At 59.2% G+C, this 57,671-nt stretch carries 40 protein-coding genes; 16 read left to right on the top strand and 24 right to left on the bottom strand.

Features of this window, described 5'->3' with window-relative positions:
• Positions 1-528: 528 nt before the first annotated feature.
• The 4 genes from AWB78_RS27725 to AWB78_RS27710 form a co-directional block, all read right to left on the bottom strand.
• Positions 529-1,437 carry a LysR family transcriptional regulator gene (locus tag AWB78_RS27725; protein ID WP_062609266.1) on the bottom strand — a complete coding sequence of 303 codons (909 nt, stop codon included), beginning with the start codon at positions 1,435-1,437 and terminating at the stop codon, positions 529-531.
• A 677-nt stretch (positions 1,438-2,114) separates the two neighbouring features.
• Positions 2,115-2,957, bottom strand: a complete 843-nt coding sequence (locus AWB78_RS27720) for an SDR family NAD(P)-dependent oxidoreductase (RefSeq protein WP_062609263.1) — start codon at positions 2,955-2,957, stop codon at positions 2,115-2,117.
• 175 nt (positions 2,958-3,132) lie between these two features.
• A complete protein-coding gene (locus AWB78_RS27715) occupies positions 3,133-3,999 on the bottom strand; it encodes an isocitrate lyase/PEP mutase family protein (RefSeq protein WP_062609261.1) in 867 nt (288 codons plus the stop codon).
• Between the two features lie 99 nt (positions 4,000-4,098).
• Entirely contained in the window at positions 4,099-5,865 is a 1,767-nt protein-coding gene (locus tag AWB78_RS27710) for a flavin-containing monooxygenase (RefSeq protein WP_062609259.1), read from the bottom strand.
• Between the two features lie 1,205 nt (positions 5,866-7,070).
• On the opposite strand from AWB78_RS27710, the gene AWB78_RS27705 reads away from it, so the two are divergent.
• The gene (locus tag AWB78_RS27705) at positions 7,071-8,408 is read left to right on the top strand and encodes an MFS transporter (protein ID WP_062609258.1); all 1,338 of its coding nucleotides are present in this window, start codon (positions 7,071-7,073) and stop codon (positions 8,406-8,408) included.
• Positions 8,409-8,685: 277 nt separating this feature from the next.
• Here the strand turns inward: AWB78_RS27705 and AWB78_RS27700 are convergent, their stop codons facing one another.
• From AWB78_RS27700 to AWB78_RS27655, 9 genes are all read right to left on the bottom strand, one after another.
• The gene (locus AWB78_RS27700; RefSeq protein ID WP_232477905.1) at positions 8,686-10,086 is read right to left on the bottom strand and encodes an MFS transporter; all 1,401 of its coding nucleotides are present in this window, start codon (positions 10,084-10,086) and stop codon (positions 8,686-8,688) included.
• Positions 10,087-10,151: 65 nt separating this feature from the next.
• Entirely contained in the window at positions 10,152-10,931 is a 780-nt protein-coding gene (locus AWB78_RS27695) for a carboxymuconolactone decarboxylase family protein (protein WP_062609255.1), read from the bottom strand.
• A 212-nt stretch (positions 10,932-11,143) separates the two neighbouring features.
• A complete protein-coding gene (locus tag AWB78_RS27690) occupies positions 11,144-11,566 on the bottom strand; it encodes a cupin domain-containing protein (RefSeq protein WP_062609253.1) in 423 nt (140 codons plus the stop codon).
• Between the two features lie 94 nt (positions 11,567-11,660).
• On the bottom strand, positions 11,661-12,209 hold the full coding sequence (locus tag AWB78_RS27685; RefSeq protein ID WP_062609324.1) for a carboxymuconolactone decarboxylase family protein: 549 nt from the start codon (positions 12,207-12,209) through the stop codon (positions 11,661-11,663).
• Positions 12,210-12,220: 11 nt separating this feature from the next.
• Entirely contained in the window at positions 12,221-13,114 is an 894-nt protein-coding gene (locus AWB78_RS27680; protein WP_062609250.1) for an isocitrate lyase/PEP mutase family protein, read from the bottom strand.
• 16 nt (positions 13,115-13,130) lie between these two features.
• Positions 13,131-14,906, bottom strand: a complete 1,776-nt coding sequence (locus tag AWB78_RS27675) for a flavin-containing monooxygenase (RefSeq protein WP_063959026.1) — start codon at positions 14,904-14,906, stop codon at positions 13,131-13,133.
• Between the two features lie 1,114 nt (positions 14,907-16,020).
• Positions 16,021-17,499, bottom strand: coding sequence for an aldehyde dehydrogenase (locus tag AWB78_RS27670; RefSeq protein WP_062609320.1), 1,479 nt, complete (start codon positions 17,497-17,499; stop codon positions 16,021-16,023).
• 77 nt (positions 17,500-17,576) lie between these two features.
• Positions 17,577-18,608: a zinc-dependent alcohol dehydrogenase family protein gene (locus AWB78_RS27665; RefSeq protein WP_062609318.1), complete on the bottom strand. Its 1,032-nt coding sequence runs from the start codon at positions 18,606-18,608 to the stop codon at positions 17,577-17,579.
• Between the two features lie 1,134 nt (positions 18,609-19,742).
• Positions 19,743-21,923, bottom strand: coding sequence for a malate synthase G (locus tag AWB78_RS27655; RefSeq protein WP_062609246.1), 2,181 nt, complete (start codon positions 21,921-21,923; stop codon positions 19,743-19,745).
• A gap of 299 nt (positions 21,924-22,222) precedes the next feature.
• On the opposite strand from AWB78_RS27655, the gene AWB78_RS27650 reads away from it, so the two are divergent.
• Positions 22,223-23,560 carry an MFS transporter gene (locus tag AWB78_RS27650; protein WP_062609244.1) on the top strand — a complete coding sequence of 446 codons (1,338 nt, stop codon included), beginning with the start codon at positions 22,223-22,225 and terminating at the stop codon, positions 23,558-23,560.
• A 338-nt stretch (positions 23,561-23,898) separates the two neighbouring features.
• Positions 23,899-25,113, top strand: a complete 1,215-nt coding sequence (locus AWB78_RS27645; protein WP_062609242.1) for a multidrug effflux MFS transporter — start codon at positions 23,899-23,901, stop codon at positions 25,111-25,113.
• A gap of 413 nt (positions 25,114-25,526) precedes the next feature.
• On the opposite strand, the gene AWB78_RS48535 is transcribed toward AWB78_RS27645, so the two are convergent.
• From AWB78_RS48535 to AWB78_RS49390, 4 genes are all read right to left on the bottom strand, one after another.
• Positions 25,527-25,922 carry a hypothetical protein gene (locus AWB78_RS48535; RefSeq protein WP_232477903.1) on the bottom strand — a complete coding sequence of 132 codons (396 nt, stop codon included), beginning with the start codon at positions 25,920-25,922 and terminating at the stop codon, positions 25,527-25,529.
• Positions 25,919-26,539: a hypothetical protein gene (locus tag AWB78_RS27635; protein ID WP_062609240.1), complete on the bottom strand. Its 621-nt coding sequence runs from the start codon at positions 26,537-26,539 to the stop codon at positions 25,919-25,921. The genes AWB78_RS48535 and AWB78_RS27635 overlap by 4 nt, the downstream gene beginning before the upstream one ends.
• A gap of 660 nt (positions 26,540-27,199) precedes the next feature.
• The gene (locus tag AWB78_RS49570) at positions 27,200-27,421 is read right to left on the bottom strand and encodes a BPSL0761 family protein (protein ID WP_074173551.1); all 222 of its coding nucleotides are present in this window, start codon (positions 27,419-27,421) and stop codon (positions 27,200-27,202) included.
• 508 nt (positions 27,422-27,929) lie between these two features.
• Positions 27,930-28,469, bottom strand: a complete 540-nt coding sequence (locus tag AWB78_RS49390; protein WP_062609238.1) for a DUF6471 domain-containing protein — start codon at positions 28,467-28,469, stop codon at positions 27,930-27,932.
• A 1,027-nt stretch (positions 28,470-29,496) separates the two neighbouring features.
• On the opposite strand from AWB78_RS49390, the gene AWB78_RS27625 reads away from it, so the two are divergent.
• From AWB78_RS27625 to AWB78_RS27605, 5 genes are all read left to right on the top strand, one after another.
• Positions 29,497-30,534, top strand: coding sequence for a hypothetical protein (locus AWB78_RS27625; RefSeq protein ID WP_157697635.1), 1,038 nt, complete (start codon positions 29,497-29,499; stop codon positions 30,532-30,534).
• A 20-nt stretch (positions 30,535-30,554) separates the two neighbouring features.
• Positions 30,555-31,811, top strand: a complete 1,257-nt coding sequence (locus AWB78_RS46770) for a TnsD family Tn7-like transposition protein (RefSeq protein WP_157697634.1) — start codon at positions 30,555-30,557, stop codon at positions 31,809-31,811.
• A 1,327-nt stretch (positions 31,812-33,138) separates the two neighbouring features.
• The gene (locus AWB78_RS45370; protein ID WP_062609232.1) at positions 33,139-34,035 is read left to right on the top strand and encodes a hypothetical protein; all 897 of its coding nucleotides are present in this window, start codon (positions 33,139-33,141) and stop codon (positions 34,033-34,035) included.
• Positions 34,036-34,269: 234 nt separating this feature from the next.
• Positions 34,270-35,094 (top strand): PDDEXK family nuclease, encoded by an 825-nt coding sequence (locus AWB78_RS27610; protein ID WP_062609230.1) that lies wholly within the window; start codon positions 34,270-34,272, stop codon positions 35,092-35,094.
• Entirely contained in the window at positions 35,069-37,483 is a 2,415-nt protein-coding gene (locus AWB78_RS27605; RefSeq protein WP_063959025.1) for a hypothetical protein, read from the top strand. Before AWB78_RS27610 ends, AWB78_RS27605 begins: the two co-directional genes overlap by 26 nt.
• Before the next feature lie 244 nt (positions 37,484-37,727).
• On the opposite strand, the gene AWB78_RS27600 is transcribed toward AWB78_RS27605, so the two are convergent.
• The 5 genes from AWB78_RS27600 to AWB78_RS49385 all read right to left on the bottom strand — a co-directional run bounded on the left by AWB78_RS27600 (position 37,728) and on the right by AWB78_RS49385 (position 43,591).
• Positions 37,728-39,386 carry a GMC family oxidoreductase gene (locus tag AWB78_RS27600; protein WP_062609314.1) on the bottom strand — a complete coding sequence of 553 codons (1,659 nt, stop codon included), beginning with the start codon at positions 39,384-39,386 and terminating at the stop codon, positions 37,728-37,730.
• A gap of 18 nt (positions 39,387-39,404) precedes the next feature.
• A complete protein-coding gene (locus AWB78_RS27595; RefSeq protein ID WP_062609225.1) occupies positions 39,405-40,622 on the bottom strand; it encodes a mandelate racemase/muconate lactonizing enzyme family protein in 1,218 nt (405 codons plus the stop codon).
• Entirely contained in the window at positions 40,619-41,920 is a 1,302-nt protein-coding gene (locus AWB78_RS27590; protein WP_062609223.1) for an MFS transporter, read from the bottom strand. Before AWB78_RS27590 ends, AWB78_RS27595 begins: the two co-directional genes overlap by 4 nt.
• Positions 41,921-42,035: 115 nt before the next feature.
• A complete protein-coding gene (gene aldA / locus AWB78_RS27585; protein ID WP_062609221.1) occupies positions 42,036-43,460 on the bottom strand; it encodes an aldehyde dehydrogenase in 1,425 nt (474 codons plus the stop codon).
• Positions 43,457-43,591 (bottom strand): hypothetical protein, encoded by a 135-nt coding sequence (locus tag AWB78_RS49385; RefSeq protein ID WP_269768952.1) that lies wholly within the window; start codon positions 43,589-43,591, stop codon positions 43,457-43,459. The genes aldA and AWB78_RS49385 overlap by 4 nt, the downstream gene beginning before the upstream one ends.
• A gap of 136 nt (positions 43,592-43,727) precedes the next feature.
• Between AWB78_RS49385 and AWB78_RS27580 the strand changes: the two genes are divergently transcribed.
• The 5 genes from AWB78_RS27580 (at position 43,728) to AWB78_RS27560 (ending at position 50,171) form a co-directional block, all read left to right on the top strand.
• Complete coding sequence (locus AWB78_RS27580; protein WP_062609219.1) at positions 43,728-44,873, top strand: porin; 1,146 nt, start codon at positions 43,728-43,730, stop codon at positions 44,871-44,873.
• Between the two features lie 195 nt (positions 44,874-45,068).
• A complete protein-coding gene (locus AWB78_RS27575; RefSeq protein WP_062609218.1) occupies positions 45,069-45,731 on the top strand; it encodes a response regulator transcription factor in 663 nt (220 codons plus the stop codon).
• A complete protein-coding gene (locus AWB78_RS27570) occupies positions 45,728-47,011 on the top strand; it encodes an ATP-binding protein (RefSeq protein ID WP_062609216.1) in 1,284 nt (427 codons plus the stop codon). The genes AWB78_RS27575 and AWB78_RS27570 overlap by 4 nt, the downstream gene beginning before the upstream one ends.
• 149 nt (positions 47,012-47,160) lie before the next feature.
• Positions 47,161-47,529 carry a hypothetical protein gene (locus AWB78_RS27565; RefSeq protein WP_062609312.1) on the top strand — a complete coding sequence of 123 codons (369 nt, stop codon included), beginning with the start codon at positions 47,161-47,163 and terminating at the stop codon, positions 47,527-47,529.
• 281 nt (positions 47,530-47,810) lie between these two features.
• A complete protein-coding gene (locus AWB78_RS27560; RefSeq protein ID WP_062609214.1) occupies positions 47,811-50,171 on the top strand; it encodes a beta strand repeat-containing protein in 2,361 nt (786 codons plus the stop codon).
• A 39-nt stretch (positions 50,172-50,210) separates the two neighbouring features.
• Here the strand turns inward: AWB78_RS27560 and AWB78_RS27555 are convergent, their stop codons facing one another.
• Complete coding sequence (locus AWB78_RS27555) at positions 50,211-51,965, bottom strand: ShlB/FhaC/HecB family hemolysin secretion/activation protein (RefSeq protein ID WP_062609310.1); 1,755 nt, start codon at positions 51,963-51,965, stop codon at positions 50,211-50,213.
• A 311-nt stretch (positions 51,966-52,276) separates the two neighbouring features.
• On the opposite strand from AWB78_RS27555, the gene AWB78_RS27550 reads away from it, so the two are divergent.
• Positions 52,277-54,667, top strand: a complete 2,391-nt coding sequence (locus AWB78_RS27550; protein WP_082883440.1) for an ATP-binding protein — start codon at positions 52,277-52,279, stop codon at positions 54,665-54,667.
• An 82-nt stretch (positions 54,668-54,749) separates the two neighbouring features.
• Here AWB78_RS27550 and AWB78_RS27545 read toward each other — a convergent pair whose 3' ends face one another.
• Entirely contained in the window at positions 54,750-55,907 is a 1,158-nt protein-coding gene (locus AWB78_RS27545) for a porin (RefSeq protein ID WP_062609211.1), read from the bottom strand.
• Positions 55,908-56,752: 845 nt separating this feature from the next.
• Between AWB78_RS27545 and AWB78_RS27540 the strand changes: the two genes are divergently transcribed.
• Positions 56,753-57,073, top strand: coding sequence for a hypothetical protein (locus AWB78_RS27540; RefSeq protein WP_074173547.1), 321 nt, complete (start codon positions 56,753-56,755; stop codon positions 57,071-57,073).
• A gap of 59 nt (positions 57,074-57,132) precedes the next feature.
• A partial coding sequence (locus AWB78_RS27535; RefSeq protein ID WP_198399358.1) for a transposase occupies positions 57,133-57,671 on the top strand: 539 nt, incomplete at its 3' end.

Genomic DNA, 57,671 nt, shown 5'->3' with positions numbered 1-57,671 from the left:
GACTGTAGCCAACGGTCCACTGGCCTACGGTGGTCCCCTTGGGGAGATAATGTGATGGCAACAGAACGCCGTTCTCTGAAAGAAGCGGTAGAGACGTGGTTGACGCCGAACGGTGCAGTGCCCGTGGGTATCGAACTGCTGCGCCGACCAGGGAAGCGCAGATACGTCAAGATTGAGGCAAGCAGAGCTACAGAGGCACTGTTCTTTTACTTCTTTCGACACCCCGACGGGGGCTGGTGCGTTTTTCCTCCCAATTGAGGGTCCCGGGAACGCGCGTCGCAGTACTCTCTCAGGCGTCAGTCTCTCTTCGCGGCTGACGAGCGCGTTTTCCGGTCTTTTTATTCGCGATGGACAGTACGATCCGGCTGGAGCGACGCGAAAGCAATAAGCGAGTGGTGTTGCGCGCCTTCAACTACTGTGAGGTTGATTCCATCGGCTGCGCTCCTGCCTGAGTCACTCATCGAACACACAGAGATAAAAACGTTTTGGTGGCGTGGGATCACTCTGCCTTCCTGGAGCGCGCTTCCACTAACTAACATCGCTGAACGTCTCTACTAAAAAGTCCACGAATGCGCGGACCTTGCGGGACATGCCGCGGCTGCTGGCAAATACCGCACACAGTTCCGCAGGCGTCGGATGCGGGCTAACGGTATAGTCCGCCAATACACGGGACATCGTCCCGTCCTCAAGTTCGCGGCGAACCATCCACTCCGGGACAATCACTAAACCAAGCCCATCTTTCGCCGCGGAGACGAGAACCAGCCCGTTATCGGCGACTAAGCTACCTTTGACCTCAATCTCACGGTACTCCTCGTCTTTCAGAAAGCCCCACTTGTTGTCGTAGTTGGGTGCAAGGAAGAGAAGGCATTTGTGGTGGCGCAAGTCCTCTGGCGTCCGCGGGACACCATGCTGTTGCAGATAAGACGCCGAGCCGCAGACGATTCGACGCGTCGGACAAAGGCGTTTGGCAATGAGGTCCGTGTCGGCCATCGGACCCAGCCACATTGCAACATCAATATTATTAGCGATCAGATCCTTTCGCTCATCGGTCAGCGTCACCTCAACGGTCAGTTCAGGATAGCGCGCCAGAAATTTTGGAAGGGCTGGAAGAACCACTGACGCGCCGGCCGCCACTCGAAGCGAGACACGAATATTACCTTTGATCTCCTCCTGAATCGACCTTAGCTCTGCCTGCACACTGTCGAACTCGTTCAAGAGCTTTGACGAGCTTTCGTAAAACCGCTGTCCCGCCTCAGTCAGCGACAAGTGTCGAGTATTTCGGTTCAAAAGGCGTGCGCCCAACTCCTCTTCGAGCGAGCGCATCTGTCGTGCAACCGAGCTGACCGAATGGAGCCCAGAGATTTCGCGCGCTGCGGCAGTAAAACTGCCGGTCTGCACTACCTTGATGAAGGTTCTGATTCGTTTGAATTCTTCCATGGCAGCGTGGCGGTGATTGCATGCTATACCGGTGCTTTTTATACTACGGCTAAATTCAGTTCCTCCGCAATTGGAGAATACCTGCCTTCGCTGTCGTTCGGGCCCTCCAGCGCTCTTTCGGAACCGATAACTCCCCCCCGCCCATACAGTCAACTAAATTGATAGCTTGCGGATCGGCGTTCCCAAGGCAATACCACGTCGCGACGGTAAACAAAACCATCTAGTTATGAGCTAGTCCCGACAAGCCACAATCGTCCTCGGATGGAGGACACAATCACCTCAGCGTCCAAAAGATGTTGTTGTCTGGAAAACCGTGCAAGGACGTTTGGCCGCGGATTAGTTGCACCTACTTCGGTACAAGCATCCACTCCTCGTTCCCCCTACCGAGACCGACCGACAGGCCGACAACTTTATCCGCACCATTGACAATCGCGACGCCGCTGGATTCCGCGACGGGGCATAGAGAGACTTCCTTTGAAATGCAGTAGCCATCCCTGGTCAACGTATGGAGCAAATCTGAAGCCCCCGAGTCGTCACCCGGGTACGTCCGGCTAGCGATGTGCCGCCCGCTCGAGAACGGCCGCGAACGGCATCTCCCAAGGTGTCTGCCTCGTTCTTTTGCGACCCGGAGTTTTCCGACGTGTCAAAACATAAGTCGAGTTCGTCGATGCAAAGACTCACGCGGCGACGTCACCATTGTGGCGCGTCGCAGTCACGCCGCCGTCGACAATGAGCTTGGTCGCGGTGATATATCCGGCCTCATCGCTAGCAAGGAACAATGTCGCATGTGCAACGTCCCACGCCTCGCCCATCCGTCCCATTGGAACCAATGCATTGCGCTTTGCCGCCAGCGCAGTCGGATCGCTGACGCCAAGTTGCTGCGTCAGGCGCGCGGCAACCAGAGGCGTCGCCATCATGCCCACCACGACCGAGTTTACCCGGATAGCCTTCTTAACATAGCAGATTGCCGTCGCGCGACTAAACGCCTCCACGCCTGCCTTGGAGGCTGCATAGGCGACATGCACACGGCCCCCAACTTGAAAGCTAGTGCTGGCAATGCTCGAAATGTTGACGATCGCGCCACCCTTGCCCTCCTTCTCGAACTGCTTTTCCATCACGGGAATCACATGCTTGCAGCCGAGAAACGCGGTCTTGAGATTACGCTCCATCTGCCCGTCCCATTGTTCAACCGTCAATGAAACCGGGTCGCCAGGTTGGCTTCCGCCGATGTTGTTTACGAGAATGTCAATACGGCCATAGCGCTTTAGGCATTCTCTTACGGCGCGTTCAACATCTCCGTTGGATGTCATGTCAGCCTTGTACGGCGTCCAGCTATCGCCAAGGCCCTCTTTATCCATAGCTGTGGTAGTACCGGTAAGAGCGTCCTCGCTGTAGTCGGTCCCAAAAACCTTTGCGCCCTGCCGCGCAAGCAGTACTGCTGTGGCACGTCCATTCCCCCACCCCTCCGCGACGGATCCTGCGCCGGCCACAAATGCCACTTTCCTAGTCAAATCGAGCATAGCTATCTCCCTAAGTGCTTTGAAGACATTGTTAAATTGAGAACGCGTGCGTTTCAAACAAAACCTAACGACTTCAGTAATACGCTTGCTACATCATCGTTTTCGTATAATATGTATTCCCTGGATTTTTTAAGGGAATCCGTCACTCGCAGATTGAGATGCTCGAACAAAGAATTCAAACGCTGAAACGCTCTTCCACTGCTTCGAACGCGTCTAAATCCCCCAAGTCGGTAAACTCTGAGAAGCGAGCGCATAGGTATTGCACATTTCGGATAGAGCCGTCCTTCGCAATGCCCTCATAAACCTGTTTCACCGCTTTGATTGTCGCGAGTGTCGCGAAGTTTGGAAGTATCATGAGCTTGTACCCAAGCCGACCCACCTCATCAGCTGCTACGACCGGCACCTTGCCGCTGGCCGACATATTGAAGACGTGATCTCCCGGAATAATCTTTGGAATCTCCTCGAACTCTTGAATTGATCCGCCGGCTTCGACGAACAGCATGTCCGCTCCAGCTTTGCGATATGCCGCGCATCTTCTAACGACCTGTTCCATTCCTTCAACAGAAAGGGCGTCGCAGCGAGCGATGATCATAAAATCAGGGTGGGTTCTCGCCGCCACAGCAGCACGGATCTTCTGAGCGGCTTCTTCAAGGGGAAGAATGACTTTGCCCGAAAAAAAGCCACATCTCTTGGGAAATGCTTGGTCTTCGACATGGATGGCCGCGACTCCAGCGCTTTCATATTCGCGCACGGTGCGTTGAATATTCAGCAGACTGCCAAAGCCGGAATCAGCATCCGCAATGATCGGCACCGTTATCGATTGTGCGATCACACGGGCGTTGGCCACCATTTCACTCATAGTGATAACCCCGACATCCGCCGTCCCAAGCATATTCATCGCAGCACCACCGCCGGGCATGTAGACCGCTTCGAAGCCTGCGCGTTCGGCCAACTTGGCAGGCATCACGCCATAAGCTCCAGGGGCAATCAGAGCCTTATCGCGCCGAAGAAGCTCGCGAAGTTTTGTCGCTGGATGGATCATTATTTTGTCTCACTCATACTCTGCACATTGGCGCGGCCCGTTCGCTTTTCGAGCCGCCGCCTCGCCATTCGCCACCGTGCACACTGTCGTATGCAAGGACTAGACGTTGTCTTCAGTTACGATACCAGCCTCACGCGCCTTGATTTGGATCGCCAAATGATGGGACCAGATTCGACCCTGAGCAAACCCGCCGCCAATGAACCAGAGACCTTTTTGAGCAGTCGGTTTGTACATATTGTTGAGCTCGCCGTCGGACCCCAGTCCCCAGACCGGCCCAATTTTCTCCATGACTTCGCGCCCCAGCATCTCTCCGATGACCTCTTCTGGTGCGTGATACCCGGTTGCCATAACGATAAGATCCGCCTTCACAATGGAGCCGTCCTTGAGAATCGCGCCCACGTCGCAGTATGTAACGATGTCTTCCGCGGGGATAAGTCCGACCTTCCCATTGACGATCAGATCTGAGCAACCGACGTTTATACTGTAGCCGCCATGCCGCTCGCGCACCTTCATCTGATGACCACCTCCATCGGTGCCGATATCGGTCTTAAATCCGCGAGCCGCCAGACCGTCTAGCAGTTCTTTGTCGATTTCCAGCATTTTCCGGGTATTGATCTTGTAACCCCGAAGCGCCAAATCGAACGGTGTGCTAGTGATGATTAGGTCTGCATCCTCGGTCGGCAAATTCTCGGTGTAGTGCACCGCATGGTTAAGGCTCGCGGCTTTCACACTGAACACTGTGACCGAACCGCGTTGAACCATTTTGACCGTGGCGCCCCAGCCGTGCAAATCCTGCGCGATGTCATGCGCCGTGTTACCAGCGCCGACAACGATAACCTTCTTTCCTTTCCATGACTGCCCAGATTTATAGTAGTGCGAATGAATTATTTGACCTTTATATTCCTCGAGGCCTGGCAGATTAGGAAGCGAGGGTTTGCCGAGAACACCGTTCGCGAAAATCAGATGACGTGGCCGGAAGACGCGCTCGCCCCCTTCCTTGCGTCGTACACGCGCGCGCCAGGTTCGCGTCGCTTCGTCCCAAGTCCCCTCGACGAACTCCGTACTGGTCCAAATGTTGCACTCCATCGCGATCGCGTAGGATTCGATCCATTCTGCCAGCATGTCCTTTGTTGGGAAGGTGGGCCAACTCGCTGGGAACGGAATATAGGGCATATCGTTCAACGGAATCTTATTGTGCAATGCCAATGACTCGTACCGTTGTCGCCACACATCGCCCGCCTTGGGAAGTCGCTCGATCACCAGCGCGTCGACACCAAGCAACCGCAAACGCGCCGCCATGCAAATTCCGTTGTGACCACCGCCAACGATCAGCACCGCAGGATCACGGTCAGAATACTCCTGCTCGCGCGCACGCCTATCTGCCCAGGACGGTCCCCCAAAAACTCGTCCTGCAGCATCTTCCCGCCGTCGCTTGCCAACGGGCTCCTCGAACCCTCTGAGTTCCTTAACGCTGGTCGAGATCACCCAAGCCCTTCCAGGGTCCGTGACGGGGATCCGAACGATACCCAATCCGCTTCCATAGGAGGTGTCAAACTGGAAAATACCTTCGATTACCCGTTCACCGGTGCGGGTAACGCGACGTGGAGGCGTGCGGCCCGCGGCGATTTTGAATCCGCAGGCAAGTACACGAGGCTGCTCGTCTATAAAGGTCTTGGCGATCGACTCGTTACCGCGACTGGGCGTAAGATGCCACGTGATCGCGAAGAGGTCGCGCCAAAACGAATCCTTAAGAAAAAGGGATTGTACGGCAAACTGATCTTGCGCATTCAACGCCCTTTCAAACGAACCGAGCCAGTTTGAGATGTGCTCCGCGTCGCTAAGATGCGCCGCTAACGCCTTTTCCACTGGCAGCCTCGCCACCGCATCAGGGCCATTTTTCAGTTTGCGGTCTTCTTAAAATGTCTGTTGATCCATAATCTCCAACTCGCCTCCAAGGTGACTTAGCAGGGTGTGCTGAGGATATTAAAACTGGAGGAGTATTCGGACTAGTCGCCACACAGGCCAATGATTTTTGCGCGTAACGCAAAACGCGTATATCGCGGAGTGATCGTCCCAGATGGGATGAATGTTTATCCATGCGGGTCTTGTCGTGATAGCTCGCACGCAGAAGGCTCCGGCTTACGTACGGCTTGTTCGACGCCGCAGCGTCACGTAGGCCGCATCAAACTGATTCTCGGCGCGGACTTGATGCCAGCAATTCCGTTCGAAATCTCATCAATCCAGCAGCGTGGCCTGGTTCGTCATGCGTTTTCTGCACCAGTGCAAGCCGTGGCCACCTACGTCGCGAATGCGACCTCAGCCATGTCATGCTCGTTGGAACAGGAGTGCAGCGACGTTCCAGCGCTCTCATAGTTTTCGCACACGGGAGGGCGTCCACGAAATTCGGCGAACCGGGAAGGAAAGCGCACATCTCAACGCGGGGTCTCGGCTAGAATGTTTGCCGGAGGATGACGCGCAAGCAAACACGCTGCCGGATAGTCGCGCCCTCCAGACCGACGGCCTCCAATTCGTACCGTGTTGGGCGAGCCCCTAAGGCGTACGGGGGAGGCCACAACGGCTCGCTCAAATGAGCCGTAATACACTGGCAGTGCCTCGCCAGTTCGGAGATTGCCAGCGCCTGCGACGATGAAATCGAGCATGCCGCGGTTCTTACAACCGAGCAAGTTAGCCCGTGCGCTCCTCCAGAGTGCCTAACTCATGTGGCCGCTCCGGCGCAGGCGGTCACCACATGCGCAAATTTTGGACATATCGTCTTTCATGGGCGCTCCAGCTGCGAGCGCGGCTGCGCTTACAAATTTTCATTCACCCATCCATGGCACCGACCACTGTGCCCTGTGGTGAGCGCCTCCTTTGCGTCAGAAGCAATTCTGTTTGCCGTTGAACTACATGGTGAGCGCGAGCCTGCGTTTCTAGAATGAAAACGTTGTTTCGGCCTCCATTCCTCTTATGTCTCTCGCGAACATCTGCATCTTAAGGGAAGTGGATCCGCCGATTCTGACCGGCCCGGTGACAACCGGACCGGAAACCTAAACTAGAACAGGAGACAAGCCGTGTCCTCAAACGGTGCTAGACGCAAGATTGGCGCGATTTCCATAGGCAACTTAGGTGAGATCTACGACTTCACCGTCTTCGCTTTTTCTATACCATTGATTGCTGCACATTTTTTCCCCTCCCAAGATTCGTCAAGCGCGCTCTTAAGCACATTCGCCGTCTATGCGGTGGCCTTCTTGGCCAGACCGATCGGAGGTATCGCCTTCGGCTACCTGATAGACAAGGTCGGTCGCGTAAGGGTACTTGCCATCACTATCTGGCTCATGGCAGTAGCAACTGCAGCGATCGGAGTATTGCCGACCTATCAGCAGATCGGCATTGCTGCCCCGACTCTCCTTATTCTTTGTCGATTCGCCCAAGGGCTCGCACTAGGTGGCGAGTTCACCGGCGGCATAATTTACATCATGGAGTCGGCGCCCAAAGGGAGACGAGGGCGTTGGGTCGGCATCGCATTCACGTTTGCCACTCTTCCTCTGTTTTTTGTGACGGTCGTTCTTCTTGGATTTCAGACTGTCATCGGTAAGGAGCTTTACGCGGATTGGGGTTGGCGGGTGCCGTTCCTGATTGGTGGTTTGATCGGTATCGTCGGCTTTCAAATGCGGAAGAAACTGGAAGAGCCTGAGGAATACCTGTTCGCAGTCCGCAATGCGGAATTCAATAGCATGCTTCGAAGTATCTCCCGTCCCGCTCGCAAATCGATGCTCTACGTCGCGATGTTGATGCCGGTACAGGCGGTCACCGCTTACTTGCTCCTTGGATTTATGTACACCTTCCTTGTGAAACAAGTTGGGATGGACTCCAAGACCGCGTTGCTCGCAAATGGTGCGGGAATCTTCGTCTACGCCATCCTTGGAGCGGTGAGCGGCACGTTGAGCGATCGGTACGGCCGGAAGACCCTGCTATCAGTCGGCACATTGTGGATTGCAATGGTTGCGTACCCTGCTATTTGGCTTGCAGCGCACGGATCGCAGTTACAGGTCGTCCTCGGACAGGTGGCTCTTGGCATTGGCATCGGCTTATATGGCGCGACATGCACCGTCACCAGCACCGAGCTTTTCCCGACTCAATCTCGCGCGATTTCTCATGCAATTGCATATCAAATTACGGTCGCCGTGCTTGGCGGGACCACCCCCCTTGTATGCGCATGGCTTGTCAGCGTGCTGAAGTCGCCTTTAGCACCGGGTTGGTACGTAACGGCATTTGCCGTTTTGAACTTCTTCATGGTTCAGTTCCTGCCGGAAACCAAGGATGTCGACCTGCACACTTCAGTTGCGGATTCTGAAGCTGTGGAATCTACCCAGATCCTGACCGAGTCTCCCATCAGCGAAAGGGCCTAGCGCATCAGGCTTGGAAGTCCACGGAAGGGCTGCCTGAGTGAACCTACTCGTGCCGCCCCTCCCGTGCTCTATTGGGTTAGGCCATCGATGACTAGGCTAGAAAACAGATTCGGCATGCTCCCATGCTTTGGCGCATTAATGCGACTGATGACACTCGTTGTCTGCTGGGCTGCCTAAAGCCGCGTAGCTAAGAAAAGAGCCGCTGCGCTATTGTTGCGCGAGCGGCTCGATATCGGAGGGCGCGACGTTTTGATAAACGACGATCTATTACATGCGACTACGCCATGTGACCGTGTTGCTCCCTCAAGCTAGACAGGGAAAAGATTATCGCCACAGCAATAACGTCCATTAACGCGAGAAAGAAAAGTCCTCCGGAAAAGCTTCCCGTAGCGTCCTTCACAAGTCCCATCACCCAAGGACCCGCGAATCCACCCAGAGCGCCGATGCAATTGATGATAGCAATGGCACCAGCTACCGCTGCACCGCTGAGGAAAGTTGAAGGAAGTGTCCAAAACGCTGAAACACAGCCATATGCGCCGAACGCCACAAAGCTAAACGCCACCATCTTGACCGCAAGGGTCTGCGTCGTCGCCGCAACAATCAGAGCGGCAGCCGCAACCATGAGCGGCACAGCGGTGTGCATCCGACGTTCCTTCTTCGCGTCAGATCGACGGCCGAGCCAAATGATTCCGGCGCACCCGGCTACATACGGGATGGTGGATACAAGCCCAGCGTGAAAATTGTCGAGGCCAAAACCCTTCACAATCTGTGGAAGGAAGAAGCCAACACCGTACACGCTTAAAACGAGGTTGAAATGAACAAGGGCTAGGAGTAGAACCCGCGGTTCCAGCATCGCCTCGATTACGGTGTATTCTCGAACATCTGTGCGTTGCTTTTCCTCTGCGGCGAGCTTGGAAGTGAGCCAGTTTTTCTCATCCGGCGACAGCCACTTCGCACTTTTCGGGTCGTCTGGAAGCATGAAAAGTACGAGCCCTGCAAGGAGGATCGCCGGGACCGCTTCGAGAATGAACATCCATTGCCAGCCGCGCAACCCTAGGTGCCCATCGAAACCAAGAAGCGCACTTGAGATTGGCGCGCCAATCAGGAACGACATAGGTCCGGCTACCTGCAGGTAGCTAATCGCACGACCGCGATAGGCGGTGGGAAACCACGTGGTGAGGTAGTAAAGCATTGCGGGAAAGAAGCCGGCCTCCGCTAGCCCAAGAAGTGCCCGCATCGTGTAAAAGCTATTCGCCCCCTTGACGAAGGCCATTCCCGCTGCGACGACACCCCATGTAAGCATGATCCGCGCAACCCAGCGACGGACTCCGAAGCGGGTCATCAAAACATTTGAGGGCACTTCCATCGAGCAGTACATCAGGAAGAAGAGACCCGCGCCAAATCCGAATTGAGACGCTGTGATCCCGATGTCCTTATTCATCTGGAGCGCCGCAATGCCTATGTTCGTTCTGTCGAGATACGCGATAAAGTAGCAGAGGAGGATGAACGGAACGAGCCTCTTCGTTGCCCTTCCAATTGCCCGCCGTTCGAGAAACCCGTCAGCACATCCAGTCGCGCTGGCGCAATCCCGAACTTCACCTCTCGCTTTGCTTTGCTCGAGCGCCTGCATATGTTCATCTCCTTCATTTAATTGGGCGGTCTTGACGTTTGGGAACATCTCCCGCCTCTGTCATCATGCTGGCCTCTACAGCCGGGTTGGACTTGACTTCCGGCTGCACGGAATCAACTAGTCTGAGACTCGAACAACGCCTCTGCGCTGAGGATGTAACCCTCCATCCCGATCACCGAGGCAAGCTTAAAAACATCGAGGACTTCGTCCGCGGTCGCGCCTTCCTTGAGAGCGTTTCGGATATGGATGCGTAGACCCGGCTCGAATGTATGCGTCACGGTACAGTCAATTGCGACACAGATCAGTTCCCGTTCTTTTCTCGTAAGCGAGCCATCCTTCCACGACACAGTCGAGATCTGCGACAAGTCAGCAAAGTACTCCGGCATCATTCGAGCAAGAACGTCTCGCTGTTCGTTCCAGAACCCGCGCTCCCGAATAAACGCGTCTTTGATTGCCTGGGCCTCGGGGGTTAGCGGCGGAACTTCTGCGTCCGAATGTCCCAATTCCTTCAGTTCGCCGATCAAGACTGGCATTGCAAAGTAAAGGGCATGATTGGCTGCACTGACGATGGTCGTCAACACATCAATCACGTCCAGCGGGCTTGCTCCTGCCGAAAGCGCTCGACGAACATGCCTGTGCACTGCCTCCGAGTCGAGCGCGGTCACGGTCCCATGAAGCGCGACGAGGACGAGTTCCTTCATGCGCGGAGACAGAGCACTCGGCCTGAACGCCATGTCCCAAAAGTTCGAGGCTGCCGCATGCAGGGTTGGCGCATTGCGTCGAAGCCCTTCTGATACTTGACCAGACTTGAAAACGGCATCGAGATCCGCGAGACGGCGGCTCGTCTCTTCGTCCAAGGAAGCATCGCTGTGCACTTTCTGATCGGTCGTCATAACAGGGATAGTTTTCACAAGCTCAGTGGAATTTTGATTGTCGCTGGAGCAGAAACTGCCGCCAACAAGTATAGCCCCCGCTTAAGCGTGGGCCGACGACGAAGGGGAAAATACCTTTGCGCAGAATGGGAAGCATCTTGGCACCGTGTGAGAAACGAAGCGCTCATCCCTTCAACTCGGCGCAGCACCGAGAAGGTACCGCGCCGGGACTATTAGTCCCTACTCCAACGACTCGGGGCTGGCACTGCACACGGCCCGTCCACGCCTACGCTCGAAAAATCAGCCGGTCCAACTACTTCGAGATATTCCATATCCGGCGAATAGTCGAAGAGAAAGTGACGGATCCCCGGGCGCTGGTGTACGCAATCCCCCGCCGAGACTAGAGTCTCTTGCCCCTCATACATGAACTTTGCCCAGCCCTTGAGCATGTACACGATGTGGAATTCAGCGCCATGTACGTGCCAGCCCGTTCCCGCCTCGGGTTGAGCGTTGGCTCGAACGAGTTGTGCTACCACTTTGCCTTCCGTCGCCTTGGCAATCCCAAGGTCGCGATAAGCGAAAAAGTCGCGCAGGCCGCCGCTCTCGAACGCCGTGTCGCCCGGTTTGACGTGAGAGAAGTGAGTTTTCGCAGTCATCTTTTTTGTACAGATAGAGTAGGAAAAACTTTGCCTAGCCTGCGCTAAATTCGGCTGACTAGGCTGATCAAAATGCCCAGGATTCGTAGACGCGTTATCTGTGCTCGTCTTCGGGTGTTACACCGAGTGCCACGAGGAAGCGTGCAACCATGTTGTACGTTGCAATCGACGCCGTAATCTCCACGAGCTCTGGGGTGTCGAAACGCTCTTTGAGAAGCGCGAAAAGAGCATCGTCAACTTGGACATTGCGCGTCATCTGTTCCGCATAGCGAATGACAAGCGCTTCGTCTCTACCCATCCCTTGGAGCGCATCGCTGTTACTCAACTCGAGATATTCCTTCAGTGCGTCCAGTTCTTCCTGGGCTCCACCGGCTGCTAGAAAATCTGGCGCATGGTGGTGATATTCGTAGTGCGCGCCGGTAATAAGCGCCACGGTGCAGATGCCCAATTCGCGGAGCTTTCGGCTTACCCCAAGCCCAGTGCGCACCCCCTTCAGATACACGTTCCAGGCGCGGGCCAACGGCTCGCTCCAGAGCAGAGCGCGGTCAAGGTCTATCAGTTTGCCGCCGCGGCGCTCGAGAATCGCATCGACGAGCTCCGTCGGTTGCGCTTTTTGTTCGGGGGTCCACTTTGAGATACGCATGAAGTCAATTCTCACTTTTGAAACGCTGTCGCGGGTGAAGAAACGCCAAATCGCTTTTCTATCTCTTGCAATTCCTTTAGGCCGCCGAGTGCTGTGAACTCAGCAAAGGTCGCACATCGATCGACTACGCCGGCGACTGTCCCGGTCGACTTTATTTCTGTTAGCACTTCTCTCATCGCTTTGATGGCAGCGAGCGTGGCGAAGTTCGGAACGAGCATAAGCTTGTAGCCTAACTGGCCCACTTCATCCACGGACAGGATCGGCGTCTTACCGCTTGATGCCATGTTGAATACATGCTTACCGGGCAGGCGTCTCGGGATCTCTGCGATTTCATCGATCGAGCGTGGCGACTCGACGAACAGCATGTCAGCTCCCGCTTCCAGATAGGATTCGCCTCGGCGCACTACTTCTTCCATCCCAGCGACGGTGAGCGCGTCGCACCGTGCGATGATCAAAAAGTCGGGACTGGACCGCGCATCCACTGCCGCGCGAATCTTCTGAACCGCCTCTTCAATCGGTATGAGGCTCTTTCCTTCCATATGACCGCATCGTTTGGGAAAGACTTGGTCTTCGAGGTGGATGGCACTGACGCCTGCGCGCTCGTACTCGCGGACCGTGCGCTGCACGTTCAACTGATTGCCGAAGCCCGTGTCGGCGTCGGCAATCACCGGTACCTCCACCGACTGGGCGATCGCCGCGGCATTGTCGGCCATCTCGGTTAGAGTCATGAGGCCGAGGTCCGCGTATCCCGCCCGCGCCAGCGCAGTACCGCCGCCCGCCATGTAGACGGTTTCGAACCCGGCCTGCTCCGCAATTTTTGCGGGCATCGGACCGAACACACCAGCGCTCAAAAGGGCGCCGTCACGTTCCAGCAACTCGCGGAGGGTTTTGGTGGGTTTTTTCATACATCGGCTCACAGTCTTAGGACACGAGGCCAGCTTCGCGCGCCTTGATTTGGAGGGCGACATAGTGTGACCAGACTCGACCTTGCGCAAAGCCACCGCCCGTGAACCACAGGCCCTTCTGCGGGGTCGGCTTGTACATATTGGCCATCTCGCCAGTGCTGTCCGTGCCCCAGATCGGCCCGATCTTCTGAACAATCTCTTCGCCCAAAAGCTCGCGCACTACGTCCGTCGGCGGGTAGTAGCCCGTCGCCGCTACCACCAGGTCCGCCTTCTCAATGCGCCCGTCCTTCATCAGCGCACCTTCCGGCACAAAACGGTCAATGTCTTCGTAGTGAATCAGGCCCACATCTCCGCTAATGATGAGGTCAGAACATCCCACGTTCAGATAGTAGCCACCGTGGTTCCTGCGAATCTTCATCTGATGACCGCCATTCTCCGGCCCGAAGTCCAGCTTGAACCCTCGCGCCTGCAGCCCTTCGATCAGGTCCTTGTCGATCTCGATCATGCGCTGCGTCGCCAGCTTGTAGCCGCGCAGCAGCACCTCTGCCGTGTTGCTGGTCGCGATAAGGTCGCAGTCCTCCAGCGGCAGCTTCTCCTTGTAGTAAATCGCGTGATTAATGCTTGCCGCCTTCACGCTGAACACCGTCAGCGAGCCACGCTGGATCATCTTCACGTTCGCGCCGTGACCATGAAGGTCCTGCGCGATGTCGTGCGCGCTGTTGCCCACACCCAGCACCAGCACGTTCTTGCCCTTCCACGGCGCGCCGCTCTCAAAGCCCTGCGCGTGGATCAGCTTGCCCGCGAAATCCTTCAGCCCAGGCACGTCAGGCATCCTCGGCTCACCAACCACGCCGTTGGCAAACACAATGTGGCGCGGATGCAGTACGCGCTCCGTTCCATCGCCGCGACGCACGCGCGCCGTCCACTCCCCACGCGCCTCGTCGTAACTTCCCTGTACAAATGTGCTGCTCGTCCAGACGTTGCATTCCATCGCGACGGCATACGCTTCCAGCCAGTCGCCCAACATGTCCTTCGGCAGGTATTTTGGCCAGCTCGACGGATAAGGCATGTACGGCATGTGGTTCAGATGGATCTCATTGTGCAGCGCAAGCGCGCTGTAGCGCTTACGCCAAACATCGCCGACCCTCGGCAGGCGCTCGACCACCAGCGCGTCCACACCGAGCAGCCGCAGGCGTGCCGCAATCGACAGACCATTATGGCCACCGCCGACAATCAGGACAGCCGGTTCGCGATCGGTGTATTCCTGCTCCTGCGCTCGGCGTTCGCCCCACGCCTGCCCCCCGAAGGTGCGCTTGCTCGCGCCATCCGGGCGCTTATCACCTACCGGCTCCTCAAAGCCCTTCAACTCCCGCAACGAGGTGCTGATGACCCAGGCCTTCTGCGGTTCGGACGCGGGGAGACGCAAAAGACCCAGGCAACGGCCGACCGCAGTTTCAAACTGGAAAATGGCTTCAATGATTTCCACACCGGCGCGCGTCACACGGCGCGGTTGCGTGTGCCCCTCAGCGATCTTGAAGGCACAGGCCTGTATGCGCGGTTGCTCGCGCAAGAAGGTCGAAACTACCACCTCGCGTGAGTCCGAAGGCGTCAAGTTCCACGTAATCGCAAACAGATCCCGCCAGTGCGAATCCTCGATGAACAGACGGTCCATCGCCGCACGGTCACCCGTATTCAGCGCCGTTTCAAAAGACTCCAGCCACAACGTCACGCTCTCGGCAGGCGTCAGCACGGCGGTTTGCTCCACTCGGGGTTCGATGATCGTCTCTTCCATTTGCGCGTCCTCATTTATTTGCTCGTCGGATGAAGGCCTCGCTGCGCGAAACCTTTACGGTATGAGAGGATTCTAAAAACGCTTTGAATGGCGAACTAGACATCACGACGCCAAGCATCATTGCCCGTCAAGCAAAGATTCCTGCTACGACTGTCCCTACTCATTAGCGTTGTCACCTGAGCGGAGCGCTAACCAGAGTCCGACGGCGAGCAATCTGTCAGATAAAGGCGGCGGAATTCCTCTGCCAGAAATGAAAGCTTTTTGAAATATTAGGACGTACCTCGCGAGCTGCGACGCGATTTTGTCCCGTCTGTCAGGCAAACGTTCGGCAATCAGTTTGTCTCGGAAGCGCCCGATCGGCCGCCTGAAGACTCGCCTGCGCGCCGGTCAGAATGCGGTTCGACTTTTCGTATCCGTGGCAATGACGTGCAGATAGACCAACCCGCTTCGCCGCCCAATGCTAGGCGTCTGATCGCGTTCAGGGATTGACCAGCTAAAGGATTAGCCTGATCTGAGCCGCACCTCCGTTTAGGAAGCAGCCGTTGTCGCGGCGTCAGCATATGGTGACGCCTGTATGTCACCGTTTTGAGGAAGGAGCGAAAGAAGGCGTGACGACGCCGTCGTTGATCGACGATTTGCGCAATTATCCGGCGGCCGCTCCATTCGGAGTCAAGCCGCGGAGCAATATTTGGCGTGGACCGTCCGGACGTCGTCCATGCGAAGCCAGCTTCCTTGGGGCAGGCCACGCCCCCTGCCCGACTGACGTTCGGTGTAAGTGTTATACAACCGCCTTACAGCGCGTCTTGGTCAGAGCGAGCTTTTTTCCTCGTTTCGAGCCAACAGCTTGACCTTTCGACAATGTGCCGGTAGTCGAGACGACCCGCACCTGCCCGAGTCAAGTATTTCAGGTCGCTCGCATTTGCACGTCGTGATTCTGCGAAAAACGCGGCTCACGTTCATTAAGGGATCGGCCTTAATTTCCCAATAACTCGACTCGGAATTGGGGCGCATGAATTGACCCCTTATCCTCTTCGTGCCCGCAGCCGTGTTTTCCAATTACTACCTCACGGCAAATCCTTTTCTTCAGAGGATATATTACGTCCTGCTAGGTCGTTCATTCGGTTCCACCGGTGGGATGAACGTACCCCTTTGGAACACCGATGGCCTTGTATTCGAAATAGGGCTCGAATCCCTCCGGCCCCGCTTCGCGTCCCATCCCTGACGCTTTGACTCCGCCAATAGGCGAACAGAAACCAACTCCACAACCGTTGATCTCCACCACTCCCGTCTTGATGCGCTGGGCGAAGCCGACTGCCCGCTCGACATCGGCTGAAAAGACAGATCCGTTGAGGCCATACTGGGAATTATTGGCGATTTCAACCGCTTCCTTCTCGTCCTTATAGGTGAGAATCGACAGCACGGGACCAAATATTTCCTCCTGGGCGATCACCGCTCCAGGTTCGACGTCGGCGAACAACGTGGGGCGGACGAACCAACCGTGCGTCAGGCCCGCCGGCAAGCCGAGCCCGCCCTTGACAAGGCGGGCTCCTCCCTTGATGCCCTGCTCGATATAACCGGTAACGCGCTTCATTTGGGCCCTCGATACCATAGGACCGATTTGCGTGTCGGGATTATTCGGGTCGCCGATAGGCATTGTGTCGAGTAAGGCGTCGAGTGCGGAGATGAGGTCGTCTTTTCGCTGCTGAGACACAAGCACTCGGGTCTTCAAACTACAGATTTGTCCCGAGTTGCGGAGGGAGCCTACACGGAGCTTCTCAACCGTCTCTGAAATATCCGCATCGTCCAAGATAAGTGCCGCCGATTTGCCGCCGAGCTCCAGGGTGATCGGCCGCAAGAGCGCACCACAGCGTTCCGCCAGATGGCGGCCCGCGGCGGTCGACCCCGTGAACGACACCTTGTCCACACCCGGGTGCAACGCAAGATACTCGCTAGTAGCCCGGTCTGCAGGTAGCACACTGACCACTCCTTCTGGGAAACCCGCCTCGTCGAGCATCTCGGCCAGGAGTTGACCCGACAAGGCCGTCTCCGGCGCGGTTTTGACAATGACGCAGCATCCCGCCAGCAAGGCCGGGCCCAGCTTCATTGTGATTCCCGTCAAGGGCGCGTTCCAGGGCACGATAGCAGCCACTACGCCTTTGGCGTAGCGAGAGACCAACGCCTGCCCTGTTGCGGCAGTGCGCAGCGTGCTGAGCGGCAAGTCGCGCGCAATGTCCATAAATGCGTCGAGCATCAGCAAGGGAGTCTGCGCCTGTTGCGTCAGAGACGCAGTAATCGGGCTACCCATCTCGCTGGTGATCACGTGTGCGGCCTCGGTCCGTCGTCGCTCCATGATCCCGCGTAGGCGCCCCACCGTTGCGATGCGATCGCTCATCGACATCTTCGGCCAAGGCCCGTCATCGAAGGCGCAGCGAGCGGCGTTCACCGCTTTATCCACGTCTGCTGGCGTCGCCGCGGCGACGTTTGCGATTGGGTTCTCTGTCCATGGAGATACAATTTCGAGCCGCTCGGCGCTGGCAGGAGCCGACCAACGACCGCCGATGTAAAGACTGTTGTCGCGTACCTGCCAATTCATGGAGTCTTTCCTTGATATCAGTGTGATGTTATTAATGCTGGGCATAATGTTCTCTTCGGCATTACTCAAGGCGTGCATCAAAAGAGAAACACTCCCTTGCCGCTCGACTGCGCATCGAGTACTCGATAGGCTTCCTCTGCTTCGCTCAAATTCCACCGATGCGTGAAGAGGCGATCTACATTAAGATTCCGAGATACAATGAATTCGGCGCATTCCTGCTGACCGACCGTTGACATTGTGTACGAGGTCATCACTGTGACCTGTCTATCGAGGAAGGCTTTCGTTTCAACAGAAATCTTGCCGCCAATCCCCACAAGGCAAACCTTGCCCCACACGGCCGTGCCATTCAGCCCCGCTTGGGCAGCTTCGGATGAGCCAGAGGTCTCCACAACCATTTCGACACCCCTACCGTCCGTCAAGTCCCGAAGTGCTTCTGGTACGTTGACGCTTTTTGCATTGAGCGTTACATCTGCGCCAAACGTCTTGGCGAGGTTAAGACGATCCTCATCCAAGTCAACCGCAATTACCCGACATCCGCGCGCCGACGCCAGCAGTGTCGCCGAGAGGCCCACCGGCCCTTGACCGAAGACCGCGATGGTCTCGTCGCCGCTTGGTTGCAGACGCTCCAGGGCGCCCCACGCAGTTCCAGTGCCACACGAAATCGCGGCGCCCGCTTCAAAGCTCAGTGACTCATGCAAAGGAAGCAACGTCGCGGCGGCAACCTTCATGTAAGGCGCATGCGCGCCGTGAGCCGTCGCACTGTAGGTGATGCGCGTTGCCGGCAGGCACAACTGCGGCCAGCCTGTCCGACAATGCCGGCATGTCGTGCAGCCAAAGTAGTGGTGCACCATCACGCGATCGCCAATGCGAGCGACGTGTTCAGGAACACCTGCCCCGACAGCAGCGACAATGCCGCATGGTTCATGGCCGCCAATGACGCGTTTCTCGACTGGGATGCTCGGATCGTAGGCAGCGCGATATGGATGTAGGTCGCTGCCGCACATTCCCGAGGCCTTAATCTGAACCACGACTTCGCCGAGATCGGGCGTCGGATCCGCAACATCGGCCAGTTCAATCTGACGTCCACCTAGAAAAATCAGTCCCTTCACAAATACCTCTCCTGATTCAAAGTCGAACACAGTCGCGTCTCTGCTTCGACATCTGTTTAGCTTGAACACCATAGGCGCAGACGCACCGCTGGAGTTGGATCGCCATGCAGCCCTCTTCGCCGCCTCATGCACTCAAACGACAAGTAACCTTCGCATGGCGTTACAAATCAGCTCGGAACGTATTCGGGGGGTCTTGGAACGGCCGCTGCTGAGCGCCAACGAGAGCGCGAAGGCGCCAGTCCTAGGCGCATCGCCTGCGCTATCGCGAGCGGTCCAATTGAGGTCCATAGGGTTCGATCGTCTCCTTGGTTGCGGCTATTTACGCCGTCTCATTGACCTAGGCGGGCCAGTGAAACCGAGTTTATTCGTGAGGCTGCTGATCGAACAATCGCATGCCGAGGGAAGGACCTTTGCGGCAAAGGCAACGCCGTTGGCCAGCCGCACCCGCCTCAGAGGAAAGGCGCTCCGCCCGCGCTTGCTTTGACGAGACCTTAACGGCGAAGCGGGTCGTGACAACGAAGACCTCCCCGCTATTAACAGCCCAGCATCGCCTGAAGTCGGCGCCGGGGTTAGCGACTGCACTCCGGTCGTCCGCGTCGTTGCACTAGCGCAGAGATTGACAACCTCTCGTGGGGCAGGGCGTTGAAATTCTTTGTTGCCCTTTGATGCGCCACTACAAGTTCGCAGACGGGCGTCGTCTGCAATTGGCTATCGTATAGCTCGAGTAGGCGGACCAGAGGTTTGATCGCACTTGAGTGGAGGCTCCACGGAGAATCTAGGCTGGACGACAAACTCGCGCCGAGGCCTTCATCCGCCTGCAGAAAAATCGAAACATCGCCCTTCCCAAATCCAGCTTCAAATAGAAAGAATGACGAGAACATCGTTTTAACGATCGACCCCATATGCACCGCCTTTCCGTATTCGGTGCGCAAGGCCATAAGACAAAGATGGTTTCGTAGGGAAAGGTCGATAAGCTGCGCAGTTGACAACCATTTGACTTTCCCCCACGGTGAATTGCGGTCGAGTGCCATTTCGCGAGATGAAGTACGTGCCCGATTTCGATTTGAAACGAGCCGGGCCAGAGGTGAGCAAGGTTTCACACTATGGTTAGGGAAGACTCGTGGCAAATACGTGCTATCGCTTCGAGTCTTTTGCTATCGTTCGAAACCTGTGAAGTAGCGGCTCGGTGTAGCCGCTCGGCTGAGTTCGACCCTTGAAAACTAACTCGCATGCTGCTCGAAACGCTACCGAACGCCCCAGATTCTGTGACATTGACTCATAGCTTGGATCAGCGCGGTTTTGTCCATCCACAACGGCAGCCATCCGTTCAAGCGTCGACCTAACCTGTTCTTCCGAAACGATCCCGTGCCGCAACCAGTTCGCGATGTGCTGACTCGAGATCCGCAGGGTCGCGCGGTCTTCCATCAAACCGACGTTGTGAATATCCGGTACCTTCGAGCAACCGACCCCGCTGTCGATCCATCGCACGACGTACCCGAGAATGCCTTGCGCGTTGTTCTCTAACTCATTCTTGATGTCCTCTTCCGACCACGACGGTTTGTCGACGACCGGGATCGTCAGCAGACCTTCGAGCAGTTTGTCCTCCTGGCCCTCGTAGATCGTCGCTTCCAGCTCTTCTTGGACCTGCTGCACATCGACCTGATGATAGTGCAGCGCATGCAGGGTCGCGGCCGTCGGCGACGGAACCCACGCGGTGTTCGCGCCAGCCTTTGGATGGGCGACTTTTTGCTCGAGCATGGCGTGCATCAAGTCTGGCATCGCCCACATGCCTTTGCCGATTTGGGCTCGCCCACGCAAACCAGCTTTCAAGCCAACGAGAACATTGTTGCGTTCATAGGAATTAATCCAAGCTGATGATTTCATGCCGCCCTTGCGCATCATCGGGCCGGCTTCCATCGACGAATGCATTTCATCGCCAGTGCGATCCAGGAAGCCCGTATTAATGAACGCGACGCGCGCGCCCGCGGCTGCGATACAAGCCATAAGGTTCACGCTCGTCCGGCGCTCCTCGTCCATGATGCCCATTTTGATCGTGTTACGGGGCAAGCCAAACAGGTCTTCTACGCGCGAGAAGAGTTCGTCCGCGAATGCGACCTCGTCGGGACCGTGCATTTTCGGCTTCACGATGTAGATCGACCGGGTACGCGAATTGAACCTCTTCTCGAGGTCGTGCAAGGCTCCGAGCGTTGTCATCACCGCATCGAGAATCCCTTCGGGAATCTCATTGCCTTCACGATCCAACACGGCGGGACTCGTCATTAGATGGCCGACGTTGCGAACGAAAAGGAGCGAGCGGCCGTGCAGCGTGAGTCTGGAGCCATCGGGCGCGGTGTATTCGCGGTCCGGATTCATGCCGCGCGTGATGGTCTTGCCATTCTTCGTTACAAGCTCGGACAGATTCCCCTGCATTAGACCGAGCCAGTTGCGATAGAGCTGTGTCTTGTCAGCCGCATCGACGGCTGCGACCGAATCTTCGCAATCGATGATCGTGCTCACCGCCGCTTCAATCAGTACGTCCTTCACGTGCGCGCAGTCGGACTTGCCGATAGGATTTTCCCGGTCAATCTGGATTTCAAAGTGCAGATCGTTATGCTCAAGTAGCACAGCAGAGGGCTCGACCGATTCTCCCTGGTAGCCAGCGAACTGTCGCGGAGCATTGAGCGCACTCTTGGTGCCGTCCTTCAGCGTGACGACGAGCTTGCCCCGCTCAACACTGTATTTCGTCGCATCGGCGTGCGAGCCTTGCATGAGCGGAGCATAGTTGTCGAGAAACGCGCGCGCGTAGGCAATGACCTTCGCTCCGCGCTTCGGGTTGAAAATGGCGGTTCGCTCGGCGCCGTCGGACTCGTCGATTGCGTCAGTGCCGTAAAGCGCGTCGTAAAGGCTGCCCCAGCGAGCGTTCGCCGCATTCAACGCATATCGCAGATTGGATAGCGGCACGACGAGTTGAGGGCCCGCCTGTTCAGCAATCTCGCGATCAACGTCGGCGGTTGTTGCCCGTACGCGTGGCGGCGTGGGTACGATGTAACCGATGTCTTCCAAAAACTTGCGATACGCCCGCAAGTCCTTGACCGGACCGGGGTTACTGCGATGCCAGCCGTCGAGTTGGGCCTGTAAGCGATCGCGTTCCGCCAGCAGCGTTCGGTTCTTCGGAGCCAGGTCGTGAACCAACGAATCGAACCCCCGCCAGAACGCTGCAGCGTCGACCCCGGTGCCGGGAAAGGCCTCTTCCTCGACGAACCTGACAAGATTCGCGTCTACCTTCAGGCTTTGTTTTTGGGTCTTGTCGTTCATGGGCGCTCCAGCTCGATGTGCTACACCGCACAGGGGATTTCAGGTGGGCTCTATGGTAGCGGCCTCGCCGGTGCTGCGACCAGCCCTCTGGCTTTGCGCTGCATGCAATGGTGCTTACCACAAGGCTACCTAGTGTGTGATGCGACCAGTTTTTAGAATGAGATCGTCGCTTTACGCGTCTTTTGGTGCCGTCGAATGCGTGGAACTTGCAGACAAGACACTTGAAACAAGGCCTCGCTTGACCAATCCGATGACCGATCGAAGGGTTGGGAATAGTAGGTAAAAACTGGAGACAGACTGTGAGTTCAAATAGCGCTCGGCGCAAGATTGGGGCAATTTCGATTGGCAACTTAGGCGAGATCTACGATTTCACGGTCTTTGGATTTTCGGTCCCGTTCATTGCCGCACATTTTTTTCCATCCGGCAGTTCCACAGCGGCCATCCTCAGCACCTTTGCAGTCTATGCGGTCGCCTTCGTGGCACGGCCCGTCGGAGGAATAGTATTCGGGTACCTGATGGACCGTATCGGGCGAGTCAGGGTGCTTTCCATCACAATCTGGCTGATGGCGCTCGGTACGGCTGCCATCGGTGCGCTTCCGACCTACCAACAAATCGGAATCGCGGCACCGATCCTCCTCGTTCTCTGCCGGTTCGCTCAAGGGCTCGCGATGGGGGGCGAGTTCACCGGCAGCATGATTTACATCATGGAATCGGCGCCGAAAGGAAAGCGAGGCAGTTGGGTTGGCATCGCTTTCACGTTCGCTACTCTTCCCTTGTTTCTTGTCACAGTCATCCTGCTGGGATTCCAGACCATTACAGGAAGAGAGATCTATGCAGACTGGGGCTGGCGCATTCCATTCCTTATCGGCGGCCTGATCGGCATCGTCGGTGTCCAGATGCGGAAGAATCTTGAGGACCCTGAAGAATACAAACAGGCAGTTCGGAACGCCGAGTTCAACGATGCGCTTAGGAGCGTTTCGCGTTCCGCGCGTAAATCGATGCTCTACGTCGCGATGTTGATGCCAGTGCAGGCCATCACCGCATACCTGCTTCTCGGCTTTATGTACACCTTTCTGGTCAAGCAAGTCGGATTGGATTCCAAGACCGCATTGCTTGCGAACGGCGCGGGTATCTTCGTTTATTCTGCGCTTGGATCGGTTTCGGGTGCATTAAGCGATCGTTTCGGTCGCAAGGCTCTGCTGTCTGCCGGATCGTTGTGGATCGCTCTCTTCGCGTATCTGTCTATTTGGTTGGCGGCCAACGGCTCTCTGTTTCAGGTCGTGTTGGGGCAAGTCGCGTTGGGTATTGGCATTGGTCTGTATGGCGCCACGTGCACAGTCACCAGCACGGAGTTGTTTCCCACTCACTCGCGCGCAACCTCACATGCAATCGCATATCAAATCACTGTGGCAATCCTCGGAGGCACGACTCCCCTCGTATGTGCCTGGCTCGTAAGTGCACTACATTCGCCGTTGGCTCCAGGCTGGTATGTGACAGGTTTCGCCGTTCTTAATTTTCTGCTGATCCAGTTTCTGCCTGAAACGAAAGACGTCGATCTCCATTCGTCAGTGGAGGAGCCTGGCGCCGGCGAGCCGACTCAGATCCTTGCCGAGTCGGGTCGGACAGGAAACGCCTAACGATAGAAGCAAAGGAGAGACGGGGCGCGTTTTTCTTCGCAGTCGGATTTCAGCGATCCTTGTTATTTAGGTAAATGCACTGGCAGTGACCACGCAAATGCGCACCGACAGCACGAGGCAAAGACGAAGCAACCTTCGGCCAAATTGGTCAACGTGACATCACGACGTGGCAGGACGGTGAGTCGCGCGAAGCACAACAAGAACTCGAAGTTGATCAAGTGACTGTTCGTTGCGCCGAAATCCCCTCGCATTTTCGCCGAACCCAGAATCGGCAATGGGACGCAGTGCGTTCGACACGTGGCATAGATCCTTAATTGGGTCGAGGAAAAGCGTCTTGAATGAAGTCGAGGATGAGAGCACCTTTATGGCTGCTGGTCCTGATCACGATCAGTGGCACATTGGCAATGCATATGTTTGTTCCCGCCCTGCCAGATGCTGCCCGCACTTTCAGTGCGGGCAGCGGTGCAATGCAATGGACGATCAGTGTATATATCGCAGGGCTTGCCATCGGACAACTCGTCTATGGGCCGCTGTCCGACAGCATTGGAAGGCGGCCCTTGCTGATCCTCGGGCTCGCGCTCTACACCATCGCAGGCCTAGCTTCCGCGATCGCGTCAGGGCTTCACACGCTCCTTGTTGCGCGCCTTTTCCAGGCTTTGGGAGGTGGTGCGGGATTAGCACTAGGGCGCGCCATCGTGCGAGATTCGGCGCAAACAGATGAAGCCGCGGGTCAGCTTGCCCTTCTGAACCTCATGATGACGGTTGGACCTGGCTTAGCGCCGCTGCTGGGATCCGCGCTTGCCGCGACATGTGGGTGGCGTTCAATTTTTGTGCTGCTTGCCGCGCTGGGCGGTGTCACGTTGTTCTTTACGTATCGCTTGCTTCCGGAGACCGCTCGGCCAACAGGCACAGTTAAGCTTTCGGCGCTGACGCACGACTACATGTTGCTCTTGCGCTCACCTTCCTACGTTGGCCTGACACTTGGAGGTGGCTGCGCGACGACCTCGATCTATGCGTTTATCGCGGCTTCACCCTTCATCGTCTCGACGCAGTTGCATCGTCCTCCGCACGAAGTTGGAATTTATCTCGGGTTGGTCATTGTGGGTGTGTCACTGGGCAATACTTGCGCTCGCCACTTGATTCGAAAGGTATCACTTGACCGGATGTTGATGATTGGAAGCGCATTGGGGTTTTTTGCAGCGTTCGCGTTCATGCTAAATGTATTGATTGGAAACGTAACGATATTTTCGGCGATTGGGTTAATGTTCTTGTTCGCCGTCGGAGTGGGGATTGCAGGACCTTTGGCATTGACGAAGGCGCTTAGCACCAACTCGGCTGTCGTCGGAGCAGCTGCGGGACTTTACGGATTCACGCAAATGGTAGTAGGCGCACTGTGCACTTACACGGCTGGACTTGGCCAAAACCCGGCATTGTCTGCGGCGGTCGTCTTGACAATCGCGACGGTGCTCGGGATGGCCGGCTTTCGTCTCGCCCAGAGTTGGGATCGGGCATGCCGGCGGTCAACCGATCAGTATGCAGATGATACTCCGTGAAACCGAAGCCTTTTCGAGTCAATTCGACGCGAGTCCTTCGTACGTGACCTCTATCGAAATGACGCGCTAAGATTTTGGGCTATTTGGAGTATCTGTGGAGGACGCAGGTAGTGGAGATGCACTCTCGCGTGCATCGGGCAATCGAACTTCGTGAACCTCCCTAGAGGCGGCACTTTCGCCGGGTGGTCCAGTGCTCAGTCGACGTTTGAGTAAGATCGTATGACGTTTTCCGCGTCGTCTCTGCCTTGTTCGCAACAGGAAACATATCTCTTCTCATTGGCGGTGATACTTGGAAGAGACGCGGCCTCTGCTTCCTTCCTTGCACGATGTCTCCTCGCCGCCAACGATTGCACAGTAATTCTCTGCTGAAATACACGTACTGCAATAGTCGTGTCGGCTCGTCCAAATTCCTCTCACTTCGCTTTATCGAGCCTCTCCCGGCACCGTTCAAGCTCCCTGCTGAGCGAATCGATCTGCGCTTGCATAACGTTCGCCCTCTTCAGAAGATTGCCGACTGCATACCAATATTCGTATCCTAGGTCACCCTCCGCCACGGCTAGGTCATGAATCTTCTCGAGAGCTATCGTAGGATCGAACTCGTTCTCCGTAGGCATATCTCCCTCCTCAGTTGCGCTCGTTCTTTCACTCTCGCGCCGCGCGCTGGGTGACCAACAGAACAAAACGCCCTCGTTGACATATCGCGTCTTGATGCGCACTACCACCAAGCTGAGTACGAATCCAATCGCGGGGACGATCAGCAGCGCCGGATACATCAATGCGAACGTCCAAACCTGCTCTACGAACTTCATGATCTTTTCGTGCCCAGTGTGTTGCCTTTCTCCAGCTTTTGGGACTGCTTCGCGGCGGCTTTTGCCGTGCGCAAGACCCGCTTCACGTCGCCGCGTAAAATTGCCTGAAGCGGCGTCAAACCGCCAAGCGGCTCCATCGGCTCCGTGAAGAAGCGCCACTTGCTCCACCCGGTTAAACCGTCAAGCCGCCGCACGACCTTCGCTAGATCCTTGCGGTCGAGCTCGTTTGCAAGAAAAAAAGCCGGGTAGTATTGTTCGGCCTCCACTTCAACGCTGAAGACGCGTCCTGCGGAGACGCGTTTGTTCAGCCTCTGCTCTGTGATGCCCCAAGCGTCGCATAGGATTTCTGCGCGCAGCAACTTGCCTTCAGCGACTAAGGCCTTTCGCGGCGACATTCGGCGGACTGCACGGCGTTTAATTTTGCTCGATAGTTGCGCGCCTTGGCCACGTACTGAACGACGGTCCAGGTTTAAGACTGTGGCGACGCCCATAACTCGAGCCAGACTGATCTTGAACAGTCGCCCGAGCTCTGCGTCCGGAAGTTTCAGAAGCGCTTCGGCTGCCCTTAGGTCAAACAAAACTACTGCCACTGCCGCGCGGCGAAACAGGTGTTGCATCCGAGCCTCGACGATTGTTGAAACGTCGTTGGTAACGCCTGCAGACCGTGGCATTGTCGTTTCTCCCCATGGTTCGCCTCCTACCAGCCTCTCGCAAAATTTCGGGTGGCCTTCGCCGACGGAACTCGGTGCGAAATCAGGCGAGATCCACCCGCGAAAGCGCGGCCAGGGACCGGCGGTGGACCGACGCGCCCGAGCAGAGAGACCGCAAGCGACCCCGCGACCGCAATCGCAATCGCAATCTCGAACGGCGGGCGACCCGCTCTCCGGCTACCCCGCTCTTTCGTCGCAGCAAGCCGCGCCACCCTTGGCTGCCCTTATCATCCATACTGTCGCCGCCTTGCCATTTCGCCAGCGCTGCCCAGAGGTTCGGTCGAGCGATTGCAACGAATGCTTTCAAAGTAGCGATCGGATCGAAGGCTACATCTGTACGTCGTCGAACTGAGGCATGTCGTGATTGTTACGCGCAGACTCGACATCAAGATTCCTTCTCTGCTGCGCGGTCGAAGCCGACGCCGTCGTGTTTCCGAGGCGGCGAGGCCTCACCCAATTTACGAGCGCGTTCCGTTCAGTTCGTTACGGTTTATCACCCGTTGTTGCGCCGCGAGCGCTCCACTGTCGAATGTTCCGATAAACTAAAGAACGACGGAACGGCGTTAGCTAGTGAATCGGCCTGCGGCGAGCCTTCGCCGATTCGGCCCACAAATGAGGTAACGCCGCGGCCATGACGTCAATATCAACGTCGAGCGGATAGTGCCTCAGTAATGTCATTGCTAAGGTCCGGACAAGATCTGGCGAATAGGAGCCGCGTCCCTGAGCCAGAGTCGCCAATAGTTCACGTCCTCCAAGAATCGCTCGCGTTCGTTCCTCAGGGGTTGTCATAGCGACTTAGTCCGCAAAAGGTGTCAGTTATTTCTTTGCAACCTGACACGCCGTTGACCGAGCACCATTGATTCCAGACGCACTGGGCTTTTGCGTCATGTCTGCTTGAGCCCACGAGAACGTACACCCGCCGCGAATATGTGTTCACGCGTCCAGTCTTGGGATCAAAGTCTTTGATTGCGGAGCTAACTCGGCCTGTGCTTTCTCGTGCGTCGATACCGACGACATGACGTGTGTTGTCGGGGTACACCAACATGACGCGCCAATTGACAAGTCGAACCTCAAATCGGTTGCCCGCAAATCGGGGGGTTACGTTCGGCATAGCCGCTTTCCGGGTAGCGGTGACTCCGGACGCGCGCGCATTCCAGCGGGCTTTCCGGAGAGCTTCGGTCAGACGACATTTATTCGACTTTTTGCCGACCACTTGGCGTGCGGTTCCGCACGTCGTATCGCAATGTCGAGTCTAGCGGAACAGCGAAAAACATCAAGACAATTTCATCCTCTTCCTTTAGCTTGCCGACGCCCCGTCACGAGCGATGGCATTGACATAGGAACTGTCCAGATAAAGCTGGACTCCATCGAAACGGCAGACAGTTGCACACTGAAAGAAAAGCGTAGTGGAGAAGGTGCCTTCTCCGACCTGCGTCTCAAGGTCATCCGCATCGATCCAGATACCGATTTCTTCCAGACGGCGAGCAACTTTGGGCCAGTCCAACCACGGCTGCGCACCTAGTTCGGCGTGGAGTAGCGAGGTTGCGCGCTCGGGCCAGGACGCTGTCGATGACATCACCGGTGCCCAAGAAAGGGGGTATGTCGCGCCAGAGGCGTACACAGCTTGCAAGAAGAAAGAAAAGCGAAACCGTCCCCTCTGAACTTTTCCTTCAACAGAGCGAGCGGACTCGGTCAGTCCAAGCGCCGAGAGTCTCGATGCGAGTTCGGCGTAGCTGAGATCTTGCCGAGCCAACGCAACTCGCGTCGCCCTCGAAACGAGGCCGGCCCATGCAGCCTCGATCTGCTCATCACGCACGCCTTGATTTCGCGCTCGCATGTAGTACTCTGGTTGGTATGTTGTGTTTCGTGTGTAAACGCACGCCAGTTCTCTCGCTCAAAAGTAAAATTACAGACAGTTGAGACAGTGATTCCTCGCCCCATCGTGATCCTTGGTTCGCGCTGAATGGGCAGTTTTGGAGAATCACGTCATGGCCTCATTTCTCTACCTCGGAATCGAGGGGGTAGTGCTTCGTATCTATGGGCGAAGCTGCGGCCAGCATCGGCCCCGGTCAATTCTCTCGGCTCAACCTCTTCCTCTGCTTCATCCGATTTCGGACCTCGTCGCGAGACAGCATGACCTGTCGATCGTACTTAACACCTGGCTAGTTAACGATTACGGCTTTCGGTCACTTATCGCTCTATTGCCGGATTCGATTGCCCACCGAACAGTCGGTGCAACCATACCCGGAAATCGACTCCACAGGCATTTCATCGCATACCACGGTCGTGCGGACATGCTTCGAGCAGACATCAAGCGACGCGCGCCTTCCAAGGTAACGATTATTGATGCTTCACGCAGTGCGATTCCCGACGAGTACGGAGACCGATCAATATGGGTCCCTCCTGCGAGTTGCCGCCATGTGGGTGTCGTGACGACACGCCTCACACATCTCCTCGGAGCCACGCAAGCTCAACAATCGTAACACCAGCCTCGTAGTAAACGACTAACTCCGCGCAATCCGCATGAGCAAGGTCGTTTCATGCCACGGAGTCGAGTGTTCGTGAGAGTTCAGGAAGACCGTCAGATCGCAAAGCCATAGCCCATTTGTACGTTAGCCGGCATGTGAATCACGAGCGATGGAAACTCACCGGTTGCCGCAGGGGAAACAGGTCGACAGATGTTCCATTCCGAGTCACGGGCGGCAAATCCGCTTGTACACAACGTCGCTGAGGCAGAGGCCGTCGCGAGTAATATGTTTTCGCAGAAGCCGGCGCGATGTGGGTCTGTGAACTTACCAGCATTGTCCGGATCCGAGCCGTGCATCGCTGACATGGTCCGACAAGAGATCTTGAAGGAGGTGCTCATGCAAATACGTACGTCCTACCTCGACCGCGATCTCCTGAACCCGCGTTTTCGCGATTTCACTATATCCGCAAATCGCGCCTTACATTTTCGGCGCGACCGCCGTGGTCATGACAGCCCGATCACATTCGGTTCAGTGCCAGGAGCAACATCCCGCAGTATCCTTGTCGCCGCCCCGGTGCGAACGGGCCGCCGCGTGCTGGCAGATCTGATTGAAGCGATGTTCGGCCGTGAACCCGCGGTTCACCGAATTTCGCTCGGAGGAGGACAAACCGAGGTCGTGCAGTTACATTTGGTTCGCGTCGTCTGGCCCGTGCACGGGAGCGTCCACGAGTTCGCTAACGCCGTCCTTGCGGCTTTCGACGCTGCCTTGGACACAGACTATGCTCGGCTGGCGGCTACTCCTTTATTCAGTGACCGGCACCTTCTTGTTGTCGTCCGCTGCCTAGCAGTCGTCACGAATCTTGGTCTATTAGTCGTCGAACGGATTAACGCTGCGGAGGCGATCACAAAAGCCGCGGCACTCACTTGGAGCGCGATTGCAGAATTCACCAGGATGACTGGAATTCCGGTTTTGTGTATGGCGACCCCAGGCGCAGCGCTCGCTGCACTTCGATCAGGCCTCTCCTGCAATGCACCGTTCGAGATTTGCCCGTCCGAGAGTTGCACCGATGACTTCTGGCTACAAGTTTGCGGGTCGATCTACGCTTTCACCGTAGGAACTGTGTATCCAGGGCCTATGCCCAATTGGCTACCGAAGGCTGCGCATAGATTGACGCATGGCTATCCGGGACTCACTTCGAAGGTGCTGACAAGCATGGCTGTCGAAAGCGCTGCTGCCTCGGACGCCCGGACCATCACACGAAACATGCTCACGTCTTCGGGAAAGCGTGCACTTGTTCTGGATCAGCCCAGCCTTGACCAAATCGCGGCGTTCCGCAGGCGCCGCGGAGAAAGACTGCCGGACGTCCGCATATTCGGAGACTGGTTGCCCCTGCATGAGTTCCAGTCGTCGCCGTTCACGTCCGTACCCAAATGACGGAAAAGGAGTCGCGTGCCATGTTGATAACGTTGTATGAAGCTGGACTATCTGAAACGGCCTTCAGCCTCGCAACCGCAACTGCTGACACGACTTTTAGTCCGCGCATTCGTCAAATCGTCACCACCGTATTCCGCCGCGGCAACCCCCTGCTCCACACCGCTCCTTGCCGCATCGGGCAATTTTGTGACCTCACGAACCGGCTCTACGGTGAACCTCGCCAAGTACTGATGGAGCGAACGCTCTACCCTCTGTTCATGTCGTGCTTGACAGCGTCGTTAGCTCAGAGGTTAGAGTGGCAGGTCTGTTCGACCGATCAGCCTCGCTTATGCTGCCCGAGTCTGCCGTTGCCGCTACAAAGCGCCAACAGGTACGGCCTTGAATGCAAGGAGTGCACCGCGCTGTCACTCCAAGCGACAGGGCGACGATGCTCATTCACATTCCACTGCATTCCACTTTTGACTCGATGCGCTATTCACGACACCGCGCTGACATTGGCTGACCCGTGCAGCGCGCACGAGATCAATATGAGGGTATTGGATGAACGAAGTCGACGCTCAAACAGTCTGCGGCTGGGAAAAATTCTGTACCGGATGTACCAGTCCGCGAAGGTCCAGTCCGCCGTTGAGGATGTACGGATCCTCATACGCGAGAGGGGATACGTCCCCGAGCACGGACGGTTGCGAGCGAAGGACTTCAGCAACGACTTCCTTGCCTTTTTCTCGGACGGATTTGAGGACGAGCGCATTATCGTTTGGATCAGAGAGCTCGGCATGCTTTCGCCTGCGCTGCGCTCGTTGCTCTACGACGACCGCCCCGCGCATCCCGTCGCGGTCGCTCTACTGCGGATGGCTTTGGATGTGATCGCCTGCAAACGACCGACAGCCCGCCTCAGGGCTCCCAAACAAGTCGATGGCAGGAGTTCGCCGCCTAATGAGGTCGAGCGACGGGCGAAACGGACGCTCTGGGAACAGCACCTCGCACGAGGGATAGGGTTGACGCGCACACAAGCAAGGTTGGCGGCACCCGCTCTGTGGCGATGGCTCAATCTGTACGATCACGATTGGCTGCTCGCGCATCAAGTCCCACCCCTCCCCAAGTCCAATGGTGGGCGGCGCATCCAATGCAACGATGCGATCAGCAGCTTAGTAAAGGCCAGTTTGCGCGACGCTTGCAACCCCACAGATGCCGACCGGCCGAAGTGGAAATATCGGGCGCGGATCAGTTGCGGCTTGACGCAGCGGGTTTTCGATCGATTAGTTAAGGATCGACCGTAAGTACGCGAGGAGTTGTATCTTCTGTAAGCGTAGGGACGGCGTGCGGACTACAAATTGGGCCGAGCGAAGTCGCGAGGGCGGAGGAAGCACTTGCAACTGCACACAGTTAGGCGTAGCATAAAACGGCCAAATTTGCATAGTACTGCGAAATAGCTATTTTGTCAAGTGCTCGAGGATGCGGAGTCTAACCGCAAGCAAACGTTGGAGACTTAGACAAGTGCTGAGAGCGACGAACTAAACCATCGCACAAAAAACTACGGCGCATCAGGGCTGGCCCCCTAATGCGCCGTCTGGCTGGTGCACCCTTAGATAGGGTTCACGCGATCACACGCGCGTAGAATCTCACAAACGGGTGCGCCTTGTCAACACACGCCTATACAAAGGCACAAGGACGCTCCATGACGAAGAAAACACCGCAGCAACTGAATCGCACGATAGTGCGAAAAGTACGCGTCACGACTTCGCGCGACCTGACCGGACTCCCCCCGCCGGTATTCCCCGGTTCGAAGCGAGTGTCGCCACCTGCTGTCGCGAACGCGCCAGCCACCTCAGACGCGCCATCAAGCACGGAACCGACTGAGAGCGAAGCGAGAGCACCCTCTTCCGCGCCAGGCACCGCGCCGAACAGCGAAGCTAATAAAGAGCATCTGACAGCTTGTGCTCCGAAAGACTTCGGAAGCGGACCCTCTCGAACCTGAGCTTACACAGCCTGGGCGACCAATCGACGTGTCGATGAGAGAACGGATGCCATGCGAGCGATTTATCGGCCGTTCTAAGTAGCTACGCATGGTGGATCTGGCATCGAGCGATAGTGCCCACTTTGTGGGGCGCGTGGCCCTTTGCGCCCCACAGAGCATTACCCATATTCATGTGCCTGGCGTGTCGTCGCCCGGCAAATCGGGAAATCGGCGGTCATGGGGAGGACGCAATGAGCACGGACGGTAACTCATCGAGCAGCTCTGAGATCGCACCGGTCACGAAGGTCGAGGGAAACCCTCTCCAGCAAAACATACGAGCCATTCCAACGCTTCAAGAAGCGATGACGCTTACTACGCGTTATCCAAATCTAGAGCCCGAAAGTTCGACGCCACACGAGGTAATTGTAGGGGGAGCCGCCGATACGTTTGTGAGCAACCCAGAAGTCGGTCGAGCATTCGTAAGCGTCGTCTCCCTTATGTGGAGTTCTTATCACGACCGGGACCTTCGCAATCCAGAGTATCGCGAGTACGCTTCAAACGCAGCCGCCTTTTTCCGGACCGAACCTAAGAGAGGTAGACACCTCGTCCCTTTACGCTTTGGTATCGCCCCACATGCAAAGGCACGAGGCATGATCTTGATCGCCCCGGTACGAATGGGTCGACGCTTGCTCGCGGACATCCTCCAGTCTGAAATTGGAAGCAAACCGCGCGCCGTCCGAATTCCAGCAGCGGACCGCTTCACAGACTACCTCCAGCTTCCTTGCCTTCGAATGCATTGGCCGCTCAATGGAGAACTTGGTGGGCTCGCTCAAGGATTCTTTGGGGCGTTCGACGCGGCATTCAACACAGTGTTGGCAGACAGCGTACGTTCTATGCGCTTCCGTGAGAGAGATATTCTTCCGGCGATGTGTACTCTGGGCGTTGCGGCAAATCTAGGCTTGGTTATTGTCGAGCGCATCAACGTTGAAGACGCCACTAAAACAGGAGCGGCTGCAACGTGGAGTGCGATAGCCCAGTTCACACGAACAACGGGAATTCCAGTCCTCTGCCTCGCGACTCCAGGAGCAGTAGCCCTTGGTCTTCGCTGGCTGCCAGGTTCACGTGGGGACCTAACAGCCGCCGAGCCGGTCGAACTCGTGCCAACAAGGAGTTCTCGCGACGAGCGCTGGGTATCGATATGTCGGGCGCAGTTCGATGCAACGTTGGGGGTTCTTGGGATCGGTCCTATGCCGCACTGGCTTCCCGACGCCGCTTACCTTCTGACCCTGGGTTTCCCAGGGCTATTGGCGAACGCGCTCAGAGGCATCGCCCTGCATCTCGCTACCCTTGAAGCGACGGTGTTCAACGAAAAAATCTTCATTAAGCACGGCAAGCTCGCTCTGCTATTGGAAACGCCTGACATCGATGCAGTGAAAGCTATCCTGGCGCAACGAAACCCCAACCCAGCTTCACTTATTAAATATAGCGACTGGTTGCCTGTTGCGAAGCTTCGGCCCGTGATTTCTCTACCGGAACTGGAAGGCTGAAAAGTCAATGTACCGGAACTGGATAGTGTCCGCCACCATAGTTCGAGAACGGCAAATTGCCAGGACCGTTTTCGCAAAGCTCGCGAAACGCTCCGAGATCTCGCTGCTGCATCTCGCACACCGGTGTTCACCTGGAAAGCTCGAGCACGCGCAGCGAAGGGAGTTGACAGGCCGCATCAATGACGGATCGACCAGTCCGTCGACCTCAGAACACCTGCCATCTGAAGGCTACGTATGGAAAAGTTCAATGTGTTCGATCTGCCTCTGCCCTTCGAGATGCCACCTTTGGTCCCGCTTCCAAAGCGAGATTCGCACAACGTGCTGCACGGAGCCAAATATGTACCGTTCGCCGAACCCGGGGACCTGACGTTTGGAACCCGCAGCACATGGCCCGGAGTCAAGGTTCTTCGGACCCATATAGCCCTGTCGACGAACGAACTGCGCGCCATTCTGCATTTCAGCTTTTTTCCATACGTCAGAGACATCCGAGAAGAATATCCAGTGTACGACCGCGACGCGTATTACCGGGCAAAAGCGAACGGTGTCCGTATGCGGAGGGCTGATCTCAAGAGATGTGACATCAACCTGACCTTGGTACTCCCGCCTGACTTGGGTTTGCATTACCACATAGTCTCCATCAAAGACAGTGACGATGAACTTGAGCCACCGACGCTGAAGAGGGAGGTGAGCGAGCAGTCGGCCATCGTCGAGCGTGAATGGACCTGGCAAATGATCCGCGGTAACCGCTTCACCAAGAAGGCCTACGGTAATAACTTTTTGATGAGTCGCTGGATTACTCAAATGGACATTTGGGACTACTACGATGAAGCACGAATACTCGCAGGTCGCGTGAAAACACGGTCGCTCAGGGGAACCCTTGCACACATTCTCGATCGTCATGCTCGACACATGGGCGTGTCAATCGACCATGCCTTCGAGTTGTTTGCAGTGGCCGCTTCCTTCGGATTTCTGTACGTGGATCACAACAAATATCTGCGTGAGGACTTGCCGCTGTTCCTTCTTGAGGATTTCGATGAAAAAGGAAAACCCGCCCCTTAAACCTCCAGTTGCCAACGACATTGTCTTGTCACAGCTGCGGCAGCTTCACGAGGCGGTTTGGCCCGCAAACCTTTACCGCTACGCAATCTACACGCTTTCGGACGACGAAGAGGGCGTAGCTTACATCGCCGTTGCATGGGAACCAGACTCGAGAACCCTCTATGCTCAGACGATCAACGTTGGGACGCCTCCACCCGCATGCCGCATTCCAAGACCCATTAATGTAGACGCTCAAGACTGGGCATCAAGAGTGAGGCCCATAGCAAAGTTGACCCGCCCGCGATGCATGGAAGTGCCGCTCGCCAACGCGCCCGTAAGCTCCTTGGTCGGTTGGGAAGATCGCGTGTCCTTGGTTAAAGCACTCCTCATGGTCGACACAGTCGGAAAGGGACGACCATCCGACTTCATTGTCAATGACTTCATAATCATCGACTCCTCGCTTCGAAGTCAACGCATCGAAGAGATGCGCAAAGCTATTGGTGGCGGGAAGGGATTCAGGTCGTACGTCCTGAAAGTGGTGACGAGGTTCTTTTGGTACGGAGGGGATTACGGGGCAGATGACGGGAAAGGCTGGAACACGCTGCTTGCCCGAACCGAAGACCGCGGAGGTCCTGGGAAGAGACGCCTTTCACCTGCGACAAAACCTGGGCCGCTATCGGCAAAAGAAAAGCTCGCCAAAGCCCGTGCGCAGGCGAACGGCAAGGAGTATGTGCGAAAAGCAAGACGCGTCGACGCGCACGATATCGAGAACATGAAGGAGGGCCTCGAACTCGATTGGGCGGGGGGTGACAAGGTGAGCTTAGCCACGACCCAAAGCCGAATGATCCCCCGACGCTATAAGTATCGTCCCGTTGACGATACTCCATCATATCGTCGCATGAGGTACAGATACAAAGAAATCGTCCAAGACAATGGATTGCTTGCACTAAGAAATGGACCGCAAGCTACATCCAAAGACGTGGATCCGCGGCCGGGAACGTCAAGCGAGCTAACTCAATCTGTTATCGAGATTCTGGATATCGACGGGTTTCACTTTAAGATTCCCGTCGGCGCCCGTGTTTTGGGAAAGGTCCAAGCCGTACCTTTGATCTTGATCCTCGCTATCTCACGTTTGACCGGAGCTCTCCGGGGGTATGCCATATGTACCCAGGGTGAGACCGGCGAGGGTTACCAGAGATGCCTTATCTCAGCGTTACTTCCTATGGATTACTATTTGTCTGAACTTGGCTTAGATCCGCTCCCGGGGCTGCTGACTGGAAATTTCGACGGAATCTGCAATGACAATGGTCCGGGGAAGTCGCGCGCAGTTCGCTCGTCGGTGACGAATTCCTACGGCGGAATAATGTTCAACCCCCCTGGAGCTAGGCCGGATCTACGGCCTGTCGGCGAGCGCTTCAATGAGATACTGATACGCATCGTGTCAGAACAGACCGAACAAGGCTACTCACGCGAAAACAATCTTTTTGAAAGGGCAAAACGTCGTGAGAGGTCTAAGCTTTCGCCCATTTTGCCTCGTCCGCTTGAGAGAGTCGTCCTGCAGGCGATCGATGTATATAACCGAACGACCGATAAATCGAAGCTTCGCACGGCGAGAATGCGAGACGCAGACTGCGGCATAACTCCTGACAAGCTTCACGAATACCATCAGAAGAGGCGGCATGGACAGGGGGCTCGCATTCGAAGTGCAGATGAAGTTTTCGATACCTTCTTACCGTGGACGAAGAGGACATGCAATGACGCACGTGTTCATTGGGAGAACGCTCGCTACTCGTCCGCCGAGCTCAAGGATGCTGCAATCATGCACTCGCGCAGACCGGGAAAGGAAGCGTTTGTCGTCGAAGTCAAGAGTCCCTATCACAAGGCCGGCAAGATCCTGTGCCGTATTCCGGAAGGGGAAGTCTTCGAGATCGAGATGATCGAGGAGGACAAGATCCGGTTTGGAGAAGACCTGACATGGCTGGAACTGACTTTTGCGAAGATGGACGACGATATACGACGAGCCGAGGCGGCACATGAGAAAGCGAAGCTGACTCAGCCGACGAAGCGAAAGTCGGCTCAGAGGGTCAGCGTGAAGACTCAGCAGCAGTTAGACGACATCGAGGGCTCTCGCACCGATGAGTTCGCAGGCGCTGTCGGAGCGACCAAGAGCGCAGCGAAACGCAACTCCAAGGCCTTTCGCGCGCAACAATTGTTGGAACAACAGAAAATTGCATATGGCGCGAATGGGCGGTCGGCAGATGAAGCTGACACCGAAGGAACTACGTCGGGAACGTCCGGGAACACGACCGCGGACGATACGCAGTCGAGCGATGATCCTCTCGCCGATGCAGCTAGACTGGCAGAAAGAGCTTACCTCGCGAGAGGTAAGCAAGGCGATCCGACGAAATAGGACAACCCTCCCATAACCAGCGCGGACGCCGCAGGATACGTTGGCGCTCTTTATCCCCAACTATTGACCATCTGTGACAAACTTGACCGCAATATGAACCGTATAACTCAATGAAATTGCGCGCGCGGTGGTTGGCGCGGCTTTGCCGCGCCAGGAAAGCCTCGATAGCGTGTATCTACATCTAACGTCTCAACGTATTTGCAACTAATGTCTCGCGACACCATGCTCTCACGCTCCGTGCGGATCAGACGATCGCTGCGGGCTCTGCCGGCACGGCAACCGGCGTGACGATCACGCGGGCGTCGTCGAGGATCATGTCGGCGCCTTTCTCGGCGACCATCATCGTCGGGGCATTGAGGTTGCCCGACGTGATGTTCGGGAAAACCGACGCATCCACGATGCGCAGGCCCTCGATGCCATGCACGCGCAGCCGCTCGTCGACGACCGCGGTGGCAGCATCCGGTCCCATCGCGCACGAACCGCACAGATGGTAGATCGAGCCCGACTGCTCGCGGAAGTACTCCAGCATGTCGGCGTCGCTCTTCACGTCCGGCCCCGGCGAGATTTCCTCCGCCGTGATCGCGCGCAACGCGGCCGAATTCATGATCTTGCGCACGAGCTTGCTGCCCTGCACGGCTTCGCGGATGTCCTTCGGCGTCGTCAGCGCGTTGATGCGGATCTTCGCGGCATCCTCGACCCGATTCGACGCGATCTCGATCGAGCCGCGGCTCGTCGGCCGGCACGGGTTGAAGCACAGCAGGAAGCCCGAATACGGCTCGGGCTCGAGCTGCGCCTTGCTGCTCTTCGGAATGCGATACGAGAGCGGATTGAAATACAGCTGGAGATTCGGCTGCGTCTCGTCGTCATCGCCCTTGAAGAAGCCGCCCGACTGGTTGACGCTCATCGAAAGCGGGCCCTTGCGCCACATCAGATACCGCAGCGCGGCCTTGACCTTGCCGAAGAGCGAGCCGAGCTCGTCGTTCAGCGTCCTGACCGTCGCGCGATAGTAGAAGCTCACGCACAGGTGATCCTGCAGGTTCTTGCCGACCGCCGGCAGCTCGTGCACGACCGGAATGCCGTGCTTCGCGAGCAGCGCCGCGTCGCCGAGACCGGAGAGCTGCATCAGCTTGGGCGAATCCACCGCGCCCGCCGACAGGATCACCTCACGCTTCGCGCGGAACTCGAATGACTCGCCGTTGCGCGATGCCGCCACGCCCGTCGCGCGCTTGCCTTCGAACAGCACGCGGCTCACGCTGACATTGCGCTCCACGCGCAGGTTCTTGCGTCCGAGCATCGGATGCAGATACTCGAAGCTGCTCGACGAACGCTCGCCGTGGCGCGCGTTGATGTCGTAGATGGTCGCGCCTTCGTAATCCGCGCCGTTGATGTCGCCGGTCACCGGGTAACCCGCCTGACGCGCGCCTTCGAGGAACGTGCCGCAGATCGCGTGCGCGCCGTCCTTCATCGACGAAACGCCGATCTTGCCGTGCGCGCCGTGATATTCCGTGTCGCCCGCCCAATGCGATTCGAGGCGGCGGAAGTACGGCAGCACATCGCGATAGCCCCAGCCCGCGTTGCCCGCGCGCGCCCAGTCGTCGAAGTCATGCGGCTGGCCGCGCACGTAGATCATCGCGTTGATCGAGCCCGAGCCGCCCTGCACCTTGCCGCGCGGGCAATAGAGCGAGCGGTCCTTCAGCTGCGCTTCCGGCTCGCTGTAGTACATCCAGTTGAATTCCGGGTTGTAGTAGGTCTTCGTGAACCCGACCGGAACCCTGAACCAGAACGAATCGTCCGCGCCGCCCGCTTCGAGCAGCAGCACCGAATGCTCGCCCGACTCGGTGAGACGATTGGCGAGAATGCAGCCCGCCGATCCCGCGCCGACGATGATGTAATCGAAATCCATGCTCTTCATGCTTTGCCTTCAGCCCTTCGCGGGCGCGAGATCCTTCACGTCGGCGGGCTTCGCGGCCATCTGCAGATGCAGGCGCTCGCCCGTGTACGGCGTATGCGCGCGCACGACGTCCATGTTCAGCTCGACGCCGAGACCCGGCTCCGTCGACGGAATGATGTAGCCGTCTTCCCAGCGGATCTTCGTCTCGAGCACATCCGCGTGGAAACCGTCCCACGTGCCGATGCTTTCCTGAATCAGGAAATTCGGCGAGCACGCGGCGATCTGAATGCTCGCCGCCGCGCCCACGGGACCGTTGTAGAGATGCGGCGCGATCTGCGCGTAATACACCTCGGCGAGGCTCGCGATCTTCTTCGCTTCGAGCAGGCCGCCCACGCGCCCGACGTTGAACTGCAGAATCGACGCGGCGCGCGCTTCGAGCAGCTTGAAGAATTCGTACTTCGTCGTGAGACGCTCGCCCGCCGCGATCGGAATGCTGGTCTTCTCCGCGACCTGCGCCATCGCGCCTTCCTGCCCCGGCGGCACCGGCTCCTCGAACCACAGCGGATCGAACTTTTCGAGGCGCTGCGCGAGACGGATCGCCGAGGACGGCACCATCTGGCCGTGCGTGCCGAACAGCAGATCGGCCTTGCTGCCAACCGCCTCGCGCACCTTGCGGCAGAAGGTCTCGCAGCGGTCCATCACTTCGAGCGAAATCTGATGTCCGGAGTACGCGGTGTACGGGCCTGCCGGATCGAACTTCACCGCCGTGAAGCCCAGCGCGACGTTGTGCGCGGCGCATTCGGCGGCGAGATCGGGATCGTCGTAGTCGTATTCGCCGCGGCTGTTCTTCGGATAGAGATACGTGTACGAACGCAGGCGCTCGTGCACGCGGCCGCCGAGGAGTTCGTAGACGGGCTTGCCCGCCGCCTTGCCGATGATGTCCCAGCATGCCATTTCGAGGCCGCTGACGACGCCCATCATCGTGAGATCGGGGCGCTGCGTGAAGCCGCTCGAATACGCCTCGCGATAGAAGCGCTCGACATGATGCGGATCGTGACCGAGCAGATAGCGCTCGAACACGTCTTCGATGATCGGTGTCATCGCTTTCGGATGGAACGTCGCGGAGTAGATCTCGCCGACGCCCTCGATGCCGCATGCCGTGCGCAGCTTCACGAAAATCCAGTACATGCCGCCGATATGCGGTGGCGGCACCGCGACGACATACGTTTCCAGCGCGGCGATCTTCATTGTTGCGCTCCCAGTTTGTTCAGTCGATGTTTGAAGACGAGCCCGGCCACGCCGCCCAGCGCCGACATGCACGCGATGTAGCCGAAGTAGAGCTGATAGCCGTGCGCGCCCGGATAGTTCTGCGTGAGATAGCCGTTGACGAGCGGCAGCACGGCATCGGGCGAATAGCCGATCACCGAGACGAGGCCGATGGCGAGGCCCATCGTTTCCGCGGGCACCTTGCATTGATCGAGCAGCGACCAGTAGAGGCCGCGAATCGCGTAGGTCATCACGCCGATGAAGAGCACGACCACCGCGATGAGCGCGTGGCTGCCGATCGACGGCGCGGCCATCAGCACGAGCAGCGACGCGGCGGCCGCGAACAGCGCGAACACGAGCACGGACGTCTTCGAGAAGCGATCGCCGAGAAAGCCGCCGCCGATGCCGCCGATCGGGCGCATCCACAGCTTGGCCGTGGTGATGAAGCCCGCCGCGACCACCGACAAGCCGATCTCCTTCTCATGCAGATAGGCGGAGAAGCTGTACGTCGCCCAGAACACCTGATAGCCGCAGAACACGATCGCCGATAGCAGCAGCAGTTGCGGGTTCTTCAGCAGCACGGCGAGGTCGCGCAACGCGTTGCGCTTCTCGCGCGCGGCTTGCGCGGGCTGCGCGCCTTCCGGATCGCGCACGAGGCCGAGCACCACGCCGAGCCCGATGCACAGGAACGCGTACAGATAGACGACGAGGCGAAACCCGGCCGCCGTCGATTCGCCGCGCGTCTGCGTGAACCATGCGAACAGCGTGATCGCGATGGTCGCGAGCAGCGCTTCGATCAGCCCGCGCCCGCCGTCGAGGAAGCCGAAGAAGCGGCCTTGCTCGTCGGTGCCCGCGATCAGCGACACGCGCTTGATGATGGCGGCCCAGAACGTGAGGCCCGTCGTCAGGCCCCAGCCGCCGAAGATCACGATCAGCGAGGCGAACGACGGCGCCGTCGAGTACCACAGCCCGAGCGCGCCCGTCGCGATCAGCGAAAAGCTGATGAGCACGCGCGGCGCGACGCGGTCCGCGAGCCAGCCGCTCGGCAGATAGCAGACGAGAAAGATCGTGCCGAGCGCGGAGTACAGATAGCCGAGTTGCGATTCGGTGATGTGAAAGACTTCGAGCATCGTCGGCTGATACACCTGCCGCAGATACAGAATCGGGTAGATGGCGCCCGCGGCGATCACGAGCAGCGCAAGCTGCAGGTAGCGGTTCGCGCGCGTGGCTTCGCGCGGCGCGGTCAGGCTCTGGCCTGATTGAGCGGGATTCGATGACACGGAGGTGCTCCTTGAAAGGCAGCGGCGCGCGGCGTGCGGAAGCCGCGCGGCTGAGCCTTCAATATGTTTTTGTTGACGATGAAAAAGCGAATGCGGCCGGCGATGGCCGCGAGAATCAGTACTTCATGACGACGAGACGCGTCTGCGTGAACTCGAGCATGCCGTGCTTGCCGTCGTCGCCGCCGATGCCGGAGCGCTTCCAGCCGGCGTGGAAGCCCTGGTACGGATCGGCCGGCGTGCGGTTGATATAGAGCTCGCCGGCTTCGATCGCGTTGGCCACCTTCATCGCGGTGCGATAGTTCTCGGTATAGAGCACCGACGAAAGGCCGAACTGATGATCGTTCGCCATCGCGAGCGCTTCGTCGATCGTGCGGTACTTCAGCACCGCGAGCACGGGGCCGAAGGTCTCTTCCTGCACGATCTCCATGTCCTGGCGGCAGTTCGACAGCAGCGTCGGCGGATAGAAGAAGCCCTTGCGGCCCGGCACTTCGCCGCCGGTTTCCAGCTTCGCGCCCGCTTCGACCGCGCGGCGGACCATCGCGTGAACGCCGTCGCGCGACGCCTTGTTCACGAGCGGGCCCATGCAGTTCGCGTCCTCGTAACGATCGCCGATCTGCTTCGCGTTCATCTGTTCGCGCAACAGGCCGACGAACGCATCGTGGATGCTTTCGTGCACATACACGCGCTCGATGGCCGTGCAAAGCTGGCCGCTGTGCGTGAGCTTCGACGCGACGAGCTCGCGCGCGGCCTTCGGCAGATCGGCGTCCGGCTCGACGATCGCGGGCGTCTTGCCGCCAAGCTCCAGCGAGGGCTTCGCGATGTTCGCCTTGCAGTATTCGAGCACCTTGCGGCCCGCGTTGACGCTGCCCGTCAGCGTGATCATGCCGACCTTCGGATGCGTGCAGACGGCTTCGGCCGTCGCGTGATCCATCGCGAGAATATTGACGACGCCCGCCGGCAGCGCCGCGCGCTCGACGGCCCGCGCGAGCTCGAACGCCGACAGCGGCGTGTTGTTGCTCGGACGCACGACGACCGTATTGCCCGCGATCAGCGCGGGCGCGACCTTGCGCATCAGCGTGTAGATCGGGAAGTTGAACGGAATCAGGCACGCGACCACGCCGATCGGCTCGCGATGCAGCACGAGGTTCTCGTTCGGCGTATCGCTCGGAATGACTTCGCCTTCGATGCGGCGCGCCCATTCCGCGTGATAGCGCGTGATCTGCGCGGCGTAGACGGCTTCGTTGGTCGCGTCGATCAGGCTCTTGCCGGACTCCATCGCGAGCGCGGCGCCGATATCGGCGGAGGCGTCGACGATCGCATCCGCGAGGCGCTGCATGTGCGCGGCGCGCTCGGCGGCGGGCATCAGGCGCCACAGGCGTTGCGCCTCGGCGGCCTGCTCGACGGCCATCAGCGCCTCTTCGCGCGATGCGTTCCGAACGTGGCCCAGCAGCGCTTCGGTCGCGGGGTTCAGGACGGCAGTGACGTCATCGCTCACGGGCTCGATGAAACGTCCGTTCACGAAATTCCGTTCTAGCTTCATGTCTGGCGGTTTCCTTGATTGCTGTGCGCGGGCGCATCGCGGGCCACGCCTGCGGCATTCCAACGCATTTGCGGCTCATTTTTCCGTGCGTCGCGCTGCAACGACAAGCGAAGAATTTTCTGGAAGAACATTCGAAAAACTCACGATTGCTGTTCGACTAAATCCTTTTGCAGCCTCTCTTGCGTCGCGCACAATCCGTCGCTCGTGATGCCGCCTCCTTCGATGGTTGGGACTTCTTCACGAAAAAGTAAAAGACTTGAGACTTTCATGAGAATCAAAGCAATTTCGCTGGCCGCACTCGCGTGCATCGCCTCGTCCTCCTATGCGCAAAGCAGCGTCACCTTGTATGGCATCCTCGACGAAGGGTTCGACTACACGAGCAACGTCGGCGGGCAGCATGTCTATGAACTCACGAGCGGCTACGCGTCGGGCAGCCGCTGGGGCGTGCGCGGCGTCGAGGATCTGGGCGGCGGAACGAAGGCCGTATTCCAGCTGGAAAGCGGCGTGAACATCAGCAACGGCGCGGCCGGGCAAGGCGGCCGCATGTTCGGCCGGCAGGCTTATGTCGGCGTGAGCAATCAGCGCTTCGGTTCGGTCAAGTTTGGCCGCCAGTACGATTCCGTCGTCGACTATCTCGCGCCGACGACGGCCAACGGCAACTGGGGCGGCTATCTCCTGGCGCATCCGTTCGACAACGACAACACCGACAACTCGTTCCGCGTGAACAACACGGTGAAGTACACGAGCCCGTCGATCGGCGGCCTGCAGTTCGGCGGCACGTACAGCTTCAGCAACGACACGAACTTCGCGAACAACCGCCAATACAGCGTCGGCGCATCGTATGCGAACGGCGGCCTGCTGTTCGGCGCGGCTTACCTGCGCGCGGACGGCACGGGGCTGACCACCAACGGCGCGATCGCGACGAACGATGCGAGCTTCATCGCATCGCGCATGCAGATCTTCGGCGCGGGCATCAACTACACGTTCGGCAGCGCGACGGCGGGCTTTGCGTACACGAACTCGAGCTATCGCGATCCGGTGACGAACGGGTATATCGGCCTGCCGCTCGCATCGGACGGCAATGCCTTGAAGAACCTCAGGTATCAGAACTTCGAAGTGAACGGGAAGTATCAGTTCACGCCGGCATTCTTCGTCGGCGCGCAATACGTGTACTCGATCGAGACCTACGATTCGACCGCGGGCACCGTGAAACCGCGCATCCACTCGGCCGGTCTGATGGCCGATTACGCCCTGTCCAAGCGCACCGATGTGTACGTGCAGGGCGCGTATCAGAAGATCGCGGGCAAATCGACCGATTCGGTGATGGATCAGGCGTACATTCCGGGCGCGCAGGGTTTGTCGTCGAACTCGGAGCAATTCGTCGCGCGCGTGGCGTTGCGGCACGCATTCTGACGCGGCGTAGTCCGAATCGAAATGCGCCGTCCGCACCGCACGTGCGGGCGGGCGGCGCCGCTCACCTAAGCATCTCCTAAGCTTTCCTCCACTAACCTTGCGACTTTCGTGAACGCGAATGCACCGCAAGATGACTCACTCGCCGCCCCGCACCGCTTCGCGTGGTCCGAACCCATGACCGCACGGAGACACGCCATGAGGGTATTGCTCGTCGAAGACGATCATATGATCGGCGAAGCCGTTCAGGACGAACTGCGCGAAAGCAGCTACGCCGTCGACTGGGTGCGCGACGGCAAGCTCGCGCTCACGAGTTTCGCGACACACGTCTACGACGCCATCCTGCTCGACCTCGGCCTGCCCGGCGCCGATGGCCTCGACGTGCTGCGCACCGTGCGCCGCGGGGCGAATCACGTGCCGATCATCATCATCACTGCGCGCGATTCCGTCGAAGACCGCATCCGCGGCCTCGATGAAGGCGCCGACGATTACCTCATCAAGCCCTTCGATATCGCCGAGCTGCGAGCGCGCATGCGCGCCGTGATCCGCCGCCGTGGCGGACAGGCCGCGCCGATCATGACGAACGGCGTGCTCACGCTCGATCCGGCAACCCGCGAAGCCACGTCCGGCGATACCGCCACGCGCCTTTCCAGCCGCGAATTCGCGCTCCTGCAGGCGCTGATGCTCCGCCCCGGCGCGATCCTCTCGCGCGCGGAGCTGGAAGACCGCATCTACGGCTGGAACGAGGAAGTGGAGAGCAACGCCGTCGAATTCCTGATTCACTCGCTGCGCAAGAAGCTCGGCGCCACCGCGATCAAGAACGTGCGCGGCGTCGGCTGGATGGTCTCGAAGCAGTCATGACGCGCTCGCTCCAGTTCAGGCTGTCGGCCTGGCTGTCGGCGCTCATCGTCGCGATCGCGGCGGTGGGCGGCGTCATCGCGTACAAGACGGCGCTTCATGAGGCCAACGAGTTGCAGGACGGCCAGCTCAAGCAGATCGCCGCGCTCGTCACGCCGCGCACCCTCCCGGTAATGGAACGCGAAGCGCTCGCCCGGGTCGCGGGCGCGGAGCCGGAAGCGAAGCTCGTCATCCAGACGATCGGCGAGCGCGCGCCGCTCGCGGTCGCGCCGGATTTGCCCGACGGCTTGCAGAACGCGATCGTCGACGGCACGCCGTGGCGTCTCGCCATCGAGACGCTCGATGACGGCACGCGCGTCGTGATCGCTCAGAAGACGAAGGGCCGCGATGAAATCGCCCGCAACAGCGCGCTCGCCACCGTGATGCCCTTCGCCGCGCTCGCGCTCGTGCTGCTGGCGGCGCTGCATCTGATCGTGGGGCGCATGTTCCGGCCGCTCGCCGCGCTCTCCGCCGGCCTCGACACGCGGCCCGAGCACGATCTCTCCGCGCTGTCCGGCGACGCGCTGCCGAGCGAGATCGCGCCGTTCGTCGTCGCGATCAACCGGCTGCTCGCGCGCGTGGAGGCATCGGTGGCGGTGCAGCGCCGCTTCGTCGCCGATGCCGCGCACGAACTGCGTTCGCCGCTGACCGCGCTGTCGCTGCAGGCCGAGCGCCTCAACGCTTCCGAATTGCCCGATTCGGCACGCGAGCGGCTCGACGCGCTCAGACGCGGTCTCGCGCGCACGCGCTCGCTGCTGCATCAACTGTTGACGCTCGCACGCCTGCAGCAACGCACCGACGCGGACGCCACGCGCCTGCGCGTGCAGGAAGTCTTTCGCAACGTGCTGGAAGACCTGATGCCGCTCGCGGAGGCGAAGCAGATCGACATCGGCGTGTCGAGCGTCGAGGATGTTTTCATTCACGCGCCGCAGGCCGATCTCACGATCATGGTGAAGAATCTGGTCGAGAACGCGATCCGCTATACGCCGGAAGGCGGCCGCGTGGATCTCGCGACGGGCATCGCGAACGCGCGGCCCTGGATTCGCGTGGAGGACAGCGGCCCCGGCATCGCGCCCGGGGAACGCGCGCGCGTGTTCGATCCGTTCTATCGCGTGCTCGGCAGCGATGTGGACGGCTCGGGCCTCGGGCTCTCGATCGTCGGCACGATCGCGGCGCGCATGGGCGCGACGATCGAACTCGCGGATGCCACGCCGCGCGGGCTCGTCGTGACCGTCACGATCTGATGTCGCGGCGCGCGTCGAGCGCCGCCTAAGTTAGCTGCTTACGTGAGCATGCGGGCCGCGTCGGGACATACGCAAGCCGCATGTCGGGCATGTGCGCGGCGTGCTATCGTCGATGCGTCATTCCGAAGGGTCATCTGGATGCCGCCATCATGAACCAAGTGCGCTATCCCCTCGGACCCGACGACCGGGTGCATCTGCTGTGCTGGCTCACATGCGGATTTCTCGGCGCGTACTACATCGAAGGCGCCTGGCCCGATATCTCGTTTCAGGTGCGCGCGGCGCATCGCTGGCTGGAGCGGCATCATCGCGCGGCCGACTGGATCGAGACCGCGAAGCTTTCGGTTGCGGCGCAGGCGCTCGCCGCGCGCTTCTCGACGATGCTCGACGCCGATGCCTCCCGCGGCGACATCGAGCGCATTCTCGAAGGCGAGGATCTCGACTACGACAGCGCGCTCGTGCAGCGCGTCTATCACGAGTGCCGGGTCCAGTTGACGAGCGGCCGCAAGCCATCGCCCTGACGCGCCTTCCCTCTTCCCTCAGTCAAATTCGACATTCAATTTTCGTGCCGCCCCGCGAGCGCGTCCCGGCGCGTCTCGCGTCCGCGTATCGTCATTTTTTTGACCCGCAAGAATGTGCGGAACCCCACATTGGCGCTCAACGCGCGGCGCTACCATCGGCGCGCCTGCCTGCACATCGATGTCCACGCCTCCCCGGCCATGTTCCGGATCACCGGGCGGCAAGCGGCTACACCGTCAGCGGCCAAAACGATGACAACAATCGACACTGATCGGAGGGTGATATGCAGCGCAGCAATCGTCCGCTTCTTCCCCATTCCCGAATTCAACGCGCACGCCTGCGGCCGCTCGCGGTGCTCGTGCCGCTCGTCGCGGGACTCGCGTGCGCGAATCTCGCCGATGCCGCGCCACCCCTGCCGAGCGGCGGCCAATTCGTCAAAGGCGGCGGCGCGATCAACGGCGGCGACCAGTCGGTGACGATCAATCAGACGTCGTCGCGCGGTGTGATCGACTGGAACAGCTTTTCCATCGGCGGCGGGCGGCAGGTGACCTTCAACAACGGCAACGGCGCGACGCTCAATCGCGTGACGGGCGGCGATCCTTCAGTGATCCTCGGCCAGCTCAACGCGACGGGCAGCGTTTACCTCGTCAATCCACAGGGCGTGCTGGTCGGGCCGGGCGGGGTCGTCGCGACGGGCGGGCGCTTCGTCGCGTCGGCGCTGGACATCGGCAGCGACGCGTTCATGAACGGCGGCCCGCTCACGCTCTCGGGCGGCGGGAACGGCGCCGTCATCAATCTCGGCAAGATCGGATCGTCCGGCGGCGATGTGTTCCTCGTATCGCGCACGCTCACGGCGAATTTCGGCAGCATCAGCGCGACGAAGGGCACGGCCGAGCTCGCGACGGGCAGCCAGGTGCTCTTGCAGGACGCGTCCGGCGCACAGCAGGTCTTCGTGCAGGCGGGCAGCGGCGGCACGGCGCTGAACGCCGGCGCGATCCAGGCGGCGCAAGCCAGCCTGCAGGCCGCCGATGGCAACGTCTACGCGCTCGCGGGCAACAGCAGCGCGATCCGCGCGACCGGCACCACGACACGCGACGGCCACGTATGGCTCGTCGCCGACAAGGGCACGGTCCACGTGAACGGCAACATCGCCGCGAGGAACGCGGACGGCAGCGGCGGCACGGTCGAAACGCGCGCCAATACGCTCGAGCTCGCGGGCGCCAACGTGCAGGCGCGCACGTGGAAGCTCGGCGCACCGACGTTCACGGTCGATCAGGCGAACGCGGACGCGCTCGCGCGCAGTCTGGGCAACGGCACCTCCGTCGATGCCGAAGCCAGCGGCGGCGATCTCGCCGTAGCCGGCAACGTCCGGTGGAACGGCAATGCATCGCTCACGCTCGGCGCGGCGCACAGCGTGACGATCGGCACCGGCGCGGCCATCGGCAACACGGGCAACGGCAATCTCACGCTGCGCGCCGACGCGAACGGCATCGGCAACGGCGGCAGCGTGACGAACGGCGGCACGATCGACTGGTCGAAGAGCGGCGGCATCGTCAGCGCGCTCTATGACATGAACGGCAGCTACGCGCCCGGCACCGTGCTCACGAACAGCGGCTGGAGCGCCGCGCCGTTCAGCGGGCTCCGCACGCAGGTGACCGCGTACAAGCTCGTGAACAATCTCGCGGATCTGCAAAAGGTGTCGCAGAATCTCGCGGGCAACTATGCGCTCGGCAAGAATATCGACGCGAGCGGCACGCTCTATCCCAACTCCTTCACGCCGATCGGCCTGACGACGACCGCGCCCTTCACCGGCCAGTTCGACGGCTTCGGCCACACCATCGACAAGCTTCGGACGCAGTCGGATTACACGAGCAAGTACGCCGGCATGTTCGGCGTGATCGGCGCGAGCGGCGTCGTGCGTAATCTGAATCTCACGAACAGCACCACGGGCGGCTCCACGTCGGGGCCGCTCGGCCTGCTCGCGGGGCAGAACGACGGCCTCGTCACCTACGTCAACACGACGGGGAGTGTCGGGCAAAACGGCTTCGGCGGCTTCGGCGCGGGCGGGGTCGTCGGCTTGAACAACGGGGTCGTCGAGCGTTCGTCGAGCACGGCGGATGTCGGCTTTCAGATCCCGGCGGGCGGGCTCGTCGGCGTGAACAACGGCACGATCGCGCAATCGTATGCGACCGGCGCCACGCGCGGCGGCAGTCATGGCTCGACCGGCGGTCTGGTCGCGTACAACAACGGACTGATCACGCAGTCTTATGCGACCGGCGGCGTTGGCGGATTCGGCGGCGGCGGACTGGTGTACACCAACGGCGCCAAGGGCGTCATCAATGAATCGTTCGCGGTGGGACAAGTCGGCGGCGGCGGGCCTCCGGGCGATCCGGAAGGCGGGATCGCGGGCTACAACCAGGGCGCGATCCATAACAACGTCTACTGGAACAAGGTCACGACGATCCGGACGAAGGCCGCCGGATCGAACTCCGGCACCGTGCCCCCCGATTCGAACGGACTCACCACGGCGCAGATGAGCAACGCGTCCAACTTCCTCGACTGGAACATCCCGGCGGGCGGCGTCTGGGCGATGCCCGCCGGCGCGACGCATCCCGTCCTGCAGTGGCAGCAGGCGCAGCCTTGAAGCGCGCGCATCGGACGGCCCGGCGCGCCGTCCGGTGCGCTAACTTCCGATCACGATGAATATCTCGCCCAACGGCGCCTTCGATCCGTTCGGCACCACCGCTTTCAATGGAAACCCATACGTTCCCCGAAAGCTCACGAAGCGCCCGATCTGCATACGAACGCCCGCTCCGACGCTCGCCAGCGACGCATTGTTGACCTCGCCCGCTTCGGGGATGCGATTCCACACGTGGCCCGCATCGAAGAACACGAACGGCTGCATCGCCGCGATGCCCCACGACATCGCCGGGGCGCGCAGCTCCGTCTGCACATTCCACCCGCGATCGCCCTGGGCCGCGTAGGGCTCGTAGCCGCGCACGGTGGCATCTCCGCCGAGGCCGAGCTCTTCGCTCGGCAAAAGCGTGCTGCCGGTCCATTGAACGAGCCCGCGCGCCGACACCGAAAATCCCGACTTGCCGAGCGACAGGTCGCGCTGCGCGGACAGTTGCAGATATTGATAACGCGGCGTCGCGCCGAGCCGCGCGGTATCGTAGGCTTCGTCGTTGCTGCTGCTGTCGAAGTAGCCGGGACTCGCAAAGAGCGATGCATTCAGATGCGTATCGCCGGTGGCATCGCTGTTCGAAAGATCGTAGGCGATCACGAACTGATGGATATGCGTGTTCGCATTGAACACCTGAAAGCCGCCGAATTCGAGGTCGTTGTTCGAGCGCTTGAAGTCGTAGCCCAACTGGACTTGCTGCTGCCAGGCGCCCGCGTTGTCGAGCGGCGGCAGGCGCCAGTCGTATCGAAAGCTGAGCTGCGCACTCAGGCCGGTCTGCCCGTAGCTATCGGGCAAGCGCGGCGTGCTTTCGGCGAACACGCCGAACAGTTCGACGCGATCGAGCCACGGCAGCGGCGCGATCACATTGAACGCATGCGCGATGTAACGCGGACGATCGGGCCGCCCTTCGATATCCGGATTGCCGCTCAGGAGATCGTTACTCGCGGTCATCTGATAGCCGATGCGCGCATCGATGCCGAACAGATTGCCGTAGTCGAATCCCGCGAGAATGCGGTCGCGGCCGAGATCGCGCACGCCGTCGTTGTTGTAGCCGCCGTAGATGCGAAACGGCAGGCGGTCTTCGGTTTGCAGCACGACATCGGTCGTGTTGAGCGCGGTGCCGGGCGCGTAGATCACATCGACACGACGGTAAGGATTCGCGTTGAGGAGCGCGAGTCCCGACGCGACATCGGCTTCGCGGATCGGCTCGCCGCTCGCAAGCGGCATCTCGCGCATGAGCAGCGCATCGGAGAAATAGCGATTGCCTTCCGGTATCACATGTCCCGCGCGAAACTCCGCGATCGCGATCTTCACGACGCCGCTGCTCACGTCCTGCTCGGGCACGTACACGTCGACGAGCGGCTGGCCCGCTGTGCGATAGCGCTGCACGACCGCGCGGCGAATATCGGCGAGACGCGCGAAGGTCAGCGGCTTGTGGAGATCGGCCGCGAAGCCATCGAGAAAGTCGGGCGTGAGCAGGGGCACGTCCGTCGACGTGATCGCGCCGCCTGCGCCCGATTGCGTCGCCGCGGCAGGCGCATGCGCATCGGCATCGGCACGCGCGAACGCGATGCCGCGCAGATCCTGAATCGCGATATCCTGCGAGCCGTCGCCGGGTTGCGGCGGCGACGGCAATGCGCGCGGCCGTTGCGCGGCAGGCGGCGTGATCGGCGCGACATCGCGATACGACTGCGCAGCGGCATCGCGCGCATACACGATGCAGACGATCGCAACCGATAAGGCCGTCGCGGCAATCCGATGCACGTCACCTCCGGTGTTTCTCGCGTGGGGCTTCGAATGGTATCAGCGCGCGGCGCGGAACGTTTCGTGCAGCCCGCGCATCCACGGCGCTGTGCGTGCGAAACATGCGTGATGGCTGCTTCTTTGCGCGTGCGTGCATCGCGTAGAAATGACGCGAGGCGAAACGCGCGGCGAGTAGAAATCACCGCGCACGCACGCGATGCATGTCATCACGCGCCGCTATTCTTTCTTCCGAACGCACAACGCATCTATGATTCAGGGATGCTCGGCTCATCGACAGCCGAAACCGCTTTGTCAGGACGATGATGGACAAACCCTCCGCAGCAGACATCACCGACTCCGATTCGCTCGATGCGTCGGCTCATGCGCAATGCGCGCGCGAGCCGATTCACATTCCCGGCGGTATTCAGCCTCATGGCGTGCTCTTCAGCGTGGACGCGCACTGCCACATCCTTCAGGTGAGCGGCAACGTCGCGCAGTTCGCGCATATCGCGTCCGACGCATGTCTCGGACGCGCATTGTCGACGGTGCTTGGACAGCACGCGGCCGAGCGTGCCAGCGCGGGGCTCAAAGGGCTCACGCGCGATGGCGCGGCGACACACGTAGGCAACGCCGTGCTCGACGGCTGGACGCCGCGCGGTCCGGTCGCGATCGTCGTGCATCGGCATGACGGGCTGCTGTTCGTCGAGGTCGAGCCGGCGCAGGACACCGCCGAGGTGTTCTCGTCGATCTACCCGCTCGTGCGCTCCTTCGTGACGGAAGTGCAATCGATGCGCACGGTCGAACAGCTTTGCCAGTTCGCCGCGACGGAGATTGCGCGCATCACCGGATTCGGACGCACCCTCGTCTATCGGTTCGACGAGGAAGGTCACGGCAACGTGCTCGCGGAAGCCGTCGAGCCGGGCTATCCGTCGTATCTGAATCAGCACTTTCCGGCGTCGGACATTCCGGCTCAGGCGCGCGAGCTGTATCGCAGGAATCGCATCCGGCTCATCGCGAACGCGAACTACGAAGCCGCGCCGCTCGTGCCCGCGCTGCATCCGGCGACTGGCCGCCCCACCGATCTCACTTACGCGTCCTTGCGCAGCGTGTCGCCGGTGCATCTGCAATACATGCGCAACATGGGCACGCTCGCATCGATGTCGATGTCGATTCTCGTCGACGACACGCTGTGGGGCCTCATCTCGTGTCATCACGCGACGCCGCGCCTGCCGCCCTTCGAAGTGCGGACCGCGTGCGAGCATGTGGCGCAGATCGTTTCGCTGCAGATCGAGGCGCGCGAGACGCAGGCCGAAGCGCAATACCGGCTCGAACTGCGCCGCATGCTGTCGAAGCTGCTTTCGTCGATGGCGAACACCGACAGCTTCGTCGAAGCGCTCGTCGGCGATGCACCCGATCTGCTCGGCTTCACGCGTTCGTCGGGCGCGGCGGTCATCTTCGAAGGGCGCACGTCGCTCGTCGGCGTGACGCCGGGCGAGCATGACGTCCATGCGCTCGTCGACTGGCTCGACGATCAGAGCGAGGACGTCGTGATCTCGGACCGCGCATCGCAGGACTGCCCGGCCTTGCGCGATTCGCCGGACGTCGCGGGCTTTCTCGCGGTGTCGATCTCGAAGATCTATCGCAACTATGTGATCTGGTTTCGCCGCGAAGTCGTGCAGACGATCGAATGGGCCGGCGATCCGCGCGCGAAGCTCACGGGCCTCGCACCGTCGCTTTCGCCGCGCGTGAGCTTCGATACGTGGACCGATGTCGTGCGTAACCGCTCGCTGCCGTGGCGCCCCGCCGAACGCGAGATCGCGCTCGAATTCCGCGCGGCGGTGCTCGGCATCGTGTTGCGGCGCGCGGAGGAAATCGCGCAGCTCGCGACCGAACTCGGCCGCGCCAATCACGAGCTCGAAGGTTTCTCGTACACGGTGTCGCACGATCTGCGCGCGCCGCTGCGTCATATCGTGAGCTTCGCGGATCTGCTGCAGCAGATCGACGGCGACAGGCTTTCGGAGCGCGGACGCGGTTATCTCGACCGCATCGTGACATCGGCGCGCTTCGGCGGCCGTCTCGTCGACGATCTGCTTTCGTTCGCCCAGCTCGGCCGCGCGTCGCTGCGCCCGCACAATGTCGATGTCCACACGCTCGCACATGCGGTGATTCAGAACGACATCGACGAACATGCGTCGTCGCGCGTGCGCTGGACGGTGGACGCGCTGCCGTCCATCGAGGCCGATCACGTCTTTCTGCATGTGGCGTTCGCGAACGTCATTTCCAACGCGGTGAAGTTCAGCGCGCAGCGCGAGCAGCCGGCGATCGAGATCGGCGCGCACGAAGGCACGGGCGAGCTGATCGGTCATGTCGTGTATTTCGTGCGCGACAACGGCGTGGGCTTCGACATGCGTTACGTCGACAAGCTCTTCGGCGTGTTTCAGCGCCTGCATGTGAAGGAACAGTTCGACGGCACCGGCATCGGGCTCGCGAACGTGCGGCGCATCATCGAGCGGCATGGCGGCAAGGCGTGGGCCGAAGGCACGCCCGATCGCGGCGCGACCTTCTACATGGCGCTGCCGAAGCAGTTTCGTCCCGAGAGCGGCGTGCGCCGCGACACGGCCGCGACCGCACTGGCGCGGCTCGCCGCGGGCACGGGCGGCGCGGGACACGACATCGGCCAGCTCATCAGGCGCTCGGAGCAGGACAGGAAGTAGCGCGCGCAAATGCAAAACGGCCGCGATCTCGTCGATCGCGGCCGTTTCGTTTCTACGACGCTGCCTGTTGTTTATCGGCGGCTTAGAAGCGGTGACGCAGACCCACCGTCGCGGCGACCTGATTGCCCGTCGACGAAGGCGACAGCGTGTTGATCATCGCGACATTGGCGCCGGCGTTGCCCAGATCGCCGGATGCATGCTGATACACGCCTTCGACGTACACGTCGGTGCGCTTCGAGAGCGAGTAGTCGGCTTGCAGCGAAACCGTGTGCCACTTCGGATCGCCCGTGCCGTTGCCGCCCGTCACCTTGCCGTCCGTGTACGTGTACGCGGCGTCGAGGCTCAGCGCCGGCGTCAGCGCGTAGCGGCCGTTCAGCTCGAAGTTGTTCAGGTGCAGGTTCGTGTTGCCCGGCAACGCGAACGTCGAGCCGCCTTGCGACGCGGCGAGCAGGTTGTCGTAGTGCGTGTTGGTCCACACGAAGCCGACCGTCGCCGGGCCGAAGGTGTAGTCCACGCCCGCGCCGAACGTGCGCTGCAACTCGGCCGTCAGATTGGCGTTGTTGCCCTGGCCAGCGGAGACCGCGCCATTCGCGTTCGTGTTGTTGCGCGAGTTGTTCGTCTGCAGATAGGCCGCGGCGACATTCAACGGGCCGTTGCCGTACGAAGCGCCGACGCTCCATGCGCGATTGTTCGCGAACTGGCCGGCGTCGTTCGAGAAGCCATACAGGCCGCCGAACTTGACGCCCGCGTAATTGGCGCTTTGATATTTGACCGAGTTCTTGATCGAGAACGAATGATCGAGGTTATCGTTGTCGAACGGGTGCGCGGCGAGATTATTGCCATAGCCCGCGCCTGCTTCCGAGAACGGCGACAGATAATCGACCATCGAATCATATTGACGGCCGAGCGTTACCGTACCGAACTGATCGTGCTGCAAGCCGACATACGCCTGGCGGTTGAACATCGTATTGCTTTCGGTGTAACGGCCATTATTGAGGTTGAAGCCGCTCTCCAGCTTGAAGAGCGCGTGCAACCCGCCGCCGAGATCTTCGCTGCCTTTCAGGCCGTAATACGTATCGGAAACCGAGCCGCTGCCTTGCTGCCAGTTGTTATGGCCGCCGGCGTTGTTCGTATAGACGAGACCTGCATCCAGCGTGCCGTACAGGGTGACGCTGCTCTGCGCGTGAGCTGCCGCTGCGAACGTGCCGAGAATGCCCGCGATGAGAAGGGTTTTTTTCATGGTTCTCTAGTGTCCTGTTTAAAGCGAAAGCTTCCTGGGGTTGACAGGCCATATCGATGGCCGCTTGCCCCTGGGAAGCTGGGACACACTTTATGCGACGAGCCTGTGAATTGGACCGCCTATCGCACGCAATAATCTTTTGCGGATCCTGCGAATCGGTGCGGAAGGACCTTCATATGCTTTTAAGCTCAATCGCTTAGCCGGCAAGACGCGCGCGTGGGCGTGAATACGCCGTTGCACGTGGACCACGTTATTACTGCGGATTCCGAAGAGGTCCATTGCGCCGTATGCAGTTAATCACGGCTACGGCCATTGTTAAGCTATCCGGCGTCTACAGATCTCCGAGCAGTTATTCTGAGGACACGGAGTGGTTTCGCGAGAGGAAGCCGCTCCGTTTTATCGCTCATTCGAGTCCGGTAATTGCCGGATAAATGCGCGTCCGAAATTCGCTCTTTTCCTCGCGTCGAAAAAGATCAGTTACCCGAAGCAAATATCTGCGATTTTCCTTTCAATTCGCTCTCGACAACGCGACTTTCTTCATATGAAAACGACTCGCATTTAGACTTCAACATGTCCGTGAGAATATCTCGATATGTTTGAAAAGTTTGCATGAAATTTCCGGGTATCACGATCCGTTATGCGCGTAAGAGCGGGCCTCACCGCCGGCAATCCCAGTCTGCAAGCGGGAGAGATGCAACCAGACGAAAACGTTTGCGGACGCGGTGTTTCCACGAAACGAAGCCGTGTCGTTTCATTTCGAAACAAATTGAAGCGCTTTGAATCGCCTCTCCGGAACAATGATTGCTTAAATGGGAGTCTCTGCAAATCTAGCCGGAACACCCGAAATGAAGAGAAGTGCCAACGCAACCACCGTCCCAGCGTTTCGACAGCGACGGCCAGCCCAACTCGCGGAGCGTGAGCTCCTGCATCTGGAAATGGTCCTGGCGAACTTCGTCGAGCGCAACGCCGCCTCCGAACGCCTCCCCGCCAAGTATTGGGATATGCGCATCGCGCAGCTCGATGCCGAATACGATCTCGTTCCCTCGCAAAGTCAGCGCGTGGCATCGCTTCAACGCAAGCTCGCGTTGCTGGACAATGCGCTCGCCAACGCTTCGTCCGCTGCGGACGCACAGGAAGGACAGCAGAGCCGGCGCGTCGCCGCCTAGGAGTATGCGCGGCAGAAATCTGATGTCATCCGGCCGAGCCGGGTAAGCGTTGTTAGGAGATGCCAATAAGCTATCTTCCCTACGAGCCGCAGCAGCAGATGTTGCTGCCCCACGCGCTGCAAGACTGGCTGCCTGAAGGGCACCTGGCCTATTACATCAGCGACACGGTGGATTCGCTCGACCTGTCAAGCTTCCATGCGCGGTATGCGGGCGGCGGCCCGCGCAATCAACCCTTTCATCCGGCGATGATGGTGAAGGTGCTCGTCTACGGCTATGCGACCGGGGTGTTCTCGTCGCGCAAGCTGGCCAGGAAGCTGCATGAAGATGTCGCGTTCCGGGTCCTCGCCGCGGGCAACTATCCGGCGCATCGCACGCTTTGCGACTTTCGCGCCTTTCACTTGAAGGAACTGTCGGACCTGTTTGTGCAAGTGGTGAAGCTGGCCAAGGAATGCGGACTGGTCAAGCTCGGGACGATTGCCGTTGACGGCACGAAGATCAAGGCCAATGCGTCGCGTCATAAGGCGATGAGTTACGAGCGGATGAAGAAAGCCGAGCTGGAACTCAAAGAACAGATCGATGCGCTGCTGGCCAAGGCGAA

This window comes from Caballeronia calidae, from assembly GCF_900044055.2.
GTDB lineage: Bacteria > Pseudomonadota > Gammaproteobacteria > Burkholderiales > Burkholderiaceae > Caballeronia > Caballeronia calidae.
The sequence above is the reverse complement of the archived record's forward strand: the minus strand, read 5'-3'. Positions and strand labels throughout refer to the sequence as shown.

Excerpts from the sequence above, each read along its gene's own strand:
- AWB78_RS27655 (WP_062609246.1), bottom strand. The coding sequence starts at position 21,923 with ATGAACGACAAGACCCAAAAACAAAGCCTGAAGGTAGACGCGAATCTT.
- AWB78_RS27725 (WP_062609266.1), bottom strand. The coding sequence starts at position 1,437 with ATGGAAGAATTCAAACGAATCAGAACCTTCATCAAGGTAGTGCAGACC.
- AWB78_RS49570 (WP_074173551.1), bottom strand. The coding sequence starts at position 27,421 with ATGACAACCCCTGAGGAACGAACGCGAGCGATTCTTGGAGGACGTGAA.
- AWB78_RS27540 (WP_074173547.1), top strand. The coding sequence starts at position 56,753 with ATGAAGAGAAGTGCCAACGCAACCACCGTCCCAGCGTTTCGACAGCGA.
- AWB78_RS27670 (WP_062609320.1), bottom strand. The coding sequence starts at position 17,499 with ATGAATTGGCAGGTACGCGACAACAGTCTTTACATCGGCGGTCGTTGG.
- aldA (WP_062609221.1), bottom strand. The coding sequence starts at position 43,460 with ATGAAGCTAGAACGGAATTTCGTGAACGGACGTTTCATCGAGCCCGTG.
- AWB78_RS27570 (WP_062609216.1), top strand. The coding sequence starts at position 45,728 with ATGACGCGCTCGCTCCAGTTCAGGCTGTCGGCCTGGCTGTCGGCGCTC.
- AWB78_RS27700 (WP_232477905.1), bottom strand. The coding sequence starts at position 10,086 with ATGTTCCCAAACGTCAAGACCGCCCAATTAAATGAAGGAGATGAACAT.
- AWB78_RS27675 (WP_063959026.1), bottom strand. The coding sequence starts at position 14,906 with ATGGAAGAGACGATCATCGAACCCCGAGTGGAGCAAACCGCCGTGCTG.
- AWB78_RS27575 (WP_062609218.1), top strand. The coding sequence starts at position 45,069 with ATGAGGGTATTGCTCGTCGAAGACGATCATATGATCGGCGAAGCCGTT.
- AWB78_RS27685 (WP_062609324.1), bottom strand. The coding sequence starts at position 12,209 with ATGCGTATCTCAAAGTGGACCCCCGAACAAAAAGCGCAACCGACGGAG.
- AWB78_RS49390 (WP_062609238.1), bottom strand. The coding sequence starts at position 28,469 with ATGCGAGCGCGAAATCAAGGCGTGCGTGATGAGCAGATCGAGGCTGCA.
- AWB78_RS48535 (WP_232477903.1), bottom strand. The coding sequence starts at position 25,922 with ATGAAGTTCGTAGAGCAGGTTTGGACGTTCGCATTGATGTATCCGGCG.
- AWB78_RS27680 (WP_062609250.1), bottom strand. The coding sequence starts at position 13,114 with ATGAAAAAACCCACCAAAACCCTCCGCGAGTTGCTGGAACGTGACGGC.
- AWB78_RS27635 (WP_062609240.1), bottom strand. The coding sequence starts at position 26,539 with ATGCAACACCTGTTTCGCCGCGCGGCAGTGGCAGTAGTTTTGTTTGAC.
- AWB78_RS27545 (WP_062609211.1), bottom strand. The coding sequence starts at position 55,907 with ATGAAAAAAACCCTTCTCATCGCGGGCATTCTCGGCACGTTCGCAGCG.
- AWB78_RS27595 (WP_062609225.1), bottom strand. The coding sequence starts at position 40,622 with ATGAAGATCGCCGCGCTGGAAACGTATGTCGTCGCGGTGCCGCCACCG.
- AWB78_RS27610 (WP_062609230.1), top strand. The coding sequence starts at position 34,270 with ATGGAAAAGTTCAATGTGTTCGATCTGCCTCTGCCCTTCGAGATGCCA.
- AWB78_RS45370 (WP_062609232.1), top strand. The coding sequence starts at position 33,139 with ATGATCTTGATCGCCCCGGTACGAATGGGTCGACGCTTGCTCGCGGAC.
- AWB78_RS27645 (WP_062609242.1), top strand. The coding sequence starts at position 23,899 with ATGAAGTCGAGGATGAGAGCACCTTTATGGCTGCTGGTCCTGATCACG.
- AWB78_RS27715 (WP_062609261.1), bottom strand. The coding sequence starts at position 3,999 with ATGATCCATCCAGCGACAAAACTTCGCGAGCTTCTTCGGCGCGATAAG.
- AWB78_RS27565 (WP_062609312.1), top strand. The coding sequence starts at position 47,161 with ATGAACCAAGTGCGCTATCCCCTCGGACCCGACGACCGGGTGCATCTG.
- AWB78_RS49385 (WP_269768952.1), bottom strand. The coding sequence starts at position 43,591 with ATGTTCTTCCAGAAAATTCTTCGCTTGTCGTTGCAGCGCGACGCACGG.
- AWB78_RS27605 (WP_063959025.1), top strand. The coding sequence starts at position 35,069 with ATGAAAAAGGAAAACCCGCCCCTTAAACCTCCAGTTGCCAACGACATT.
- AWB78_RS27560 (WP_062609214.1), top strand. The coding sequence starts at position 47,811 with ATGCAGCGCAGCAATCGTCCGCTTCTTCCCCATTCCCGAATTCAACGC.
- AWB78_RS27720 (WP_062609263.1), bottom strand. The coding sequence starts at position 2,957 with ATGCTCGATTTGACTAGGAAAGTGGCATTTGTGGCCGGCGCAGGATCC.
- AWB78_RS27550 (WP_082883440.1), top strand. The coding sequence starts at position 52,277 with ATGGACAAACCCTCCGCAGCAGACATCACCGACTCCGATTCGCTCGAT.
- AWB78_RS27580 (WP_062609219.1), top strand. The coding sequence starts at position 43,728 with ATGAGAATCAAAGCAATTTCGCTGGCCGCACTCGCGTGCATCGCCTCG.
- AWB78_RS27625 (WP_157697635.1), top strand. The coding sequence starts at position 29,497 with ATGCAAATACGTACGTCCTACCTCGACCGCGATCTCCTGAACCCGCGT.
- AWB78_RS27695 (WP_062609255.1), bottom strand. The coding sequence starts at position 10,931 with ATGACGACCGATCAGAAAGTGCACAGCGATGCTTCCTTGGACGAAGAG.
- AWB78_RS46770 (WP_157697634.1), top strand. The coding sequence starts at position 30,555 with ATGTTGATAACGTTGTATGAAGCTGGACTATCTGAAACGGCCTTCAGC.
- AWB78_RS27600 (WP_062609314.1), bottom strand. The coding sequence starts at position 39,386 with ATGGATTTCGATTACATCATCGTCGGCGCGGGATCGGCGGGCTGCATT.
- AWB78_RS27690 (WP_062609253.1), bottom strand. The coding sequence starts at position 11,566 with ATGACTGCGAAAACTCACTTCTCTCACGTCAAACCGGGCGACACGGCG.